52 protein-coding genes and 1 pseudogene (1 of these 53 only partly in view) are annotated in these 55,766 nt (G+C 74.9%); 27 read left to right on the plus strand and 26 right to left on the minus strand.

The window, feature by feature from the left end:
- Nucleotides 1–1,123 (minus strand): AAA family ATPase (locus PATMI_RS28930; RefSeq protein WP_169738347.1); only part of this gene is annotated, 1,123 nt, incomplete at its 3' end.
- A 64-nt stretch (nucleotides 1,124–1,187) separates the two neighbouring features.
- Nucleotides 1,188–3,929, minus strand: coding sequence for a helix-turn-helix transcriptional regulator (locus PATMI_RS0109850; RefSeq protein WP_026910765.1), 2,742 nt, complete (start codon nucleotides 3,927–3,929; stop codon nucleotides 1,188–1,190).
- 74 nt (nucleotides 3,930–4,003) lie between these two features.
- On the opposite strand from PATMI_RS0109850, the gene PATMI_RS28935 reads away from it, so the two are divergent.
- On the plus strand, nucleotides 4,004–5,476 hold the full coding sequence (locus tag PATMI_RS28935) for an MFS transporter (protein ID WP_084269833.1): 1,473 nt from the start codon (nucleotides 4,004–4,006) through the stop codon (nucleotides 5,474–5,476).
- Here the strand turns inward: PATMI_RS28935 and PATMI_RS0109860 are convergent.
- From PATMI_RS0109860 to PATMI_RS0109870, 3 genes are all read right to left on the minus strand, one after another.
- Entirely contained in the window at nucleotides 5,440–6,216 is a 777-nt protein-coding gene (locus tag PATMI_RS0109860; protein ID WP_157260703.1) for a hypothetical protein, read from the minus strand. The two genes, PATMI_RS28935 and PATMI_RS0109860, sit on opposite strands and share 37 nt — an antisense overlap.
- Before the next feature lie 76 nt (nucleotides 6,217–6,292).
- Nucleotides 6,293–6,712 carry a Rieske (2Fe-2S) protein gene (locus PATMI_RS34305; protein WP_051471291.1) on the minus strand — a complete coding sequence of 140 codons (420 nt, stop codon included), beginning with the start codon at nucleotides 6,710–6,712 and terminating at the stop codon, nucleotides 6,293–6,295.
- Nucleotides 6,713–6,866: 154 nt separating this feature from the next.
- Entirely contained in the window at nucleotides 6,867–7,562 is a 696-nt protein-coding gene (locus PATMI_RS0109870; protein WP_026910767.1) for a hypothetical protein, read from the minus strand.
- 253 nt (nucleotides 7,563–7,815) lie between these two features.
- Between PATMI_RS0109870 and PATMI_RS0109875 the strand changes: the two genes are divergently transcribed.
- From PATMI_RS0109875 to PATMI_RS0109900, 6 genes are all read left to right on the plus strand, one after another.
- Complete coding sequence (locus PATMI_RS0109875; RefSeq protein WP_026910768.1) at nucleotides 7,816–8,097, plus strand: GYD domain-containing protein; 282 nt, start codon at nucleotides 7,816–7,818, stop codon at nucleotides 8,095–8,097.
- Between the two features lie 142 nt (nucleotides 8,098–8,239).
- Nucleotides 8,240–9,721, plus strand: coding sequence for a hypothetical protein (locus PATMI_RS0109880; RefSeq protein ID WP_026910769.1), 1,482 nt, complete (start codon nucleotides 8,240–8,242; stop codon nucleotides 9,719–9,721).
- 96 nt (nucleotides 9,722–9,817) lie between these two features.
- Nucleotides 9,818–11,113, plus strand: coding sequence for a phosphoribosylamine--glycine ligase (gene purD / locus PATMI_RS0109885; protein ID WP_026910770.1), 1,296 nt, complete (start codon nucleotides 9,818–9,820; stop codon nucleotides 11,111–11,113).
- Between the two features lie 192 nt (nucleotides 11,114–11,305).
- Entirely contained in the window at nucleotides 11,306–12,748 is a 1,443-nt protein-coding gene (locus PATMI_RS34310; RefSeq protein WP_051471292.1) for a collagen-like triple helix repeat-containing protein, read from the plus strand.
- Nucleotides 12,749–13,039: 291 nt separating this feature from the next.
- The gene (locus tag PATMI_RS0109895; protein WP_026910771.1) at nucleotides 13,040–14,227 is read left to right on the plus strand and encodes a serine hydrolase domain-containing protein; all 1,188 of its coding nucleotides are present in this window, start codon (nucleotides 13,040–13,042) and stop codon (nucleotides 14,225–14,227) included.
- A gap of 114 nt (nucleotides 14,228–14,341) precedes the next feature.
- Nucleotides 14,342–14,920, plus strand: a complete 579-nt coding sequence (locus PATMI_RS0109900) for an NUDIX domain-containing protein (protein WP_026910772.1) — start codon at nucleotides 14,342–14,344, stop codon at nucleotides 14,918–14,920.
- A gap of 82 nt (nucleotides 14,921–15,002) precedes the next feature.
- Here the strand turns inward: PATMI_RS0109900 and PATMI_RS0109905 are convergent, their stop codons facing one another.
- Both PATMI_RS0109905 and PATMI_RS0109910 read right to left on the minus strand, forming a co-directional pair.
- Entirely contained in the window at nucleotides 15,003–16,097 is a 1,095-nt protein-coding gene (locus PATMI_RS0109905) for a DUF6929 family protein (protein ID WP_026910773.1), read from the minus strand.
- A gap of 179 nt (nucleotides 16,098–16,276) precedes the next feature.
- Nucleotides 16,277–17,986, minus strand: coding sequence for an NAD-dependent malic enzyme (locus PATMI_RS0109910; RefSeq protein WP_026910774.1), 1,710 nt, complete (start codon nucleotides 17,984–17,986; stop codon nucleotides 16,277–16,279).
- A 444-nt stretch (nucleotides 17,987–18,430) separates the two neighbouring features.
- Here PATMI_RS0109910 and PATMI_RS0109915 point away from each other — a divergent pair, with 444 nt between their 5' ends.
- The 3 genes from PATMI_RS0109915 (at nucleotide 18,431) to purB (ending at nucleotide 22,342) form a co-directional block, all read left to right on the plus strand.
- On the plus strand, nucleotides 18,431–19,189 hold the full coding sequence (locus tag PATMI_RS0109915) for a glycerophosphodiester phosphodiesterase (RefSeq protein ID WP_026910775.1): 759 nt from the start codon (nucleotides 18,431–18,433) through the stop codon (nucleotides 19,187–19,189).
- A 415-nt stretch (nucleotides 19,190–19,604) separates the two neighbouring features.
- On the plus strand, nucleotides 19,605–20,519 hold the full coding sequence (locus PATMI_RS0109920; RefSeq protein ID WP_026910776.1) for a type IV toxin-antitoxin system AbiEi family antitoxin domain-containing protein: 915 nt from the start codon (nucleotides 19,605–19,607) through the stop codon (nucleotides 20,517–20,519).
- Nucleotides 20,520–21,061: 542 nt separating this feature from the next.
- Nucleotides 21,062–22,342 (plus strand): adenylosuccinate lyase, encoded by a 1,281-nt coding sequence (gene purB, locus PATMI_RS0109925; protein WP_026910777.1) that lies wholly within the window; start codon nucleotides 21,062–21,064, stop codon nucleotides 22,340–22,342.
- 14 nt (nucleotides 22,343–22,356) lie between these two features.
- On the opposite strand, the gene PATMI_RS28950 is transcribed toward purB, so the two are convergent.
- The 3 genes from PATMI_RS28950 to PATMI_RS0109940 form a co-directional block, all read right to left on the minus strand.
- Nucleotides 22,357–23,013: a haloacid dehalogenase type II gene (locus PATMI_RS28950; protein WP_051471293.1), complete on the minus strand. Its 657-nt coding sequence runs from the start codon at nucleotides 23,011–23,013 to the stop codon at nucleotides 22,357–22,359.
- Nucleotides 23,014–23,090: 77 nt separating this feature from the next.
- Nucleotides 23,091–23,537, minus strand: a complete 447-nt coding sequence (locus tag PATMI_RS0109935) for a PPC domain-containing DNA-binding protein (protein ID WP_026910778.1) — start codon at nucleotides 23,535–23,537, stop codon at nucleotides 23,091–23,093.
- Between the two features lie 368 nt (nucleotides 23,538–23,905).
- On the minus strand, nucleotides 23,906–24,304 hold the full coding sequence (locus PATMI_RS0109940; protein ID WP_026910779.1) for a hypothetical protein: 399 nt from the start codon (nucleotides 24,302–24,304) through the stop codon (nucleotides 23,906–23,908).
- 100 nt (nucleotides 24,305–24,404) lie between these two features.
- Here PATMI_RS0109940 and PATMI_RS0109945 point away from each other — a divergent pair, with 100 nt between their 5' ends.
- The 3 genes from PATMI_RS0109945 (at nucleotide 24,405) to PATMI_RS0109955 (ending at nucleotide 26,287) form a co-directional block, all read left to right on the plus strand.
- Complete coding sequence (locus tag PATMI_RS0109945) at nucleotides 24,405–24,734, plus strand: ArsR/SmtB family transcription factor (RefSeq protein ID WP_026910780.1); 330 nt, start codon at nucleotides 24,405–24,407, stop codon at nucleotides 24,732–24,734.
- 129 nt (nucleotides 24,735–24,863) lie between these two features.
- Nucleotides 24,864–25,571, plus strand: coding sequence for a TVP38/TMEM64 family protein (locus PATMI_RS0109950; protein ID WP_026910781.1), 708 nt, complete (start codon nucleotides 24,864–24,866; stop codon nucleotides 25,569–25,571).
- A gap of 11 nt (nucleotides 25,572–25,582) precedes the next feature.
- Nucleotides 25,583–26,287 (plus strand): hypothetical protein, encoded by a 705-nt coding sequence (locus tag PATMI_RS0109955; RefSeq protein WP_026910782.1) that lies wholly within the window; start codon nucleotides 25,583–25,585, stop codon nucleotides 26,285–26,287.
- 49 nt (nucleotides 26,288–26,336) lie between these two features.
- On the opposite strand, the gene PATMI_RS0109960 is transcribed toward PATMI_RS0109955, so the two are convergent.
- Nucleotides 26,337–28,295, minus strand: a complete 1,959-nt coding sequence (locus tag PATMI_RS0109960) for a glycoside hydrolase family 2 protein (RefSeq protein ID WP_026910783.1) — start codon at nucleotides 28,293–28,295, stop codon at nucleotides 26,337–26,339.
- 146 nt (nucleotides 28,296–28,441) lie between these two features.
- Nucleotides 28,442–29,473: an iron-siderophore ABC transporter substrate-binding protein gene (locus PATMI_RS0109965; RefSeq protein WP_026910784.1), complete on the minus strand. Its 1,032-nt coding sequence runs from the start codon at nucleotides 29,471–29,473 to the stop codon at nucleotides 28,442–28,444.
- Nucleotides 29,474–29,725: 252 nt separating this feature from the next.
- On the opposite strand from PATMI_RS0109965, the gene PATMI_RS0109970 reads away from it, so the two are divergent.
- Nucleotides 29,726–30,484 (plus strand): isocitrate lyase/PEP mutase family protein, encoded by a 759-nt coding sequence (locus PATMI_RS0109970; protein WP_026910785.1) that lies wholly within the window; start codon nucleotides 29,726–29,728, stop codon nucleotides 30,482–30,484.
- Between the two features lie 78 nt (nucleotides 30,485–30,562).
- Here PATMI_RS0109970 and PATMI_RS28955 read toward each other — a convergent pair whose 3' ends face one another.
- Nucleotides 30,563–31,054 (minus strand): YunG family protein, encoded by a 492-nt coding sequence (locus PATMI_RS28955; protein WP_051471295.1) that lies wholly within the window; start codon nucleotides 31,052–31,054, stop codon nucleotides 30,563–30,565.
- A 179-nt stretch (nucleotides 31,055–31,233) separates the two neighbouring features.
- On the opposite strand from PATMI_RS28955, the gene PATMI_RS0109980 reads away from it, so the two are divergent.
- Nucleotides 31,234–32,418: an acyl-CoA dehydrogenase family protein gene (locus tag PATMI_RS0109980; protein ID WP_026910786.1), complete on the plus strand. Its 1,185-nt coding sequence runs from the start codon at nucleotides 31,234–31,236 to the stop codon at nucleotides 32,416–32,418.
- A gap of 9 nt (nucleotides 32,419–32,427) precedes the next feature.
- Complete coding sequence (locus PATMI_RS34315; protein WP_051471296.1) at nucleotides 32,428–33,582, plus strand: acyl-CoA dehydrogenase family protein; 1,155 nt, start codon at nucleotides 32,428–32,430, stop codon at nucleotides 33,580–33,582.
- Between the two features lie 80 nt (nucleotides 33,583–33,662).
- Here the strand turns inward: PATMI_RS34315 and PATMI_RS0109990 are convergent, their stop codons facing one another.
- From PATMI_RS0109990 to PATMI_RS0110005, 3 genes are all read right to left on the minus strand, one after another.
- Nucleotides 33,663–34,547 (minus strand): GGDEF domain-containing protein, encoded by an 885-nt coding sequence (locus PATMI_RS0109990; RefSeq protein ID WP_026910787.1) that lies wholly within the window; start codon nucleotides 34,545–34,547, stop codon nucleotides 33,663–33,665.
- A gap of 298 nt (nucleotides 34,548–34,845) precedes the next feature.
- A complete protein-coding gene (locus tag PATMI_RS28965; RefSeq protein WP_051471297.1) occupies nucleotides 34,846–35,778 on the minus strand; it encodes a LysR family transcriptional regulator in 933 nt (310 codons plus the stop codon).
- Between the two features lie 66 nt (nucleotides 35,779–35,844).
- Nucleotides 35,845–36,780 carry a LysR family transcriptional regulator gene (locus PATMI_RS0110005; protein WP_026910788.1) on the minus strand — a complete coding sequence of 312 codons (936 nt, stop codon included), beginning with the start codon at nucleotides 36,778–36,780 and terminating at the stop codon, nucleotides 35,845–35,847.
- A 175-nt stretch (nucleotides 36,781–36,955) separates the two neighbouring features.
- Here PATMI_RS0110005 and PATMI_RS0110010 point away from each other — a divergent pair, with 175 nt between their 5' ends.
- Nucleotides 36,956–37,381 carry a hypothetical protein gene (locus PATMI_RS0110010; protein ID WP_026910789.1) on the plus strand — a complete coding sequence of 142 codons (426 nt, stop codon included), beginning with the start codon at nucleotides 36,956–36,958 and terminating at the stop codon, nucleotides 37,379–37,381.
- Nucleotides 37,382–37,582: 201 nt separating this feature from the next.
- On the opposite strand, the pseudogene PATMI_RS28970 reads toward PATMI_RS0110010, so the two are convergent.
- A pseudogene (locus tag PATMI_RS28970) lies at nucleotides 37,583–38,152 on the minus strand (TIGR00645 family protein); the annotation flags it as partial.
- Nucleotides 38,153–38,337: 185 nt separating this feature from the next.
- Here PATMI_RS28970 and PATMI_RS28975 point away from each other — a divergent pair.
- The gene (locus PATMI_RS28975) at nucleotides 38,338–39,258 is read left to right on the plus strand and encodes a phosphoribosylaminoimidazolesuccinocarboxamide synthase (RefSeq protein ID WP_036725627.1); all 921 of its coding nucleotides are present in this window, start codon (nucleotides 38,338–38,340) and stop codon (nucleotides 39,256–39,258) included.
- Nucleotides 39,259–39,283: 25 nt separating this feature from the next.
- Here PATMI_RS28975 and PATMI_RS0110025 read toward each other — a convergent pair whose 3' ends face one another.
- Complete coding sequence (locus tag PATMI_RS0110025) at nucleotides 39,284–39,649, minus strand: Na-translocating system protein MpsC family protein (protein ID WP_026910790.1); 366 nt, start codon at nucleotides 39,647–39,649, stop codon at nucleotides 39,284–39,286.
- A 459-nt stretch (nucleotides 39,650–40,108) separates the two neighbouring features.
- On the opposite strand from PATMI_RS0110025, the gene PATMI_RS0110030 reads away from it, so the two are divergent.
- Nucleotides 40,109–40,462, plus strand: coding sequence for a hypothetical protein (locus PATMI_RS0110030; protein ID WP_026910791.1), 354 nt, complete (start codon nucleotides 40,109–40,111; stop codon nucleotides 40,460–40,462).
- A 45-nt stretch (nucleotides 40,463–40,507) separates the two neighbouring features.
- Here PATMI_RS0110030 and PATMI_RS28980 read toward each other — a convergent pair whose 3' ends face one another.
- Nucleotides 40,508–40,837 (minus strand): DoxX family protein, encoded by a 330-nt coding sequence (locus tag PATMI_RS28980; protein WP_036725629.1) that lies wholly within the window; start codon nucleotides 40,835–40,837, stop codon nucleotides 40,508–40,510.
- Nucleotides 40,838–40,971: 134 nt separating this feature from the next.
- Between PATMI_RS28980 and PATMI_RS0110040 the strand changes: the two genes are divergently transcribed.
- Entirely contained in the window at nucleotides 40,972–42,027 is a 1,056-nt protein-coding gene (locus PATMI_RS0110040) for an aldo/keto reductase (protein WP_026910792.1), read from the plus strand.
- A 215-nt stretch (nucleotides 42,028–42,242) separates the two neighbouring features.
- Here the strand turns inward: PATMI_RS0110040 and PATMI_RS0110045 are convergent, their stop codons facing one another.
- The 4 genes from PATMI_RS0110045 to PATMI_RS0110065 form a co-directional block, all read right to left on the minus strand.
- Nucleotides 42,243–43,442, minus strand: coding sequence for a TolB-like translocation protein (locus PATMI_RS0110045; protein WP_026910793.1), 1,200 nt, complete (start codon nucleotides 43,440–43,442; stop codon nucleotides 42,243–42,245).
- Between the two features lie 10 nt (nucleotides 43,443–43,452).
- On the minus strand, nucleotides 43,453–43,635 hold the full coding sequence (locus tag PATMI_RS0110050) for a hypothetical protein (RefSeq protein WP_026910794.1): 183 nt from the start codon (nucleotides 43,633–43,635) through the stop codon (nucleotides 43,453–43,455).
- Nucleotides 43,636–44,408: 773 nt separating this feature from the next.
- Entirely contained in the window at nucleotides 44,409–44,975 is a 567-nt protein-coding gene (locus PATMI_RS0110060; protein WP_026910796.1) for a hypothetical protein, read from the minus strand.
- 52 nt (nucleotides 44,976–45,027) lie between these two features.
- Nucleotides 45,028–46,251, minus strand: a complete 1,224-nt coding sequence (locus PATMI_RS0110065; protein WP_211241721.1) for an MFS transporter — start codon at nucleotides 46,249–46,251, stop codon at nucleotides 45,028–45,030.
- A 208-nt stretch (nucleotides 46,252–46,459) separates the two neighbouring features.
- Here PATMI_RS0110065 and purS point away from each other — a divergent pair, with 208 nt between their 5' ends.
- The 4 genes from purS to PATMI_RS0110085 all read left to right on the plus strand — a co-directional run bounded on the left by purS (nucleotide 46,460) and on the right by PATMI_RS0110085 (nucleotide 51,727).
- Nucleotides 46,460–46,699: a phosphoribosylformylglycinamidine synthase subunit PurS gene (gene purS, locus PATMI_RS0110070; protein ID WP_026910798.1), complete on the plus strand. Its 240-nt coding sequence runs from the start codon at nucleotides 46,460–46,462 to the stop codon at nucleotides 46,697–46,699.
- Nucleotides 46,700–46,790: 91 nt separating this feature from the next.
- Nucleotides 46,791–47,459, plus strand: coding sequence for a phosphoribosylformylglycinamidine synthase subunit PurQ (gene purQ, locus PATMI_RS0110075; protein WP_026910799.1), 669 nt, complete (start codon nucleotides 46,791–46,793; stop codon nucleotides 47,457–47,459).
- The gene (locus PATMI_RS28985; protein WP_036725636.1) at nucleotides 47,452–49,983 is read left to right on the plus strand and encodes a phosphoribosylformylglycinamidine synthase subunit PurL; all 2,532 of its coding nucleotides are present in this window, start codon (nucleotides 47,452–47,454) and stop codon (nucleotides 49,981–49,983) included. The genes purQ and PATMI_RS28985 overlap by 8 nt, the downstream gene beginning before the upstream one ends.
- 175 nt (nucleotides 49,984–50,158) lie before the next feature.
- Nucleotides 50,159–51,727: a hypothetical protein gene (locus tag PATMI_RS0110085; protein WP_026910800.1), complete on the plus strand. Its 1,569-nt coding sequence runs from the start codon at nucleotides 50,159–50,161 to the stop codon at nucleotides 51,725–51,727.
- Between the two features lie 89 nt (nucleotides 51,728–51,816).
- Here the strand turns inward: PATMI_RS0110085 and PATMI_RS0110090 are convergent, their stop codons facing one another.
- Complete coding sequence (locus tag PATMI_RS0110090) at nucleotides 51,817–52,539, minus strand: exonuclease domain-containing protein (RefSeq protein ID WP_026910801.1); 723 nt, start codon at nucleotides 52,537–52,539, stop codon at nucleotides 51,817–51,819.
- A 171-nt stretch (nucleotides 52,540–52,710) separates the two neighbouring features.
- Between PATMI_RS0110090 and PATMI_RS0110095 the strand changes: the two genes are divergently transcribed.
- The 3 genes from PATMI_RS0110095 (at nucleotide 52,711) to PATMI_RS0110105 (ending at nucleotide 54,062) form a co-directional block, all read left to right on the plus strand.
- Nucleotides 52,711–53,139 carry a YciI family protein gene (locus PATMI_RS0110095; RefSeq protein WP_026910802.1) on the plus strand — a complete coding sequence of 143 codons (429 nt, stop codon included), beginning with the start codon at nucleotides 52,711–52,713 and terminating at the stop codon, nucleotides 53,137–53,139.
- Nucleotides 53,136–53,573 carry a VOC family protein gene (locus PATMI_RS0110100; protein WP_026910803.1) on the plus strand — a complete coding sequence of 146 codons (438 nt, stop codon included), beginning with the start codon at nucleotides 53,136–53,138 and terminating at the stop codon, nucleotides 53,571–53,573. The genes PATMI_RS0110095 and PATMI_RS0110100 overlap by 4 nt, the downstream gene beginning before the upstream one ends.
- A gap of 114 nt (nucleotides 53,574–53,687) precedes the next feature.
- Nucleotides 53,688–54,062 (plus strand): VOC family protein, encoded by a 375-nt coding sequence (locus tag PATMI_RS0110105; RefSeq protein ID WP_026910804.1) that lies wholly within the window; start codon nucleotides 53,688–53,690, stop codon nucleotides 54,060–54,062.
- Between the two features lie 84 nt (nucleotides 54,063–54,146).
- Here PATMI_RS0110105 and PATMI_RS0110110 read toward each other — a convergent pair whose 3' ends face one another.
- The gene (locus tag PATMI_RS0110110) at nucleotides 54,147–55,322 is read right to left on the minus strand and encodes an acyl-CoA dehydrogenase family protein (protein ID WP_026910805.1); all 1,176 of its coding nucleotides are present in this window, start codon (nucleotides 55,320–55,322) and stop codon (nucleotides 54,147–54,149) included.
- Nucleotides 55,319–55,766 carry the final stretch of an acyl-CoA dehydrogenase family protein gene (locus PATMI_RS0110115; protein WP_026910806.1) on the minus strand. The gene runs 728 nt beyond the window's last position, so only the last 448 of its 1,176 coding nucleotides appear in the window; its start codon lies beyond the right edge, outside the window — the gene reads right to left on this strand; its stop codon occupies nucleotides 55,319–55,321. Before PATMI_RS0110115 ends, PATMI_RS0110110 begins: the two co-directional genes overlap by 4 nt.

The following is a 55,766-nucleotide window of genomic DNA, read 5'->3' on the forward strand; positions in this document are numbered from 1 at the left end:
GTCCGGCCTCGTCGAGCGCCGCCGCCGCGTCCGCGTCCCGGTCGGCGCCCCCGGCCGCGGCCGCCAGGTGCCACGCGCGGAGCCGGTGGTCGTCGGTCGTCGCGGCGAGCACCGCGTGGGTCCGGGCGCGGTCGGCGTCGGGGGACGCGTGGTACGCGGCGGCGCGGACGAGCGCGTGGCGGAAGCGGATGACGTCGCCGTCGAGCCGCAGGATGCCGCTGCGCTCCGCCGGTCCCAGCGCGGACTCCGCGATCCCGAGCGCGGCCAGGGCCCGGAGCAGCCACGCGACCGGGTCGTGGTCCATCGCCGCCGCGACGCCCAGCGCGCGGCGGCTGTCGTCGGGCAGGCCGGCGATCTCCTGCGCGAAGGCGCGCTCGAGGGCGGGCCCGGATCGCGGGGGCCCGTCGAGCGGGGCACGACCACCGCGCTGCTCGACCGTCAGGAGGCGGGGGAGCTCCAGCAGCGCCAGCGGGTTGCCGCCCGCGGTCCGCAGCAGGTCGCCGGCCAGGGCCGGCGGGAGGTCCGCCGCGTCGCGCGCCATCAGGACGCGGGCGGCGGGCTCGTCGAGCGGGGGGAGCACGTGCTGGTCGAGCCGGGCGGTCTCGGCGTCTCCGCGCGGGGTGCGCGTGGTCGCGAGGAGCGCGATCCGGAGTCCGGCCACGCGCCGGGCGACGAAGAGCAGCGCCTCCCGCGATCCGGCGTCGACCCACTGGAGGTCGTCGACCACGACGACGACCGGCGCCCGGACGGCGGCCTCGCGCAGCAGCCCGAGCAGCGCGGCGGGCACCGCGAAGCGGTCGTGCGGGCTCGGCGGCTCGAGGCCCAGCGCCGAGGCGAGCGCACGCTGCTGCGCGTCGGGCAGCAGGTCGAGCAGCGGCACGACGGGCGCGGTCAGCGTCCGCAGCACCGCGAACGGCAGCGGCGCCTGCGACTCCACGCCGGTCGCCCGCAGGACCGAGCAGCCCCGGGCGCGCTCGGCGGCGACGTCGGCGAGCGCGGTCTTGCCGACCCCTGGGTCGCCGCGGAGGATCAGCGCCGACCCGCGGGCCGCGCGGACGGCCGCGAGCCGCTCGTCGATGACGCCGAGCTCGCGGTCCCGGCCGATGAGGGGCTGCGCCGCCACCGGCCCAGTCTGCGGTCCCGGACCGGTGGAGCGCAAGCGGGTCGAGGGAGTCCCCCGGTCCCGATCAGGCGGCGCGGTCCTCGGCGAAGAACGTCGCCAGCTGCGTCCGCGAGCGCAGCCCGAGCTTGCGGTAGATCGCGCTCAGGTGGTGCTCGACGGTCTTCGGGCTGAGGAACAGCGCGGAGCCGACCTCGCGGTTCGTCCGCCCGTCGGCCACGAGCATCGCGATCTGCAGCTCGCGGGCGCTGAGCTCGTCCACCGCCGGGGCGTCGGCGGCCGGGACCGCGGCGGCGCCGCCGGCGCGCAGCTCGTCGCGCGCCCGCTCGGCCCACGGCGTCGCCCCGAGCCGCTCGAACGACGCGAGCGCCCGTTCCACGGGCACGCGGGCGTCGCCGCGCCGGCGGGCCCGCCGGAGCCGCTCGCCGATCACGAGCAGCGTGCGCGCGTGCTCGAACGGCAGGTCGACCCGGGCGTGGTGCCCGAGCGCGACCGACGCCGTGGCGTCGACCTCGTCGTCCGGGGCGAGCAGGACCCGGCCGCGGGCGACGACGGCACGGGCCCACGCGGTGTCCGACCGCTCCGCGGCGTCCGCCAGGACCGCGGTCGCGGCCCGCGCGTCGTCGGTCCGGCCGACGCGCACGAGCGCCTCGACGTGGTCGGCCGCGAACATCGTCAGCGTCGGCTGCGGCAGGTCGCGCGCGAGCACCGCCGCCCGGTCGAGGGCCACCACCGCCTCGGCGGGCAGCCCGGCGGACAGCTCGCAGAACCCGAGCGCCGAGGTCGCCCACAGCGCGATCGCGTCGGCGCCCGCGGCGTCGGCCATCGCCAGGGCCTCCTTCCCGGAGCGGCGGGCCTCGTCGAAGCGCCCGCGTCCGGCCTCGGCCCGCGCGAGCGCCGGGAGGGCCGCGGCGAGCACCCCGTGCTGGCCGGTCTCCCGCGACAGGGAGACCGCCTCGGCGGCGTCGGCGAGCGCCGCCCGCCAGCGACCGCGCCGCCAGCCGACGTGGGACCGCACCGCCAGCGGATAGCCGAGCCGCCCGGCCGCGCCGGCCCGCCGGGCCCGCGTCACGAGGCGATCGATCGTCTGCTCGGCCCGGTCGAACCGCTCGACCCACGCCGAGCAGAGCGCGCCCATGGCGACGACCTCGGCGAGCTCCAGCGGGTGGTCGCCGGAGCGCAGGAGCGGCTCTGCCGCGCCCAGCAGCTCGCGGGCCTCGGCGCCGTGGCCGAGCGCCGCGTGGCCCTCGCCGCAGATCAGGGTCGCGAGCATCGCCAGGTCGTCGGCCACGCCCGTGGCGTGGTCGCGCGCACGCCGGCCGGTGTCGATCAGCGCGTCCATGTCGCCGGTGTACATGTGCGCGAGGGCGGCCTGGACCAGGGCCCCGGCCGCCGCGGCGCGGTCCCCGGTCCCGAGCTCCGCCGCGGCGCACGCCTCCAGCAGCCGGACGCCCTCGGCGGGGCGCCCGCCCCGGACGTCGAGCTCGGCCTCCACGCGGTCCGCCGCACGCCGGACGCCGGGGTCGTCGGCGGTCGCCGCGGCGATCAGGTCGCGCGCCTCCGCGTCGTGGCCGGCGAGGGCGTGCGCGGACGCCGCGAGGAGCCGGCGGCGTGCGCGCTCGGCGGACGCGGGGGAGAGCTCGGCGGCCCGCTCGGCGGCGTGCGCGGCATCGCCGGACGCCCCGCGCCCCGTGGCGTCCCGGGCGACGGCCTCGAGCGCGGCGGCGGCCGCCTCGTCGGTGCCGGTGACGGCGGACGACAGGTGCCACGCCCGCCGGGCCGGGTGCGGCGTCGCCGCGGCGAGGGCGGCGTGCGCGGCGCGACGCTCGACGGTCGGCTCGCCGTGGTACGCGGCCGAGGCCAGCAGCGGGTGCCGGAAGACGGGCTCCGCGTCGGCCCCGTCGACCACGAGGCCCGCGGACCGGGCGGGGTCGAGCGCGCCGGCGGACAGGTCCAGGCCGGCCAGCGCCGCGGGCAGCTCGGCGCCGGAGGCCGGACCCCGGGCGGCGAGGAGGCAGAGCGCGCGCCGCGTCGGCTCGGGCAGCGCGGCGAGCTGGCGGGCGAAGATCGCGCGGACGCCCTCCCGCGCGGCCAGCGGGGTCCGCAGCGGCACGCGCCCGTCGCGCTGCTCCCGGGCCAGGCCGCGCGGCAGCTCCCGCAACGCCAGCGGGTTGCCGGCCGCGGCTTCGAGCACCGAGGTCAGGACGGCGGGCGCGAGCGTCCCGGCGACCGCCCGCGCCGCCGCGTCGTCGAGGCCGCCCAGCATCAGCCGCTCCAGCCCGGGCCGGTCGAAGCGGCGGTCGGCGGGCAGGCCGTCCCGGGTGGCGATCAGCACGCCGACCCCCTCCGCCTCGAGGCGCGGGCAGACGAACAGCAGCGCCTCGCGGGACGCCTCGTCGAGCCACTGCGCGTCGTCGACGACGAGGAGCGTCGGCCCCTCGTCGGCCACGGCGCCGAGCAGCGCCAGGAACGCCGCCGACACCGCGACGGTCTCGCCCGGCGATGTCGCCGATCCGAGCGCGAACGCCGCCCCGAGGGCCGCGGCGTCGGCGGGCGCCAGGCGGTCGCGGAGCTCCAGCACCGGCGCGGCGAGGTCGAGCAGCGCGGCGTGGGGGATGTGGGTCTCGGCCTCGTGCCCGATCGTCCGCAGCACCCGGACCCCGTCGGCCTCTGCGACGGCGGCGTCGAGCAGCGCCGACTTGCCGATCCCGGCGGGGCCCTCGAGCAGCAGGGCGAAGCTCCGCCCGTCCGCGAGGCCGGCGGTCCGCTCGCGCAGCAGCTCGCGTTCGGTGACCCTCCCGTGCAGCACGGCACGGAGGCTAGTGCCCGGGCGCGAGGGACCTCCCCGATGTGGGCCGAACGGCGGTCGCGCACCCTCGGGGCATGTCGACTCCCACCTCCGCCTCGCGCGGTCCGGCCCGTGCCGCGCCGGGGCCCCGAACCCATCCGCGCGCGACGATCGCCGTCGCCTGCGTCGCCGTCACGATGCTGATGCTCGACATCAGCGTCATCAACACGGCGCTCAGCGACATCGCCGCCGGCCTGCGCACCGACCTGACCGGGCTGCAGTGGGTGATCGACGCGTACACGCTCCCCCTCGCCGCGACCGTCCTGACCGCCGGCGCCCTGGCCGACCGGCTCGGGCGGCGCCGGGTCTTCCTCGTCGGGCTCGTCCTCTTCGCCGTCGCGTCCGCCGCGTGCGCGACGGCGGGCAGCATCGGGGCGTTGGTCGCCGCCCGCGCCGTGCAGGGTCTCGGCGCGGCGATCCTCTTCGCGACCGCGCTCGCGCTGATCGCCCAGGCCGCGCCGTCGGCCGAGCAGCGCGCGAAGGCCCTCGCCGTCTTCGGCGCCGCGATCGGCGGGGCGTTCGCGATCGGCCCGTTCGTCGGCGGCGGGCTGACGGAGCTGCTCGGCTGGCGGGCGATCTTCTGGATCAACGTGCCGATCGGCCTCGTCGGCCTGGTCGTCGCACTGCGCCGCGTCGGCGAGAGCCGGGACGAGCACGCCCGCGCCGTCGACTGGCCCGGCCAGGTCGCGCTCGTCGGCGGTCTGTTCCTCCTCGTCCTCGGGCTGCTGCGCGGCAACGAGGACGGCTGGACCAGCGGCGGGATCCTCGCGACGATGGCCGGCGCCGTCCTGCTGCTCGTCCTGTTCGCCGCGATCCAGGCGCGGTCGTCCCGGCCGATGCTCCCGCTCGGTCTGTTCCGCGACCGCGCGTTCGTGGGCGCCCAGGTCGCCGTCGCGGGGATCTCCTGCTCGTTCTTCGCGCTGTTCCTCTACCTGACGCTCTACCTCCAGAGCGTCCTCGGCCTCTCGCCGCTGCAGACCGGTCTCGTCTATCTGCCGGGCACGCTGGCGATGTTCGTCGTCTCGGGCCTCACCGCGAACGCGGGGCCCCGGTTCCCGCCGGCGCGCCTCGCCACGATCGGCCTGGCGCTGGTCGCCGTCGGCCTCGCGGCGCTGCTGGTCGCGGACGAGGACTCGTCGTGGACCGCGGTCATGCCCGGGGTCGTGCTCACCTGCGTCGGGACCGGACTCTTCAACCCGGCGTCGGGAGCGCTCGCGCTGAACGCGCTCCCCGAGCACCAGAGCGGCCTGGCGTCGGGAGCCAACGACCTCTTCCGGCAGGCCGGGATCGCGATCGGCATCGCCGCGCTCGGCACGCTGGTGCCGGCGGCCGACGCGCTCGGTGGCGAGCCGGAGCGCTACGTCGACGGCTTCCACGACGCGGTCGTGGTCGCCAGCGCACTCGCCGCGCTCGCGGCGGTCGCGACCTGGGCGCTCCTGCGGCGCCGCCGGAGCGACTCGCCGGAGGGCGCTCAGTCGATGCGGGTGACGACGACGACCGCCTCGTAGGTCGTGCAGGAGCGCCACGTGCCGCGGGTGCTCCGGCACCCGGCGCCCCGGGAGACCTTGCGCGCGAAGCGGGCCTGCGCCCCGGGCGCCAGACGCCCGATCCTGCGGGCCGCGCCCCGGAACCGGGTCCGCTCGAGCGTCGGCTGGGGCGACCCGAGCGGCACCCCGTCGGGCGTGCCCGCCGAGCAGTTGCGGAGGACGACCTCGCTTGGAGCCACGCCGGCGACGACCAGCGCGCCCCGCACGAGCGTCGCCGTGAGGACCCCGCGGCCGGCCGCGGGCGCGCACGCCTTCCGCCCCACGACGTCGGGGATCGCGGGGCCGCACGGCCCGAACTCGCTCAGCGGCCCGCACGGGGTGCAGTCCGGGGTCGCCCCGACGGCGTGGATCCGGTAGTCGATCTTCCGGCTGACGTCCATCCGCGCCCCGCCGTTCCCGGTCGTGCCGCCGATCGCACCGACGCGGGCGATCCGCTGGTACGTGAACCCGGTCCGTGTGGACACGCGGGCACGGACGGTGCCGTCCGCCGCGACCCAGGCGGAGCACGGCTTCGGGTGGCCGGCGCCGCGGGAGGTCAACAGCTCGGTCGCGACCATCGCGCCGGTCGCGCTGTAGGACGCGCCCCTGGCGGTCGCGACGCAGGGTCCCGCGACGGCGAGGGCCGCGGCCGCGGGCACGGGGACGCGGATCGTGGAGGGAGCGCGCGGGAACCGGCGCGGGGCGGTGGTGGCGGAGGTCATGCCCGCCACGATCGAGGGGTGCGCGCCGCGGGACATCGGGGGACTCCCCCGGCCGCCGGCGCGGCCTCGTCGACGCTCAGGCGTCGAGGTCGGCGGCGAGCCGCACGTACAGCAGGCCGTCGCGCACCAGCGCGTCGTGCATGCGGACCGGCGGGCCACCGTCGGCGTCGGCGCCGCTCCAGGAGTCGATGCTCCAGCGGTGGTCCGGGCACGTCAGGTGACCGTCGACGACCTCGCCCTCGAACGGGTCGAGGTGGTCGTGGTAGCAGCCGCGGTCGGCCGCGACGAAGCGGTCGCCGATGTTGAAGATCGCGAGCTCGCGGCCCGACACGAACGCGTGGCGCCCGCCGCGGACGGGCACGTCCGCGGCGACGCCGACGAGGCGGAAGCCGTCGAGCAACAGCGACGCACCGGCACCGGGGGCCATGCCGTGCTCGGCGGGGACGGGCACGCTCCGCGGGGCGTCGGGGAGCGAGGCGAAGGACTTCTCGATCACTGCACACCAGGGTACGCGGCGAGGCGGGTGGAGCGGTTGGACCGGTGGCGCAACGCGCGTCGGCGACCTTGTCCCGCGGGGGTCGACCGCACGGGGCGCCCGCGCGTCGGGACGGGCCGCGGTGCGGAGCCGCGCACGACCATCCTGTCCGCGCTCAGTTCACCGCGCCGGAGAACGCGATCCGCATGCGGTCGCCGCTGGCCTTCCCGGTCACCGAGGTCACCGAGATCGACGGGTCCTGGAAGACGGTCACCGCGACCGGGATCGGCAGGCCCTCGGCCGCGACCTGCACCGCGCCGTCGGTCGCCGCCACCGCCGCGTTGACCGTCTGGCGGCCGAGCAGCGGGAGGTCCACCGTCACCGCGAAGCGCGGGGCGCCGTCCGGCCCGGGGGCGATCGCCTTCAGCGTGCTGCCCTCCACCGGCACCAGCGACGTCAGCGACTTGATGGAGAGCGACGCGGTGGCCCGGACCTGCTCGTCCTTGACGATCACGTGGAGGTCGCGGAGCGTCAGGCCCTGCACCTGGACCTGCCCCACGCGCGCGTCGACCTCGTCGACCTTCTTCGCGTCCTTCAGCAGCTCGCCCAGCGGCGCGTCCTGCGTGCCCGTCGCGATCGTCGGCGTGTCGACGTCGACGCGGTCGGCCTTCCCGGTGAGGAGCTTCGTCCACGACCCCGTCACCGAGACCTTCGCGCTGTCGTCGCCGATCCGGTCGCGGACCCGGTCCTTCGCCGCGCTCCGGGCGATCCCCGGGAGCACGAGCAGCGCGACGATCAGGAGGACCACGAGCCCCGCGACGACGCCGCCCACGATCTTCTGCGTCCTGGGCGTCACGAGACTCCGCTCCACATGCGGGCCATCGTACGCACCGCAGGTAAGAGCGTGCCTAACGCACACACGACCGGCGCGCGGCGATCCGCGACGGCGCGGGGGGCTCGCCGCGGACGCGCGCCGGGGCGGCCGGGACCGGGGGTCCCCGGGCCGTCGCGGGGATCGGTGAACACGTCCGTCCGGGCCGCGCCCACGACGGTGACGCGATCGGGTAGAACGACGGCAGACCGGTCGTCGTCCGACGACCGACATCCGACCCCGGAGCGCAACCGTGCCGACCTACGTCCTGCTCACCCGACTGTCCCCCGACGGCGTGCAGACGATCAAGAACAACCCGCACCGCATCCGCGAGGTCAACAAGGAGGTCGAGGCGCTCGGCGGCACCGTGACCGCGCAGTGGGCCGTGCTCGGGCAGTACGACTTCGTCAACGTCGTCGAGGCGCCGGACGAGCAGACCATCGCCCGGGTCTCCCTCGAGCTGTCCTCGCGCGGCACCGGCAGCTTCGAGACGCTGACGGCGATCCCCGTCGACGACTTCATCGCTGGCATTTGATCCGCCCCTCGCGGCCCCCGTCCCCGGGCGGTCGTGAGGGTTCGGTGAGAGGGAGCTCCCACCGGGGTGGCCGCGCCCGGATCTGCGTTACCGTCGAGCGTCCGCCGGACACCCGTCCGCGGAGCATCGACACCAGATCCACGTGCCTCTCTCGCCCTTCACCCGCCCTCGACGGACCGCCGCCGCCCTCTCGGCCGCGACGGCCCTCGGTCTCGCCCTTCCCGCGGTCGCCGCCGCGGACTGGTCCTCGGGCGTGGAGCTCGACACCGGCGTCGGGGTCACCGGCCTGACCGTCGACCAGGCGGGGGCCCGCATCGTCGGGGCCCGCGGGTCCGACAGCAAGAAGCGCGTCAACACGCACCTGATGGGCGTCGACGCCGACGGCAGCGCCGGCGCGCTGCGGACCGCGGCCGGCATCGTCCAGGATCCCGTCAACTACGACGGCGACGGCGTCCTCTGGGCCCGGCAGACGTCGATCGGCACCGTCAGGCGGACGGTGCCCAACGGCAAGGGCGGGTCCAAGAGCCTGACCCTCACGAACTACCGCCTCGGCGTCTCCGCCGGGAAGACCGCGTCGGTCACGATGGGTACCGCCCGCCCGTTCGGCACGGCCGTCCTCGACGAGCCCGCGAAGATCGCCGGCAACCCGAAGGGCAGCGTCGTGATGGCGTGGAGCGACGTCGGCGACGACGGCGTCGTCCGCGTCTACGCGTCCTGGCGCAAGGGCGAGGGCAAGGCCACCAAGGTCACGCTCAGCAAGCCGCGCAAGATCAGTACGTCGAAGTCCAGCCGCCTCCTCGCCGTCGCCGCGGGCGCCGGCGGGCGCGCCGTCCTCGTCTACCAGACCGGTGCGAGCGACTCGACGCGCCGGCTCTACGCCCGCTCGCTCTCGATGGGCCGGAACGAGCTCGGCAAGCCGCAGACGCTGCGCCGTGGCGGACCCGGGTTCCCCAACGCGACCGCGTCCATCGGCGGCAAGGGCCGCGCCGTCGTGGCGTGGGGCGAGCAGGACTCCGCGACCGAACGGACGAAGCCGTACGTCGTCCGCGCGACGACCCGCGACACCGACAAGAGCCGGTTCTCCGTCCCGAAGCCGATCGACAAGGGCGGGACCACCGTCCGCGCACCGGGCGGCGCGCTCGTCTCCACGATCGACGGCGCCGGCCGGCCGACGGTCGCGTGGAGCCAGCAGGTCGGCAGCGTCGCCGACGGCACCGCCCACGACATCCCGCGCGTGGCCGAGGGCGACGCCACCGGCGCGCTCGGCACCCCGCGCGACATCGCCGCCGCCGGCCGCGTGCACGGCATCGCGTCGTCGGACAAGACGGGCACCACCGGCCTCGTCCTCGTCCGGGAGCAGGAGCGCCCGATCGGCGGCTCCAACGGCGACCGCGGCGTCGCGGTCCAGGCCGCCTTCCGGCCCGCCGGTGGGACCCTCGCGGCCCCCGAGAACATCGACCAGTTCACCGACGAGCAGCTGCTCGACCGCAGCAACGCGTTCGGCTCCGCCGCCATCGGTGCGCTCCCCGACGGCACGTTCACCGTCGCGTGGACCAGGGCCGAGATCGTCAAGGGCAAGCTCCGCGCGTCGGCGCTCTTCAGCGACCGCACCGCGGCCCCGTAGCACCCGGCCGGGCGGCACGGCGGTGGCGCGCCGACGCTCCGTCCGGGCCGCGTCACCGCCCGGCGGTGCGCCCCGCGCGCCGGTAGCGTGCCGGGCATGCCGAAGGTTCTCGTCGTCGGTGCGGGAGGTCGCGAGCACGCGATCGTCCGCGCGCTCCTCCGCACCGCCGCCGAGGCCCCGGAGGTCCACGCGGCACCCGGCAACCCCGGGATCGCCGCCGACGCGCAGGTCCACGACGTCGCCGCCGACGACGTCCCGGGGCTCGTCGCGCTGGCGCAGGGGCTGGCGGTCGACCTCGTCGTCGTCGGTCCTGAGGTGCCGCTCGTCGCCGGCCTCGTCGACGCGCTGCGCGATGCCCGGATCCCGGCCTTCGGGCCGACCGCCGCCGCCGCGCGCCTGGAGGGCTCCAAGGCGTTCGCCAAGGAGATCATGATCGCCGCCGGCGTCCCGACCGCCGGGTACGAGACCGTCACGACCGTCGACGCCGGGATGGCCGCGGTCACGGGGTACCCCGTCGTCCTGAAGTACGACGGCCTCGCCGCCGGGAAGGGCGTCGTCATCGCCGAGGACGAGGAGACGGCCCGCGCGACCCTCGTCGACATGCTCGAGGACCACCAGTTCGGCGACGCGGCAGTCGTCGTCGAGGAGTTCCTCGGCGGCGAGGAGGTCTCGCTGCTCGCGATCTGCGACGGCGTCCGCGCGATCCCGCTCGCCCCCGCCCAGGACTACAAGCGGATCTTCGAGGGCGACCTCGGCCCGAACACCGGCGGGATGGGCAGCTACTCGCCGGTCGTCGGCGTCGACGCGGCCCGCGCCCGGGAGATCTCCGCGGCGGTGCACCAGCCCGTCGTCGACGAGCTCGCGCGCCGCGGCACCCCGTTCACCGGGGTCCTCTACGCCGGCCTGATGGTCGACGACGAGGCGGGCACCGTGAAGGTCCTCGAGTACAACACCCGCTTCGGCGACCCCGAGACCCAGGCCGTCCTGCCGCGGCTGCAGAGCGACCTGCTCGCGCTCTCCGCCGCCGCCGCCGGCGGTCCGGAGGCGACCCCCGGCGGACTGGAGGGCGTCGAGCTGCGGTGGGACCCGCGCTGGGCGGTCACGCTGGTCCTGGCGTCGCGCGGCTACCCGTCGTCGCCCCGCACCGGCGACGTCATCAAGGGGCTCGGCAGCACGCCCGGCTCCGTCGAGGTCACGCACGCCGGCACGGCGATCGACGAGCAGGGCCGCACCGTCACCGCCGGTGGCCGGGTCCTGAACGTCACCGCGCTCGGGGAGTCGCCGTCGAGCGCCCGGCAGGCGGCCTACGCGACCGCGCAGGGCGTGCTCTTCGACGGCCGGCAGCTCCGGCGCGACATCGCGGAGCGGGCCGTGGAGCGCTTCGAGGGCTGAGCCCGCCGGCACGGGCGGCGGGGCCGGCCCGCCCCGGCGAGGCCGCCCCGGCGGGCCGGCACACCGGCGGACGGCGGGGTCGCGATGGACCGGTGCCTGCACCGAACGTGACGCGTTGCCGCTCACGGTATGCGGTGAACGGTGTACAACGTCGGGGTTCCCACCCCCCCCGAACCGAATCGAGGTCGAGCCATGCGGCTCAAGCGCCTGTGCACCTTCCCGAACGTCGTCGCCTGCGTGGTCCTGTTCTTCGTCCTCGGCGGTGACGCCGCCGCGAAGGAGGCGTCGAAGCTGATCACGGGGAAGCAGGTCAAGGACCGATCACTGACGGCCAAGGACGTCAAGAACGCCACGCTGACCGGCAAGCAGATCAAGAGCCGGTCGGTCCAGACCTCCGACATCGCGAAGAACGCGATCACGGGCGCCGAGGTCAAGGACGGGTCGCTCGGCCCGGCGGACTTCTCCGGCTCGGTCGCCGGCCCGGCGGGGGCGAAGGGCGAGCCCGGGGCGAAGGGCGAGAAGGGCGACACCGGGGCGAAGGGCGACAAGGGCGACACCGGGGCGCCCGGACCGACGGGGCAGATCCAGGGCGCGACCGCGGGCGGCGACCTGACCGGCACCTTCCCGAACCCGGCCATCGGCAACGGGGCCGTGACGGGCGCGAAGATCGCCACGTCGACGGTCACCGGGGCGAACCTGAAGCTGCCGTTCGCGGTGGCGAGCGCCGAGCAGCTGTCCCCGCTGTCGGTCACGAGCTCCGCGAACAGCGACGACCCGGTGGTGTCCTCCGTCTCCACCAGCACCCAGGCGATCAAGCCGGCGCTGTACGGCGAGGTCAACAGCATCTTCGCCAACTTCGGGACCGCGGGCGTGTACGGCAAGAGCGCCGGCACCGGTGGCTACGCCGGTCTGTTCTACTCGAGCAACGCCGCCGGCAACGGCCCCGCGCTCCTGGCGCTCACCGAGGGCAACGGCAACGGCATCACCACGAACGCCGGCAGCAGCGGCGACGGCATCGAGTCCTCGGTCGACGGCAACGGCAACGCGGTCTTCGGATTCACGCCGAACTTCGGGACGGGCCGTGCCGCGCGCTTCGCGAACTTCAACACGAGCAACACGAACGCGCCCCTCCGCGTCGACCAGGCGAGCACGGGGAGCATCGCCGAGTTCCGCGCGAGCAACGCGAACGTGGCCCGGATCAACGCGGCCGGCAGGGGCTTCTTCAACGGCGGCACCCAGACCGGTGGCGCCGACCTGGCCGAGGTCGTGCCGACCTGCGGCCCGCGTCCCGTCCCCGGCCAGGTCGTCGAGATCGACCCGCGGACGCCCGACTGCTTCCGCCTCGCCCGCACCGCCGGCAGCACCCTCGTCGCGGGCGTCGTCTCGACGGAGCCGGGCGTGACGCTCGGCGCCGACGAGGACGACGCCCTCGGGCCGCAGCTGGCGCTCGCCGGACGCGTGCCGGTCGGCGTCACGGGCCGGGTGCGCATCGGCGACCTCCTCGTCGCCTCGTCGACGCCGGGGCGGGCGCAGCGCGGCGGTGCCGACCCCGCGGCCGGATCGGTCATCGGCAAGGCCCTGGGCACGAGCGACGGGGCGAGCGGGCGCGTGACGATGCTCGTGCAGCCCCGCTGACGGGCCGGCGGACGCCGCCCGGCCGTGGCGCACGAGGGCCCGGGCCGGACGCGGCGGTCCGGGCGTCGGGGTCCGCCGGCTCGTCGTGGGCCGGCGGTCGTCCGGCTGCGGCGCGGCCGTGGGGCGCCCGGATGGTGCCCGGACCACATCGCGGCGCACCAGGACGGTTCGAGAAGACCGTTCCCGCACGGCACGCGCGGCGTAGCGTGCTCGTGCGGGACACCCCGCCGCCGTCCCCGGCCGGGGCACCGCGGCCACCCGCCGCCCTCCGACCCCAGCCCAGGAGCTCCCGTGCCGCTCGATCCCACCACCCTCGACGGCGTCCTGCAGCGGGCCGTGGCCGAAGGGCGGATCCCCGGCGTCGCCGCCGTCGTCACCGATCGCGACGGGACCCTCTACGAGGGCGTGGCCGGCGTGCTGCAGGAGGGTGGGGCACCGGTCGACGCGCGGACGATCTTCCGGTACGCGTCGTGCACGAAGGCCCTGGCGAGCGTCGCGGCGCTCCAGCTCCTCGAGCAGGGGCGCTTCGGGCTCGAGGACGACGTCGCGACCCACCTCCCCGAGTTCGGTGAGCTCCAGGTCCTCGACCACTTCGACGGCGACACGCCGGTCCTCCGCGCGCCGTCGCGGCCGCCCGTCGTGCGGGAGCTGATGACGCACAGCACCGGGGTCACCTACTTCTTCACGAACGCGAAGATCGCCCGCTTCCACGAGGTCACCGGCATCCCGCACGTCCTCACCGGCGACAAGGCGGCGCTCACGAAGGTTCCGCTCGCCGCGGACCCCGGGACCGTCTGGGACTACGGCACGAACACCGACTGGCTCGGACTGCTGGTGGAGCACCTGAGCGGCCAGACCCTCGACGCGTACCTCGCGGAGCACGTGCTCGGGCCGCTCGGGATGGACGACGTGACGTTCTCCCCGACCGACGAGCAGCGCGCGCGGACGATGCCCGTCCACATGCGGACCCCCGAAGGCGGGCTGGTGGCGACCGAGCTCGACCTGGTGCCGTCGCCGGACTGGTGGCCCGGTGGGCACGGTCTCTTCGGCACCGCGTCCGCGTACGGCCGGCTGATCCGGGCGCTCCTGCGCGGCGGGGAGCTCGACGGCGTCCGCATCCTCCGCGAGGAGACCGTCGAGCTGGCGTTCTCCGACCACCTCGCCGGCGTCCCGATGCCCGCGGACGGCATCACGAGCGCCGCGCCCGAGTTCAGCAACGACGTCCCGGCGCTGCCCTTCGCGCAGACGTGGGGCCTCGGCTTCCACCTGACGCTCGAGGACGTCCCCGGCATGCGCCGCGCGGGCACCGGCGACTGGGCCGGCCTGTTCAACCTCTACTACTGGATCGACCGCGGCACCGGCGTCGGCGGCATGCTCCTGACGCAGGTCCTCCCGTTCTTCGACGCGGGGGTGGTCCAGACGTTCGTGGAGCTCGAGGCGACAGTCTACGCGCGGGTCGGCGCGGTCGAGACGGCCTGATCGGCAGGGCGGCCCGCTCGAACGGCGGGCGCGGGCGGACGCCGGCGACGACCGCGCGCCGCCGGCGGTCCGACGTCACGCGCGGGCGGGCCCGCACCCGCCAGACTTCCCCGGGTGACCACGCCCGATGACCGCCCGCGCGCCCGCACCGTCTCGAGCCGCGAGGCCTACCGGAACCCGTGGATGGTGCTGCGCGAGGACGTCATCGAACGGCCCCACCCCGACGGGGTCCCGCGCCCCGGGCTCTACGCGGTCGTGATGAAGCCCCATTCCGCCGTCGTCGTGCCGTTCGACGGCGACGTCGTCCACCTCGTCGGCCAGCACCGGTACCCGATCGACCGCTGGTCGTGGGAGTTCCCCCAGGGGGCGCACCACGGGGAGGACGACGACCAGGACCACGAGGCGGTGGCCCGGGGCGAGCTGGAGGAGGAGACGGGGTTCGTCGCCGGGACCATGCGCCGGCTCGGCGACCTCGCCTTCGCGCCGGGGATGTCGGACCAGCTCTTCACCGCCTGGCTCGCGACCGACCTGCGGGCCGGCGAGCCGACGCCGGACGCCGAGGAGGAGGGCATGCTCCGCCACCGCACGGTCACCCCCGGCGAGCTCGACGCGATGGTCCGCGGCGGCGAGGTCGTCGACGCCGCGACCGTCGCCACGTGGCACCTGGCGCGCCCGTGGATCGGCGACGACTGAGGCGCGTCGCCGGCGCGTCGCCCGACGGTGCGGGCCGGACGCGCCGAACCCCGCCGCGGGTGCGCCCGGACGACCGCGACCGTCAATCGGGCAGCCGCGCCGCGAACAGCGGCGCCGGGACGTCCGGGTCGTCGGCGTCGGAGACCAGCAGCACGTCGATGCTGCCGAGCGACGGGTTGTAGGTCGCGTCGACGCCCTCGAGCTTGATCGTCCGGTCCTCGAGGGGGATCAGGGAGAGCAGCTCGCCGGCCGCGGAGATCACCCCGACAGCGGAGCCCGCGATCACGTTCTGCACGGGCGAGCCGTCCGGGCCCTCGCCGGCCGCGGTGAACACGAGCCGGCCCTCCGGATCGCCGCTGACCGCGTCGAGGTCGGTGAAGTCGATCTTCACGTCGTGGGTCCCGCCGTCGTGCTCGACGGGGAGGTGCCCGAGGTCGTACTCGTGGAAGCCTTGGAGCTCGAGCTCGCCGACCGAGAGGTCCGTGTAGAGCGACTCCAGGACCTCGCCGAGGTCGAGGAAGATCAGGAGGTTCTTCGCCGGCTCCCCGTCGTCGTCGATCGAGTTGCCGCGCTGGGCGAGCACGAGCGACTGCCCATAGACCGCCATCCCCTCGATGTTCAGCTCGCCGGTGATGGCGTCGCCCTGCTCGAGCGAGTCGTGCAGCGCCTCGAGCGAGACCTTCGCCGGCAGCCCCGCGATGTGGCCGTCCTCGTCGAGCGAGTAGACGACGCAGGTGGAGCGCCGGAAGCCCTCCCAGCTCATGCCGCCGGACCCCGACATCATCAGGAGGCCGTGCGGGAACCGCCGGAGGATCTCGGCGCGCTCGGGGTGCTCGAGCGCCTCGACGTGCTCGCGCAGCACGAGGGTCAGGGCCTCGAAGTCGGCCTTCTTCGACGCACGCTCCTTCGGGTCGACCGGCAGGACTCCGGGAATGATCCGCTCCGCGAACCCGGGCTGCAGCAGGTCGGCGTCCTCGTGCCGGCGCAGCGCCTCCATGACCGGTGCGGGGTCGAGGTCGAACTCGGCGACGCTCGCCTGGTCGTCACCGACGGAGTAGAGCCGGCCGCCCGACCACGCCGTTCCCGACGCGGCCGAGAGGAACGGCGGGTCGTTCGGCTGCGGGTTCACGACGCGGTGCTCGCCCAGGCGGATGACGCGGAGGGCGGGCTCAGGCATGCGACGGCGACGGGGCGGCGGGACAGGGGAACATGGGTCGCCCGTACCCCGTCCACCTCCCGGCGACGAGCGGTTCGGCGCGCGGTGATGCGACCGCGCCGCCCGCCGCGGACGACGGCGGGTCGTCATGGGGGCGACGGCGGGTCGGTCCGCGCTGGCTGTCCCGGGGCGGCGGCGGGTCAGTCCGCGTAGACCGGCTCCCAGCGCGCCCGGGCGATGCGGTCGCGGAGGTCGTCGTCGTCGCGGTGCGGGGCGACGCCGTCCTCCACCGCGGCCTTCGCGACCGCGAGCGCCACGGTGTCCGCGACGTCGCGCAGCGCCGCGATCGGCGGCAGCAGCGTGCCGTGCGGGTCGGTCAGCGCGGGGGACAGCGACCCGAGGGACCGGGCCGCCGCGCGCAGCATCGGGTCGGTCACCCTGGCGGCCTGCGCCGCGACGACGCCCATGCCCACCGCGGGGAAGACGTAGACGTTGTTGGACTGCGCGACCTTCACCGCGCGCCCCTCGTACTCGACGTCCGGGAACGGCGAGCCCGTCGCCATCAGCACGCGGCCCTTCGTCCAGCGCATGAGGTCCCGCGGGTCCGCCTCGGCACGCGCGGTCGGGTTCGACAGCGGCAGGATGATCGGCCGCTCCACGTGGGAGGCCATCTCGCGGACGACCTCCTCGGTGAACGCCCCGCGCGCGGTGGACAGACCGATCAACGCGGTCGGGCGGACCCCGCGGACGACCTCGGCGAGCCCGGCGCCGGGACCGAACGGGCCGATCGCGTGCGGCAGCGCGCCCTGACCGTCGTGGGCGGTGCTCCCGCGCGGCGCGGGGCCCGAGGGCACGGCACCGCCCGCGTCGTCGCGCGCGTAGACCCGCTGGGCGTCGGTCAGGTCGGTGCGGTCCGCCGTCAACAGGCCGTCGATGTCGACGATCCAGAACCGGCGGCGGGCGTCCTCCGGCGTCAGGCCCTCCTCGACCATCGCCGCGCGGATCTCGTCGGCGACGCCGATCGCGGCCGAGCCGGCGCCGAGGATCACCACGCGCTGCTCCTCGAGCGGCTGCCCGGCGACGTTCACGGCCCCGATCAGCGCGCCGAGCGCGACGGCGGCGGTGCCCTGGATGTCGTCGTTGAACGTGCAGATCCGGTCGCGGTACCGGTCGAGCAGCGGTCGGGCGTTCGTCGACGCGAAGTCCTCCCACTGGACGAGCACGCCGGGCAGCTCGTTCTCGACCGCCGTGACGAACTGCTCCACGAAGTCGTCGTACTCCTGGCCCTCGACGCGCTCGTGGCGCCACCCGAGGTACCCGGGGTCGTCGATGCGGTCCTGGTTGTTCGTGCCGACGTCGAGGACGATCGGCAGCGTCCGGCCGGGGTTCAGGCCGCCGATCGCCGTGTAGAGGGCGAGCTTGCCGATCGGGATGCCGAGCCCGCCGGCGCCCTGGTCGCCCAGGCCGAGGATGCGCTCGCCGTCGGTGACGACGATGACGTCGACGTCCTTCTGTCGCCGGTTGCGCAGGAGCTCCGGCAGGCGGTCGCGCATCGGGTAGGACAGCGTCAGGCCGCGCGGGCGCCGGAACAGCCGGTGGAACCGCTGGCAGGCCAGGCCGACCGTGGGCGTGTAGACGATCGGCAGCACCTCCTCCAGGTGGTTCACGAGCAGCCGGTAGAAGAGGACGATGTTCGTGTCCTGCAGCTCGCGCAGGTTCACGTACTTGTCGATGTCGCTCCGGCGGCGGCAGAAGACCTCGTACGACCGCCGGACCTGCTCGTCGAGCGTCTCGATCGCCGGGGGCAGCAGCCCGTCGAGCCCGAGCACGCGCCGCTGCTCGGCGGTGAACGCGGTGCCCCGGTTGCGGAGGGGGTCCTCGAGGATCTGCGGGTACTGCACCGACGCCATGCCCAGAACCTAGTGCGCCCCGGCCACGATCCCGGTCCCGCCCGGTGACGGCCCACCCGGCCGGGGACCCTGTGGTCGTTGTGGTCGCGGGGCGGGCGCCCGGAGGACCGTCGCCGAGCGCGCGGGCGACGAGAGGTGCGAGCGATGCGGCGTCGGCCCGTCGGACGGTCCATGCGCGCATCGGTCGGCCCGGCGGGCGGCAGCGATGCGGCGTCGGCCCGTCGGACGGTCCATGCGCGCATCGGTCGGCCCGGCGGGCGGCAGCGATGCGGCGTCGGCCCGTCGGACGGTCCATGCGCGCATCGGTCGGCCCTCGGCACGCGCGCGACGGCCCCGTCCCGTCCGTCGGGTCACGAAACCCCTGCGTATGGCGTTCACACGGGGACCACGGGCCGGTCACCGCGCGGTGACATCCGGGCGGGCGCGGGGGCGCACCCTGGGACCATGGCCGGTCTTCCCCCGCTCTACGCGCACCGCTTCGGGCGCGACAAGGGCCCCGACTCCTCGCGCAGGGCCCTGCGCCGCACCCTCGCCGGCGCCGTCGACGGCCTGGAGACCGACGTCTGCCTGACGTCCGACGACGAGCTCGCGCTGATCCACGACCCGTGGTTGACGCTGGGCACGACGGCGAAGGGCTGGGCCCATGAGACCCCGTGGGAGCCCACGCTGCGCGACTGCTTCCTCCGCGACCGCCACGGCGTGAAGACCGCCCAGACCCCGATGCTCCTGCAGGAGCTGTGGGACGCCGTGCCGAACGGCATGCCCCTGCAGCTCGAGGTCAAGTCCCACGGCGACCCGGAGCTCGCCGCCCGTTCCGCCGAGGCGATCTGCGACGCGCTCCAGGCCCGGCCCGAGCGCCACGGCGTCGAGGTCATCTCCTTCCACGGCATCGCCTGCGAGGTCGCCGCCGCGCGCGGTGAGGACGCCCGCCTCGTCGTCTGGTCCGACATCCCCGCCCGGGCCCTCCTGGACTGGGCGATCCACCACGGCGTCGGCGGCGTCTGCGTCGAGCCCCAGATCCTCCACCCGCGCCTGGTCGACGACCTGCGCTCCGGGGGCCTGAGCGTCACGAGCGGCACCATCAACGAGCTGGAGCTCGCCCGCCGCGTCGCGTCCCTCGGCGTCGACGCGATCACGAGCGACCGTCCGGGCGTCCTCCGCGCCGCCGACGTGGCGGAGCACGCCGAGGTGCTGGCGGGCTGAGGCCCGGCGGGGCGGTCGCCGCCGGGGCGGGCGGGCCGGCGGGCGCGGGGCCGCGGATTCCTGCCGTCCGCCGGCAACGATCCGCAGCACCACCCGCGCAGGCGCCGGCCGCCGCGGATTCCTGCCGTCCGCCGGCAACGATCCGCAGCACCACCCGCGCAGGCGCCGGCCGCCGCGGATTCCTGCCGTCCGCCGGCAACGATCCGCAGCACCACCCGCGCAGGCGCCGGCCGCCGCGGATTCCTGCCGTCCGCCGGCAACGATCCGCAGCACCAGCCCCGCCGGAGTCGTCGGCGCGGTCGTTCGCCCGCGGACCTGCCGTCGGCGTGCCTCGGTGCGAGATCGGAGCGGGTTCAGTGCGGTATCGGCACTGCTGGACACCCACGTTCCGCGACGGGACGAGCAAGATCGAGGCATGGACGACGCACGTCTCGCTCGACTCGCCGCCCGGCAGGGAGGGGTCTTCACGAGCGCGCAGATGAACGCCTGCGGCCTGAGTCCCTCCGGGGCGCGCCATCGCGTTCGGACGAGCCGCGTGTTCCGGGTTCGGAGGGCGGCCTACACGCTGAGCCCGCACCACGACGCGTTGACCGACCTGTGGGCCGTGATCCTCACGATCGACCCCGGGCGAGGGTGCCTGAGCCACTGGACCGCCGCCTGGATGCACCGGATGTGGCGGGCGACGGGCAGCCCGATCCACATGTCGGTGGTCGGTTCCGGCGGCCGCCGACTGCCCGGTGTCGTCGTCCACGCCCCGCGCATCCTCCTGCCGGACGACGTCGTGGAGGTCCGAGGGCTCCCGGTGACCAGCGCCGGCCGGACCGTCCTCGACGTCGCCGCGAGAGCCGGCGACGACACCGTCCGGCGCCTGATCCGGGAGGGTGAGGTCCAGGGACTCCTCCCCGCCGGCGAGATGCTCCGGGTGGTCGCGGCGCACCCGAACCACCCGGGCGCGGGCCGCGTGCGGCGGGTGGATCCCGGCACACCCGCGGATGCGCTCGGGCAGACGACCCTGGAGGACGAGCTCGACGCCTTGATCCGCGAGCTGCCGATGCCCGCGCCCGAGCGTCAACTCACGGTGCGGGGTGCCTCGGGTGCCTGGTACCACCTCGACTTCGGGTGGGGAACGGCGCGGCTCGCTGCGGAGGCCGACGGTCGATCGGTTCACGAGCGTGCGTCGGCGCTCGAGAGCGACCGGTTCCGGGACAACGATCTCGCGGCAGTCGGCTGGTTGACGATGAGGTTCACGGACCGCCAGCTCCGCCGTGGTCGCGCGGACGCGGGACGCCAGCTCGTCGCGGCCATGGCGGATCGAGGAACGTCCGCATGATTCGACACCCCGGGGTCGGGGTCGGGGTCGGCCCCGGTTGCTGCGGATTCCTGCGGCCCGGCGGCGGCGAGCCGCAGCACGAGGCGCAACGCAGCTGGCTGTTGCGGATTCCTGCGGCCCGGCGGCGGCGATCCGCAGCACGAGGCGCAACGCAGCTGGCTGTTGCGGATTCCTGCCGCCTGACGGCAGCGATCCGCAGCGTCACTCGCGTCGGCGCCGGCTGCTGCAGGTTCCTGCCGCTTGACGGCAGCGATCCGCAGCGTCACTCGCGTCGGCGCCGGCTGCTGCAGGTTCCTGCCGCCTGACGACAACGATCCGCAGCACTCGGCGCCCGCCCGCGCCCGCCCGCGCCGTTCGCTCTCGTTCACCCGCCGACGCCGTCCACGGCACGGTCCACCCGCGCGCGACCTACCAGGCGGTCTCCGGAACCGGCAAGGCCGCGGTCGACGAGCTGTCGCCGACCTCGGGTCCGCGCACGGCCGCCACCCCGCTCACCACCCCGGAACGCCCGCCCCCACGGCGATCCGCGAGAATCGCCCGCGATGATCCCGCGCTACACCCGCCCCGAGATCGGTGCCGTCTGGACCGACGACGCGAAGTTCGAGTCGTGGCGGGAGGTCGAGGTCGCCGCGTGCGAGGAGATGGCCGGCCCGACGGAGGACGATCTCGTCGCGATCCGCAAGGCGACCTTCACCGCGCAGGCGGTCCACGACCGCGAGAAGATCACCGACCACGACGTCGCCGCGTTCGTGGACGTGCTGTCCGCCGACGCCGGTCCCGGCGGCCGCTGGATCCACTACGGCCTGACGTCCTCCGACGTCCTCGACACCGCGCTGGCGCTGCAGATCCGCAAGGCCGGCGAGATCCTCGTCCGCGGGGCCCACGAGGTCGCCGAGACGCTGGCGACGAAGGCCCGCGAGCACGTCCACACCGTCTGCGTCGGCCGCACGCACGGCGTGCACGCCGAGCCGACGACGTTCGGCATCAAGCTCGCCGGCTTCGCCTTCGAGGCCGACCGCAATGCGAAGCGCCTCGAGGCCGCGTTCGCGCAGGTCGCCGTCGGCGCGCTGTCCGGCGCGGTCGGCACGTACGCCGCGACGTCGCCGGAGTTCGAGGAGCGGGTCCTCACGCGCCTGGGTCTCGAGCGGGAGCTCATGTCCACGCAGGTCATCCCGCGCGACCGCCACGCCGAGCTGCTGCAGGCGATCTCGCTCGCCGGCGCCGGCCTCGAGCGCCTGGCCACCGAGATCCGCCACCTGCAGCGGACGGAGGTGCGCGAGGCCGAGGAGCCGTTCAAGAAGGGCCAGAAGGGCTCCTCCGCGATGCCCCACAAGCGCAACCCGATCACGACGGAGCGCATCACCGGCCTCGCCCGCGTCCTCCGCGGCTACGCCCAGGCGGGCGTCGAGAACGTCGCCCTCTGGCACGAGCGCGACATCTCCCACTCCGGTGCCGAGCGCGTGATCCTGCCCGACGCCACCATCGCGCTCGACTACATGCAGTCGCTCGCCACCCGCGTCGTCTCGGGCCTCGTCGTCCACGAGGACCGGATGCTCGAGAACCTGCAGCTGACCTCCGGCGCCCTGTTCTCCCAGCGCCTGCTGCTCGCCCTGATCGAGACGCAGGGCCTCGTCCGCGACGAGGCGTACCGCACCGCGCAGGAGCTCGCCCAGCGCGCCTGGGACACCCGGACCCCGCTGAAGGACCTCGCCGCCGCCGACGAGCGGTGCGCGGGCCTCGACCTCGACCTCGTCTTCGACCCGAGCTTCCACACGCGCTACGCCGACGAGATCGTCGGCCGTTTGGCGACCGCAGGGCTGTAGGTCCCGCCGCCGGCTCAGCCCGCCGCCCGCAGGCGCCCGGCCAGGACCTCCGCGATCCCCGCGAGGTCGTCCGCCCGGTGGTCCGGCGCGGCGCCCATCGGGCCGAGGACGGTCTCGCCGCGGGCGACCCACGCGGTGCCGAGGCCGGCGTCCGCGGCGCCGTCGACGTCGAACGCGTGCGCGGCGACCAGGACCGCCTCGTCCGGGGCGATCCCGAGCCGGTCGACGGCGTAGCGGTAGACCCGGGGATCGGGCTTGAACGCCCGGACCTCCTCGACGCCGAGGATCGCGTCGAAGCGGTCGGCGAGCCCGGCGGCCTCCAGCGTCGCCCGGCCGGCCACGGAGCCGCTGTTGGTCAGCGCGGCGATCCTCCACCCCGCGTCGCGCAGCACGTCGAGGGCGTCCGAGGCGTCGGGCCACGGCGGCAGGTGCGACGCGCGCTCGACCGCCGCCTCGACGCCCGCCGGGTCCAGCCCGTGGCGCCCGGCCGTGGTCTCCAGCGCGCCGCGCACGTGCTCGGACAGCGGGCGGAACCGGCCGAGGATCGTGTCGATCATCGCCGTCCCGATCGCGTCCCGGAGGATCCCCGGGCCGAGGTCGGGCCGGCCCCACGGCTCGCCGAGCGCCGACGGATCGGTCAGCGTGCCGTTGACGTCGAAGACGATGAACACGGTCCGACGCTACCCCGCTCCGGGTGACGGCACCCGGCCCGCCCCGGACCGCGGGCCCGGAGCGGTCGCGGGGGCGCTCACGCCCCGTCCGACAGCCCCGGATCGATCAGCGCCTGCCGCGACTCCGGGTCGATCCGCTTGCGCAGGTGCGCGGGGGAGACGTCGAGGACGAGCTCCACCGTGGGGCGGACCCGGCCCTCGATCAGGTGCCCGCCGTGCGCCGTGCCGTCGCCCTTGCCGAGGACGACGTGGGCGTGGACGACGGGCTCGTCGTCCTGCAGCGCGACGTCGCCCTGCAGCGACAGCACCTCGACCTGCTCGTCGATCGGGATCCGGCGGTAGTCCTTCGCCTCCCAGTCCAGCCAGCCGACGACCGCGGACGAGAACGCGCCGACGGCCGTGAACCGGGCGGCCGTGATGCCCGCACCACGCACGTGCTCGGTCATCGCGGCGACGAGCTCGTCGCCGGTCTCGAACACGAGGAGGACGCTCGAGCCGTCGGGGGTCAGGGGCGTCGCGCGCATGGCGGGACGGTGCCCGTCGGTCCCGATGGCGAAACCGGGCCCGCCCGACGGTGCGGCGTCGGTCGCGTGGGCCGGCGGTCGGGCCGTCACGACGACGCGCGCAGCCCGATCGCGTCGGCCTGCCGGCGACCACCCCACGACGACGGGGGCCACGGCCCTCCCGGCCGCGACCCCCGCGTGTCCCGTGGCGCGCGCGTGCCGCCGCGACGCGCCGGCCGGCGGGGCCGCGGTCCTCCGGCCACGGCCCGCCCCGCGCGGACCGTGGCCGGGCGGCGACCGCACACCGGCCCGGGGCGCTCCGACCGGAGAGGTCGGACCGCTCCGGACCGGGCACGGCGTCGACCGCCGGGCCCGGATCCGCGCCCCGGTCAGCGGACCAGGTGCTCCTCCCGGTGCGCGGCGGGCGACGACACCTCGAGGGCGTGGACGACCCGCTCGGTGCGGAGCTCGTGGATCACGAGGCCGAGGGCGCCGAGGGCGGCGTAGGCGATGCCGACCACGAGGGTGACGTCGAGGAGCGTCCCGGCGCTCCAGGCGAAGCTCGCGACGACGGCGAAGACGCCCAGCACGGCGGTGAGGGCGTCGACGCCGCGGTGGGCCTCGCCCCGCGCGGTGTCGTACGCCCCGTAGGCGCCGGCGAGGGCGGTGAGCACGCCCACGGCGAACAGCCACCACTGGGCGGCCCCGGAGCCGACGCCCTGGCTGACGACGGCCAGGAAGGACCCGAGGGTGAAGACGCTGAGATCGGACGCGAAGCGACGGATCATGGGACGACCTTTCGTATTGACGTTGATCGATGTCCTTGGTCCAAGGTAGCGCTGGTATCGAATGTTGTCAATATCGAGCGGGCTCGATACCGTGGCGCCCGTGGCGTTGCCGTTCCTCCATCGCGCGGGCCCCCTGACCGACGCGCCGCTCGCCGACGAGGACGCCGTCGAGCTCGCGCGGCTGCTGCACGCGCTCGCCAACGAGCAGCGGCTGAAGATCGTCAGCCTGCTCCTGCATCACCCGCAGCGGGCGATGAACGGGGGCGAGATCCAGGCGGCGCTCGGGCTCAGCCAGCCGACGACGAGCCACCACCTGGCGCGCCTGGCGAAGGCCGGGCTGCTCGAGCGCGAGCGCGACGGCAGCTTCGTCCGCTTCCGCGTCGCGTCGGTCGCGTTCGAGCGGCTGCGCGGCGTGTTCGCCGAGGGCTGACGGCGAGGCCCCGCTGCCGGACGCCGCGCGAGCGCATCGAGGACGACGGAGGCGGGTCACCCCGCGCGGCCCGTCGAGGTTCACCACCGGGCCACCTCCGCGGGGAGCCGCCCCCGTAGCGTCTCCGGGATGGAGGGGGAGCCGGCGTCGCGACGCCCCACGTTGGTGGTCGGGCTCCTCGCCGTGGCGCTGACCGCGATCCTCGTCGTCCTCGCCCTGCAGGTCCCGGAGCTCCACGACGCGCTCCGTCACGTCCTCGACGGCGACACCGGCGCGCTCCGGACCCAGCTGCGCGACCTCGGTGTCTGGGGCGCGCTGGTGCTCGTCGTCCTCGTCCTGCTGCACACCGTGATCCCGTACCCGGCCGAGCTCGCCCTCGCGGTCGCGGGGTACGTCTACGGGTTCTGGATCGGCGTGCCGCTGATGCTCGTCTCGTGGCTCCTGACCGGCCTCCTGGGCTACGCGCTCGGCCGGTCGATCGGCGCGCCGGCGGCCCGCCGGCTGCTGGGAGCCACGCGGGTCGACCGGATGGCCGCGATGCTCGAGAACGCCGGGGCCTACCCGCTGCTGGCGTCGCGGCTGGTGCCGATCGTGCCGTTCACGCTGGCGAGCGTCGTGCCCGGCGCCCTGCGGGTCCCCCTGCGGCGCTTCGCGTGGACCACGGTCGTCGGCTACGTGCCGATGACGTGCGTCGTCGTCCTTCTCGGCGGCAGGCTGGAGCACCTCTCGCTCGGCGACCCGCTCCTGTGGCTGGCGGTGGCCGCGGTGATCGGGCTGCTGGTCGTCGCGCGGCCGGTCCTGCGACGCGTCGAGCGCCGCGCGGTCCGATCCTCGTAGGCTCCGGCCCGATGGCCGACGATCCGCTCCTTCCGCTCGCTCCCCGTCAGCTCCGGGTACTCGGGGCGGCGATCGGCTCGTCCGTCGCCGCGTACCGCCCGAAGGCCGGCTCCGACCGCCTGCCGCGCGTCCCCGAGCAGGTGCTCGTGGCGCTCGTCGGCGAGCTGCGGGCCGAGCTCGACCCCCAGCGCTCGTCGCCGGGGCGCGTCCACGCCCACGCCCGCGTGGCGACCCGGGCGGCGGTGCCCGGGGCGTTCGGTGCCCCGGGCCTGATCCCGACCGAGGTCGTGGGGCTCGTCGAGCAGGCCCGCGCCGGGGTGGCGGCGGCGGTCGACCGCGCACCGCACCGCTCCGACGCCGCGATCGCCGGCGATCTGCTGATCGCCTGGGGGCTCCTGGACGACGCCGCCCAGGCGGACGCGATCGCCGACGGCAGCAGCGAGCGGTCGCTGCTGGACGCCCTCGTCGTGCGGGGCGGCCAGCTGCTCCGCGACGCCGTGCCGGAGCGGTGGACGCCGTGGTCGACCCTCCGGCTGCTCTGGCGGATGCGGCAGCTGCCGGGGCTCCGTCAGCGGTTCTCGGCCAAGGGCCTCCGGTCGCGCGGGCTGCGGGCGATCCCGGTCCTCGGCGCCGTGCCGTCGGCGGTCGGCTCGTGGCGCGAGATGACCGCGTTCCAGCACCGGCTCTCGACGCACCACCGAGCGATCGGCCTCTGAGGGCGACCGGGGGCTGCGGCGCCCGCCCCGCCCCGGTCGGCGGCGGGGCTCAGCGCCCGTACTTGGAGCGGACGGGCGCCCCGACGGCCCAGGTGCTGCCGTCGAGCCGGTTGCGCGCCGAGTACCAGACCGGCTTGGGCTTGCCGTAGTAGGTCAGGAGGCCCTTGCGGTGGATGCCGTCCTTCTTGGCGAACTTCGACGGCGTGCCGCCCGTCCAGCCCGGCTTGATCCCGAACTCGCGGACGGTCCAGTAGAGCGCCCCCGACAGGTCCTTGCGCGAGTCGATGACGTTCATGATCCGGTTGAAGTACACGTTCTGGAACTGCAGCGTGCCCTTCTTCGTCCTCGCGCCGTTGCGGACGCCCTCGGCCCCCATCTCGGTGATGGCCATCGCGGCGGCGGGGTACTGCTTGCGGATCCGCGTCAGGAACGGCGCGAAGTCCTTGAAGCGTCCGGTGGAGTGCCCGGGGCGCCCGTCGTACCAGCCGAAGTACGTGTTCAGGCCGAGCACCGGGAACGCCCCGTACGCCTGCTGCGCCGGGTAGCCCGGGTAGTTGACGAGGTCGATCGCCGCGGGCACGGTCGGGTCGAGGGCCTGCGTGTCCGACCGGGCCTTCGCGAGGTAGTCGACGGCGCCCTGGTGCTTGTCGATGACCGGGGAGAGCTCGTTGGCGACGGAGTGCACGATCACCGACGGGTGGTTCCGGCTGGCGATCACCGCGCGCTGGTTCGACCGCAGGGCGCGCTCGCGCAGGCCCGGGTCGTCGAGGCGGGTGGTGCTCTGGTAGATCGGCGCCTGCGACCAGACCATGATGCCGGCGCGGTCCAGCGCCGAGAGGAGGCGCTCGTCCAGCGTGTAGTGGGCGCGCGTGACGTTGGCCTTGACGTCCTCGAGGTCCTGCACGATGCGCTGGACGTCGGCGTCGCTGAGGCCCGCGCCGCGGCCGGGGAGGTCCTCCTGGATCGACCCGCCGCGGAGTCGCAGCTCGCGCCCGTTGAGCTGGAGTCGCGACCCGACCGCCGTGACGGAGCGGAAGCCGATGCGGCGCACGATCCGCTGCTCGATCGACGTGCCGGAGACGAGCTCGATCGTCGCGGTGTAGAGCACCGGCGAGGACGGCGACCAGAGCCGCGCGCGGGGCGCGGGCACGTCGACGGAGACGCTGCGCTGCGCCCCGCCGCCGACCGTGCCGAGGTCGCGGTCGTCGGCCGCCAGCTGCTGGCCCTTGTCGTCGGTGAGCGTGACGCGGGCGCGCAGCGGCAGGGCCGCACCGGTGCGGTTCTGCACGTCGGCGCGGACCCGCACCGAGCGGTCGCAGACGTCCGGGCCCGTGCACGTGGCGGCGCCCTGGACGGCCGGGTCGACCGTGTTCAGGTGCGCGCGCGGGACGAGGGTGACGGGTCGGACGATGCCCGTCCAGTTCCACCAGCCCTCCGACAGCGGGCTGGGCCGGCGGCCGTCGACGCGGACCACCACCGTGACCGTCCTGCCCGCGCTGTCCTGCGGCAGCTCGACCTCGAACGGCGAGTACGGGTCGTCGTTCTGCACGAGCTCGCGGCCGTCGAGGTAGACCGACGCGATGCGGCGGACGCCCTCGAAGCGCAGCGCCCAGGTCGATCCCGCGTCGGCGGCGGGGACCTGGAGCTGCCGCTTGTACCACCAGACCGAGCCCGCGTAGCTGGCGGGGGTCGGCTGCGGCTGCGTGACGTCGGGGATCGCGACGGCCGTCCACCCGGCGCCGGCACCGCTGGGTCGCGCGGCGGCGACCCCGTCGTCGGCGGGGTCCTGCACGCGGCTCCACCCCGACGCCAGCGACTGCGCGTCGGGCGGGACGCGGCCACCCGCCGGCCCGGTGACCGGGGCCAGCAGGTCGCCGAGCGGGTTGCCCGTCGACCCGGCGGCGCCGTTCGCCGATCCGGCCCGCAGCGCGAGCAGCGCCAGCAGCACCAGGACCCCGAACGTGGCGGTCGCGATGAGGAGTCGGCGCGCGGCGGGAACGCGCCGCATCGGTGGGCCTGATGAAGGGACGATGCCCACGATCATGCCGGATGCGGCACCCGCGCGACGCCGATCGTCCGTCCCGGGGCCCGGAGGGCCGCGCGGACGGACCCGCGCAGCGGCTCCGGCCCCGCGGGAGGGTGGGGCCGACCGGCCTACTGCGCCGGCGGGACCTTCGTCGCGGGGTCGCCGTCGACCGCGGCGACGAGCTGCGGCACGACCTGCTTCAACAGGTACGGCCGGCTCAGCGGGCTGTTGTAGCCCAGGGCGCCGGCGAACGCGTCGGTGGCCTTCACGTTGATGACGCGGCCCTCCTTCACGGCCTTCAGCCGCTGGTAGAGCGGGTCGTCGAGGATGCCCTTCTCGTCGTCCGAGATCAGCACGAGGACGTCCTGGTCGAGGACGTCGAGCCGCTCGCGACTGATGTTGTCCTCCTGGTAGTCCTTGCCGTTGACCTTCGGCGTGACGAAGCCGAGGTCGGTGAAGAACTGCTGGCGCAGGTCGTCGTCTCCGAGGTTGAAGAGCGTGCCGCCGGACTCGAACGCCACGGTCAGCTTCCTGCCCGCGAACTCCGGGTGGGCCTTCTTCGCGTCGTCGAACTGCCGGTCGACGTCCGCGACGACCTCCTTCGCCCTCGTCTCGCGCCCGAGCGCCTTCCCCGTGTCGAGCAGCTGGCGGTCCCACGGGACGGCACCCTCGCCGAAGTCCTTCGTCTGCGCGATCGTCGGGGCGATCCCGCTGAGCTTGCCGTACATGCCCTTGTCGATGAACGAGTAGATCCCGAGGATCACGTCGGGCCGGGCCGCGGCGAGCTTCTCGATGTCGATGTCCGTCGAGCCGATGTACTGCGGCGTCGGGTCGCTGTCCGCTCCGGGCGCCCACGGACGGGTCTTGAACGGGAAGTCGCCGATGAACTCGCGGACGGCGACCGGCTTGACGCCGAGGGCCAGCGCGAAGTCCTGCTCGTTGAAGCCGGCCGTCGCGACGCGCTCCGGGGCGGCCTTCACGGTCGTCGTGCCGAACGTGTGGGTGATCGTCACCGGGAAGGGGCCCGGCGCGTCGGCGGAGGCCGTCGTCCCGGCGGTGGTCCCGGCGCCGCCGGCGGTCGTCGAGGCGTCGTCGTCGGAGCCGCAGGCCGCGAGGGTGAGCGCGGACAGCACGGCCGCGACTGCGTGGGAAAAGCGCATCAGGTGACCCTAACAGTGACGCGCTCCGGGTGGCGCGTCGCCGCTCGTCGGGCGCTCGGTCGCCGAGCCGGACCCCGGCGCGGACCGGCCGCGCACGGAGGTCGCGACGGCGGGGCGCCGGGCCATCGGCAGCGGGTGTCCAGGCCGCACGACCGGACCCGACCCCGTTCCTGCCGGGGCGGGGCGGGCCGGATGCGACACTCGCCCCACGGGCCGGCGCTCCGCCGGCCACCCACCCAGACGGAGGACCCCATGGCTGACGACCGGACCGTGAAGAACGCGCAGCGCCTGAAGGAGCTGCACGGCGGCGGAGGGACGCTGGTCCTGCCGACCGTGTGGGACGTCTGGTCGGCGAAGGTCGCCGTCGACGCCGGCTTCGACGCGCTCACGATCGGCAGCCACCCGCTGGCCGACTCGCGCGGCGCGAAGGACAACGAGGGTCAGACGCTCGACGAGGTCCTGACGGCCGTCCGGCCGATCATCGCGGCCGTCGACGTGCCGATCTCCGTCGACCTCGAGGCCGGCTACGGCGCCGACCCGAAGGACCTGATCGCCGGGCTGATCGACGTCGGCGGCGCGGGCCTGAACCTCGAGGACACCGTGCACTCCGAGGGCGGGCGCGTCCGCACGACGGAGGAGCACGCCGCGTACATCGGCGGCCTGCGGGCGGCGGCGGACGACGCCGGCGTGCCGATCGTCGTCAACGGCCGCACGGACCTCTTCGCGCACGCCGAGGACCCCAAGTCGGTGCTGGACGAGGCGATCGAGCGGCTGAAGGCCCTCGTGGCCGCGGGGGCCGACACGGTCTACCCCGTGAAGATCCACGACGACGACGAGCTGATCTCCGCCGTCGTGCAGGCCATCGACGTGCCGGTGAACATCACGGCGTTCCCCGGGAAGTCCTCGCTGGAGCACCTGAAGGGGCTCGGCGTCGGCCGCGTCTCGTACGGCCCGCTGCTCCAGCTCGCGCTCACCGAGCACACGCAGGAGCTGCTGGCGCGCTGGAAGTAGGGGTGCGGGGCCCGCCCCGAGCGCCTCGGGTGGGGAGCGCGCCGGACCTCGGCGGGCTCGTGGCACCCGCCGGCGGAGTCAGTGCCAGTGGCCCTCGGCGGACGGCCCGACGTCGGTCTCGTCGTCCGCGCCGACGGCCGCCGCGTCCTGGGCGATCGGGTTCGGCGGCAGGTCGATCTCGACGCCGAGGATCGTGCCGACGCGGCCCGCCAGCAGGTGCGCGCGCTGGGGGTCGCCGTCGATCACGGGCTCGGTGACGATCTCCGGCCCGAGACCCTCGCCGTCGAGGAACTGGTCGAACGAGAAGTCGACCTGCTCGCCGGAGGGGAGGACGTTCCAGGCGTGGCCGTCGGGGGTGCGCTCGCCGTCGCGGTCGAGCACGGTGGCGATCACGATGTCGCCGCCGTAGAGGGCCCGGATGACGAGGGCCGAGACGGCGCACTGGCCGAGCGCGGGGTTCTCGGGCGACCAGCTGTGCGGATCGTCGGAGGTCTCCATCGACCAGGACGCGCGGAGCGCCTGCTCGACGTCGGCGAGGGCCGGGAGCGCGTTCGTGGGGGAGGGAGCCATAACGGCATGGTCACACGGACGACGGGTACGGCGTGTGCGCACGGCACACGGGGGCGACGGCCGGGCCCCGCCCTCCGACCCAGGTCGTAGCCTGGGGGCGACCCGGTCGGCGCCCCTGCGCCGCCCGGCCGGCGCGGGGCGACCCTCCCGGAGCACGCACCACCCACCGAGGAGCAGCCGTGGACCTGACCTTCACCCCCGAGCAGCTGGCCTTCCGGGACGAGCTGCGGGCCTGGCTGGCCGAGCACGGACCGGCCGGGTCGCTGGGCGAGGAGCCGGACGACGAGGACGAGTCCTGGGAGTGGCGCCGCGAGTGGCAGCGCACGCTCTCCGAGGGCGGCTGGGCCGGCGTCCACTGGCCGAAGGAGGTCGGCGGTCGCGGTGCGTCCCTGACCGAGACGGCGATCTTCTTCGAGGAGCTCGGGCGCTCCGGCTCGCCGCTGCCCGCCGACGTCCTCGGGATCCTGCTCGCGGGCCCGACGCTGATGTCGTGGGGCGACGACGCGCAGCAGGAGCGCCTGCTGCCGACGATCCTCTCCGCCGACGAGACCTGGTGCCAGGGGTTCTCCGAGCCCGACGCCGGCTCGGACTTCGCCGCCGTCAAGACGCGCGCGGTGAAGGCGGACCCGGACGACCCGGACTCCGACTGGCTGATCACCGGCCAGAAGGTGTGGACCTCCGGGGCGCAGTACGCGAAGTGGTGCATGCTCGTCGCGCGGACGGGTGACGGTCGCGGAGGTCAGGAGCCCGGTGCCAAGAAGCACCAGGGCCTCACGTACTTCGTGCTCGACATGGAGCAGGAGGAGGTCGACGTCCGGCCGCTCGTGCAGATCACCGGCTCGCCGGAGTTCAACGAGCTGTTCCTCACCGACGCGCGGGTGCCGCAGTCGATGGTCGTCGGCGGGGTCGGCAACGGCTGGAAGGTCGCGCTGACCACCCTCATGAACGAGCGCGCCGGTCTGGCGTTCTTCCTCCAGGTCCGGCTGCGGCAGGCGCTCGACCGCCTCGTCGCGGTCGCGCAGGAGAACGGGAGCTCGGAGGACCCGGTCATCAGCGACCGGCTCGCCGACCTGCACCTGCGCACCGAGGCGCTGCGGCTGATGGCCTGGAAGGGCCTGACGGCGATCGAGCAGTACGGCCAGCCGGGCCCCGAGGGCTCGCTGACGAAGTGGCTGTGGAGCGAGACGAACCAGCTGCTCGTGCAGCTCGCGGTCGACGTCGTCGGCGCGGAGGCGCTGACCGCCGACTCCCGGTGGGGCTACGAGCTGCTGCGTGCGCGCGGCAACTCGATCGAGGGCGGCACCACCGAGATCCAGAAGACCATCATCGCCGAGCGCGTGCTCGGCCTTCCCCGCGCGAGCTAGGAGCCGGACATGCGATTCGACCTCTCCGAGGACCAGCAGGAGATCCAGCGCGCGGCCCGCGACCTGCTCGGCGGCCGGGCGACGTTCGCGCAGCTGCGGACCGTCGTGGCAGAGAAGGACGCCGAGCCCACCGGCATGCCGGACCTCTCCCGCACGCCGGGCGAGGACGCCGCGCTGACCGCCGAGCTCGCGGAGCTCGGCTGGACCGGGATCGCGATCCCGGAGGAGCACGGCGGCCAGGGGCTCGGGCTCGTCGAGCTCTGCGCGATCACCGAGGAGCTCGGGTACGCCGTCGCGGCCGTCCCGTACCTCGGCACGGTCACGGCAGCGCTCGTCGTCCAGCACGAGGGCACCGAGGACCAGCGCGGCGACTGGCTCCCGCACCTCGCGTCCGGGCAGCTGCGCGGCGCGACGACCTACACCGGCGACCGCGTCCCCGTGCCCGGCGCGACCGACGCGGCGCTGCTGCTCGTCGGCGACCCGCACGGTGGCCCGGCGGCGCTCTACGCCCCGGGTGCCGGCATCGCGGAGGACGCCGAGGCCGTCGACCCGACGCGCGGCCACGGCCGCATCCCGATCCCGGAGCTCGACCCGGAGGAGGAGCTCAACCCGCGCGGCGAGTGGCTCGGCGGCACGCCGACGCCGTCGGGTGCGGGCTTCGACCGCGCGGCGGTCGTCGTGGCCGCCGAGCTCGTCGGCGTGGTCCAGCGCGCGCTCGACATGACGGTCGCGTACGTGAAGGAGCGCAGGCAGTTCGGCGTGCCGGTCGGCTCGTTCCAGGCCGTGCAGCACGGCGCGGCGCAGATGCTCCGCGACGTCGCGATGGCCCGCGTCCTGACGTACAACGCCGCGTGGACCGCCGACGCGCTGTCCGCCGCGGAGGACGAGGGCGAACGTGCCCGCCTGGCGGCCGAGCTGCCGGTCGCCGCGGCGATGGCGAAGGCCGCGGCCTCCGACGCCGGGCGCACGGTGACGGCCGCCGCGGTCCAGCTCCACGGCGGCATCGGCTTCACGTGGGAGGCGGACGTCCACTGGCTGCTCAAGCGCGCGCAGGTCGACGCGGCGCTGCTCGGCGGTGCCGGGCACCACCGCCGACGGATCGCGACCCGCACGTCGTCGGTCCCGGTCCCCGAGCCGACGGCGGACGAGCCGGCGACCGACTGACGGTCCGGTCCGCCCGCACCCGGGGCCGGGAGCGCCGGACCGCGGGTGGTGCCGGTCCGTCCCGGGGCCGGATCCGGCGGTCAGCCGCGTGCCGCGAGCACGGCCGTCCCGTCCGCGCCCGCGTGCTCACCGCCGGTCGCGCGGTCGAGGACCTCGTGCGCGTCGTCGCCCGGGTGGGCGACCAGGGTCTCGATCGACGCCGTGAGGTCGTGGCGCCGGCGGAGGCGGGCGTGCCATCCGGCCGACAGCGGCAGCGCGGCGCGGCGGACGGCATCGTCCTCGACGCCGGGGAGGAGCACGACGAACCGGTCGGCGCCGTGGCGGCCCGTGACGGCGTCCTCGGCGACCAGCTGCTCGACGAGGTGCGCGGTCTCCTGCAGCACGTCGCCGTCGCGGTCGCCCGTGAGGTGGATCGGCCGCGACGGGTCGGTGGCGTGGACGTGGAGCGAGATCAGGCCGACCGGGCCGTCGACGAGCAGCTCCTCGAGGCGGTGGGCCAGCAGGCGGCGGTTCGCGAGTCCCGTCAGGCCGTCGCGGTCCGCGCGGTGGTGCTGCGCGCGCTCGGCCTCGCGACGGCGCGTCACGTCGGTGTGGACGACGACCGCGCCGACGCCGTCGACGCCGATCGTCGACGCGCGGAGGTGGAACCAGCGGACCGCGCGGCCCCGTCCGCGTGAGTACTCGACCTCGAAGGTGTCGCGCTCGCCCGACAGGACCGAGCGCACGCCCGCGGCGATGGCGCGGGACTGGGCGTCGCCCGAGGCGGCGCTGGACAGCGGGTCCTGGTCGTGGCGGCCGCGGTCCGCGTCGTCCGCGTCCGCCTGCTCCGACGCCCGGCGCGCACGGTTGACGTGCAGCACGCGTCCGCCGGGCCCGAGCAGGGTGACCTGCTCGCCCATCGCGTCGACGGCGGTGCGGAGGGCCTCGAGGCTCGAGGCGTCGGTGGGGAGCGTGGGTGCGGACATGGGACGTGGGTGCTGCGGTGCGGGACGCCGGGGCGACCTCGTCGTCCGGTGGAGCACCACCGGGCGTCCATACCCCGGAGCCGGAGCTCGCATGCGGGGCGACGGACGCGCATCGGGGTTCCTGGCCGATGCGCGGTGGGTCCAGCCTAGCGTCCGCGCGGATCGGCGTCGACGGGTCCCCACGGACGTCGGGTGATCATCCGGATCGGGTTGCGATCGTGCGGCTTGGCCGGGGCGGCCCGGCGCACCGGCGGCCGTCCGGTCGACCACCGCGCCGGCGGTCCGGCCGGCCGGCGCGTCAGGCCTCGGGGCCCGGCGCGATCTCGCTCGCCAGCCACCGCCACAGCTGCCGCGCGGGCTCGGCGCCGGCGCCCGGGACGTTCGTGCGCGGGCGGCGACGGACCGCGCGCAGCTCGCGCCGCAGGTCGGCGCCGCGGACGCTGCGGATGACGAGCGACCCCGCGTCGACCTCGTGCGCGACCGCGAGGGGGGAGAGGAGGGAGAAGCCGCCCCCGCCGGCGACCGAGCGCTTGACGGTCTCGAGGCTCTGGGCCTCCAGCGCGGGCTCGAGGCGGACGCCGGCCTTGGCGAGCGCGTCCTCGGCGACCGTGCGCGTCCCGGACGCGGGCTCGCGCGTGATCCACGGCTCGCCGACGAGCTCCCGGACCGCGATCGTGCGGCGCGCCGCCCAGCGGTGGTCGGCGGCGACGACCGCGACGAGCTCGTCGCGGCCGAGGACGAGCGTCTCGAGGCCCGTGGCCTCCCCGCCGTGCTCGACGAAGCCCAGGTCGGCGTCGCCCTCGCGGACGGCCTCGAGGACCGCGGGGGAGTTGCTGATCCGCATCGTCGGGTGGAACGACGCGCCGGTGCGTCGGTGGGCGGCCAGCCAGTCCGGGAGCAGGTACTCGCCGACCGTGTGGCTCGCCGTGATCCGCAGCGTCTCGTGCCGCGCCGACCGCTCCGCGCGCAGCAGCTCGGTCGCGCGACGCAGGGTCTCGAGCGCCCGGCGGGCCTCCGGGTAGAGCGACCCGCCCGGCGCGGTCGGCCGCACGCCGTAGCGGCCCCGCTCGAGCAGCACCGTGCCGAGCTGCGCCTCGAGCCGCGCGATCCGCTTCGTGACGGCCGACTGCGTCAGGTCCAGCGCGTCGGCGGCGCCGCCCATGGTGCCCGCCTCGATCGCCGCGACGAACGCTTCGAGGTCGTGCGTCGAGGGCAGGATCGGACGCTGCATCACCCGCAGTGTATGCCTGCTGGGAATGGGTGTCGCGGGTGGGTGGACGGCTGCACGGGGGGGTCGTCAGGCCCCGGCGGCGACGCCCTCGCCGAGTCCGCCGACCGCCCGGTACGCCGACGCGGCGTCGCCGAGCGCGGTGACCATCGCCGCGTCGACGGCCGAGCCCGCCCGGGTCTCCAGCGTCATCGCGACGATCCGGCGCACGATGTGGGCGTCGAGCGGCCGGACGACGATGTCGGCGCGACGGCCCGTCAGCGCGAGCTCCGGGATCATCGCTGCCGCGAGGCCCGCGGCGACGAGGCCGAGCGCCGCGCCGTAGTCGTCGACGTCGTAGGAGCGCTCGGGCGTGAACCCCTCCTGCTCGCACGCGTAGAGGACGACCTCGCAGTCCGGGCACGTCGTCGGGGTCCCGATGATCAGCTGCTCGCCGGCCAGCGCGGAGACGGGGACCTCGTCGAGGTCCGCGAGCGGGTGGTCCGGCGGCAGCGCGATGAGGAACGGGTCGTCGATCAGCGGCTCCGCGCGGACGCCGGGCGGTGGGGTGCGCGCGAGGCCCATGCTCGAGACGGCGACGTCGAGCAGGCCCTGCGTCAGGAGCTCCTGGGCGGGGCCGGGCTCGACGAGCGAGAAGTCGACCTGGACGTCCGGGTGCCGGTCGCCGAACGTGCGCAGCGCCGACGGGACGAACGACGCGATCGTGCTCGGGAACGCGGACACGCGCACCCGGCCGCCGCGCAGGCTCGCGATCGCCTCCATCTCCGCCTGCGCGGCGTCGACGCGCGAGAGGATGTCCTCGGCGTGGCGCAGGAGGGCCTCGCCGGACGCGGTCAGGCGGGCACCGCGCGGCGTGCGCTCGACGAGGGCCTGGCCGGCCTGGCGCTCGAGCATCGCGAGCTGCCGCGAGACGGCCGGCTGGGTGTAGTCCAGGGCGTCCGCCGCCGCGGAGATCGACCCGCGGCGGGCGACCTCCCGCAGGACCCGGAGGTGCAGGAGCTCCATGCCTCCGAGGGTAGGGCGCCCCGGAGGTGCCGTCCATGCGCATCGGGCATGGGCCCCATGCGGCGCGCGGGGACCCCTCGGGGCGCATGGCCGCCATGCGGAGGTGCGATGGAGAACACGGCCCGGAACGCGCACCGTGGAGGTCACCGGAACCCCGGCCGAAAGGACCACCCCCGTGACCACCCCGACCTCCGCTCCCCTCGACGCCTTCCTCCGCGGCGTCGACCGCCGTGCCGAGCTCCACGCCGGCCTGCTGGCCGGCGGCCGGCGCCGGCCGGACGAGCAGTTCGAGCTCCGGCCCGCCCTCCCCGGCGACACCGCGGTCCTGAACGCGATCGCCCTCCGCGACGGCGTCCCGGTGCCGCCCGGTCCGCTCCTGCTCGCCGAGGCCGCCGGGGTCCCGATCGCGGCGATCGGCCTGGAGAACCGCCGGATGATCGCCGACCCGACGTGGCCCACCGATCGCGCGATCGACGCGCTGCAGGCCGCCGCGGCCGAGCACCCGCGGTGGCCCGGAAGGCTGCGCCGGATGCGGGCCGCGCTGCAGGGCCTGTCCGGGCGCGCCGGCCGGCGCGACGCGCGCGGCGCCGTGGTGCGCTGACGCGACGACCGGCCGCTGGGTGCGAGGCCGGCGCGGGCGGCCGCGGCAGCCCGCGCCTCAGCCGCCGGGCTCCGGTGCGGGTTTCGTCGCGTGCCGGGTGCTCGCGCGCGTCGGCTCGTGCGATGCGGCCTCGCCGCCCGGCACCCGGGACCCCGGCCCCGGGGCGGGGGCGACCGTCGCCGCGACCGCGTCGCCGTGGCCGTGGTCGCCGTGGGCGTGCATGCGCTCCATCAGGAGCGCCTTCTGCGAGAGCCAGTCGATGAACGACAGGGCGACGGCGGAGACGATGAACGCCATGTGGATGATCGTCTGCCACATCATCACGTCGTTGGAGGGCCCACCCGGCTCCCCGGCCTCGATGAACGTCTTCAGCAGGTGGACCGACGAGATGCCGATGATCGACATCGCCAGCTTGACCTTCAGCACGTTCGGGTTGACGTGCGAGAGCCACTCGGGCTGGTCGGGGTGACCCGCCATCCGGATGCGCGACACGAAGGTCTCGTAGCCGCCGATGATCACCATGATCAGGAGGTTGGCGATCATCACGACGTCGACGAGGCCGAGGACGATCAGCATGATCTCCGCCTCGCTCAGGCTGCTGAAGTCGACGACGAGGTGCTTGAGCTCCTTCATGAACTTCGCCACGTAGACGCCCTGCGCGACGATCAGTCCCAGGTACAGCGGGGCCTGGAGCCAGCGGCTGAAGAAGATGGTCCCGCCGATGTACCGGCCGAAGCCGCCGTCGTGCGGGGTGGGGGTCGGGGTGCTCACGGGTCTGGAGGTCGTCCTGTGCGTGGGTCGGGGTACGGCGGGAACCGCGGCCGCGGAGTATCGCCCCGGCGCCTGAAGCGAGCGTCAAGACGCCGAACGGGCGGTATCGTGCCAGATGAGCGGCAAGGTGCCGTGCGTGCCCGCGGGTCGATCCGTCCGGTCCGCGGACGGGTAGCCTGCCCGCCGTGAGCAGCCTCGACGCCCTCCGACTCGTCGCCCGCGGCAAGGTCCGGGACATCTACGACGTCGGGGACGGCCGGCTCCTGCTCGTCGCCTCGGACCGGATCTCCACCTACGACGCGGTCCACCCGAACTCGATCCCCGGGAAAGGCGCGGTCCTGACGGGCGTCTCGGCGTTCTGGTTCGACCAGACCGCCCACATCGTCCCCAACCACGTCGTCAGCTACACCGACGGCGTCCCGGTGGAGGCCCGCGGTCGCGGCGTCGTCGTCCGGAGGCTCACGATGCTGCCGATCGAGGCGGTCGTCCGCGGGCACATCACCGGCTCGGCGTGGACGGACTACCTCGCGACCGGCGTCGTCTCCGGCATCGAGCTGCCCGCCGGGCTGAAGGAGAGCCAGGAGCTCCCCGTGCCGCTCTTCACCCCGTCGACGAAGGCGGACGTCGGGGACGGGCACGACGAGGCGATCGACTTCGCCCGGGCCGCCGAGCTGCTCGCACCGCTGGCGGAGGACGGCGACGGCGACGCCCTGGCCACCCGCGTCCGCGAGGCCGCGGTCGCCCTGTTCCGCCACGCCCACGAGCACGCGCGCTCCCGCGGCGTGATCCTCGCCGACACGAAGTTCGAGTTCGGCCTGGACCCCGAGACCGGGCAGCTCGTCCTCGGCGACGAGGCGCTGACGCCCGACTCCTCCCGCTACTGGCCCGCTGACGGCTTCGAGGTCGGCACGACCCCGCCGTCGTTCGACAAGCAGTACGTCCGCGACTGGGCGACCGCGTCGGGCTGGGACAAGACCCCGCCCGCGCCGGCGATCCCCGACGACGTCGTCGCCGGCACCCGCGAGCGCTACGCCGAGGCGTACGAGCGGATCACCGGCGAGCCGCTGTCCGCCTGGTACGAGCGGACGGGCGCCGGGACGGGCTGAGGCCCGCGGCGCGATCCCGGCGGCGTCACGCGACGGGATCGCCCAGGAGGAAGATCTCCACGGCGACGTCGGGCTCGATGTTGTTCGTGCTCATGAACGCCGAGATCTCCCGGCCGGTGATCTCGGAGACCCGCGCGTTGACCCGCTCGCGCATCGTCGCCTGGTAGGCCGAGCGCACCGCCAGGACCTCGTCCGTGAAGCCCGCCTTGACGAGCTCCTGTTCGCCGACCGACAGGGTGTTCGAAAGGAACACGACGATGGATTCCGGGCTCATCATCACCCGCGTCCCGACGGGGCCGCGGCCGGTGACCTCCCGGAGGCTCGCGACGACGGCGTCGGCGATCTCCTTCCTGATCCGGGTGGTGCCGGCGGCGGGCCGTTTCGGGCTCATCGGGTGCTCTCCCTGGCCCTCCTCGGATGATGCCGGTACGCGCGCGGAGAGCACGAGGAGCGACCGGCCACCCGATGACCGCCGCTGAGGCGGGGACCGGGTCGGAGGATCGTCCCACCTCCGTCCCCCGGCGTCGAGGGGCGGGCACCGGTCCGCCGGACGCCCGGCGTGTCAGCCGCGGGGTAGCATGCCGGACTTCAGCAGAGCGACGATCGTCTCGTCCCGCACAGAGGGCACCCGGTTCTCCCCCGACGGCCGGCGGTCATCGCGCGCGACGTCCGACCTCGGGTCACGGTCATCCCTCGGGCGCCCACGACGAGGCGCGACACCACGGCAGTGCGAGCGAGGACCCGTCGCGACCACTTCCGCGGGGTCGCCCGACGCGACCGGAGGTCCGTCCCGCATGTTCCGCAGTCCTCAGTGCTCCGCCGTCCGACCCGGATTCCCGGGAGGTTCGCCATGACCGGGCCGGGACCGTCGCCGGAGGACGTCCTGGTGCAGGCCCGCTCGGTGCTCGACCGCGTCGTCCTCGTCGCCGAGCGCTGGCGGGCGGGCATGGTCGGGCCCGAGGAGCTCGACGAGATCGCCCGGGCGGCCGGGGACCTCCCGGCCGCGTTCGAGCGCGCCGCCGATGGGTTCGAGGGCGCCGACGAGCTGGAGGTCGTTCTCGCGATCCGCGACGTGGTCGGGGCGGCGCTGTCGGCGGTCGACGGCCTGTTGCGCCAGGTCGACACGTGGCGTCCGCCGACGGGTGGCGGGGCGGACGTCCCGGCGTCGCGGGACCCGGCCCGAGGGCGTCCGCCGGAGCCGTGACCGACGGCGCGCGGCGGCGGTGGTCGGGCCGGACCGCGCGGGGCGTCAGACGTTGACGAGCACCAGCACCGCGAGCAGCGCCGTGATCGGCGCGGCCGCGGTCATCGCCGGCGCGTCCTGCGCCTTGACGTGGACCCAGGTGGCGATCGCCATCGCGACGATCATCCCGAGCGCCGCCACGATCGCCGCGCCGTCGTTCGCGAGGCCGACGAGGGCCAGGACCGCGAGGACGACCTCGATCGCGCCGATCGGCTCGCGCAGGGTCGCGTCGATCGGCCAGCGATCGAAGTTGTCGCGGGTGAACTGGACGCCCGCGATCTTCGCCGCGCCGGCGGCGCCGAAGATCACGGCCAGGAGCACCAGGAGCACGGTCATACGACGACTCTACCCCCGGGATCCGGCGTCTTCACGGCGCGGGGAGCCGCGGAACGGTGGTGCTGCCCGACGTCGCCGGCCCGCGGAACCTGCCTCGTCACCGCCGCCCGGCCGCACCGTCGTATGGTCGATCCATGGAATTCCGCAGCCTCGGTCGCACCGGCATGCAGGTCAGCCCCCTCTGTCTGGGGGCCATGATGTTCGGGGCGTGGGGGGAGCCCGACCACGACACGTCGATCGGGATCATCCACCGCGCCCTCGACGCCGGCATCAACTTCATCGACACGGCCGACGTCTACTCGCAGGGCGAGTCGGAGATCATCGTCGGCAAGGCCCTCGCCCAGGGGCGCCGGGACGACGTGATCCTGGCGACGAAGTTCCACGGTCCGATGGACGTGCCGATGGGCGCGCCGGGCGGCGACCCGAACAAGAAGGGCAACTCGCGCCGCTGGGTCGTCCAGGAGGTCGAGAACTCCCTCCGCCGCCTCGGCACGGACTGGATCGACCTCTACCAGGTGCACCGCCACGACCACTGGACGGACCACGAGGAGACGCTGTCGGCGCTGACCGACCTGCGGACCCAGGGCAAGATCCGGGCGTTCGGCTGCTCGACGTACCCCGCGCACGAGGTCGTCGAGGCCCACTGGGTCTCCGAACGCCGCGGCCTCGCCCGGTACGCCACCGAGCAGCCGCCGTACTCGATCCTCGTCCGCGGCATCGAGGCGGACCTCCTGCCCGTCGCCGAGCGGCACGGCATGGGCGTGATCCCGTGGAGTCCGCTCGCGGGCGGCTGGCTGACGGGTCGCTACCGCAAGGGCCAGGAGGCGCCGAAGAGCGCCCGCGCCGAGCGGATGCCCGGGCGCTACGACCTCTCGAAGCCCGGCAACCAGGCGAAGCTCGACGCCGCCGACGCCCTGGCCGTCCTCGCCGAGGAGGCCGGCATCACCCTCGTCCACCTCGCCCTCGCGTTCGTCCTCCAGCACCCGGCGGTGACCTCGCCGATCGTCGGTCCGCGCACGATGGACCAGCTCGAGACCCAGCTCGGTGCCGTCGACGTCACCCTCACGAAGGACGTCCTCGACCGCATCGACGAGATCGTCCCGCCCGGCGTGACCCTCTCCGCCGAGGACCGGGGCTACGTGGCGCCGGCCCTGGCGGACCCGTTCCTGCGGCGGGCGCGCACGGCCTGAGGGCGCGGCGCGGCGCGGCGGCAGTCGGGGTGGGGGATCGGAGGTCGATCCTGGTCGGAGAGCGACCATCCGCGACCACCCGCCGCGACGTGTCGGGACACAGGGTCGATCCTGGTCGGACACCGACCGTTCCTGACCGCCCGCCGCGCGCTGCACCACGGACGCCGCCGGCGCGATGGGGATCGTCCGGCGAGCCGAGTCGGACGACCCGTCCGTCAGAACGACCGCGCGTCGTTCGGGAACGCCGCGGCGACGTCGACGGCGCTTCCGCGGGCGACGGCGCGGCCGAGGCTCCGCGCGCCCGGTGGGACGAGGTACAGGCGCTCCTCGTCGCCGTCGCCACCCTCGCGGACGGCGACCCGGCCGTCGGCGAGGACACCCAGGACGGCGAGGCTCCGCCCGTCGAGGCCGGTCAGCGAGACCCCGAGCTGTCTCGTCGACCCGTCGGCGGCGAGCGTGGCGAGGTCGAGACGCGTCACGTCGCCGGCGGCCAGCCGGTAGCGGGCGCCGAACGCGACGGCGTCCGGGGCGCCGCCGAAGGGCAGGAAGGGAACCGTCCGCCCGCCCGCGATCGGGCCCGCGGAGAGGGTGTGGACGGTCCCGTCCGGACGGAGGATGCGCGTGCGGACGCGGGAGAACCCGGGTGCGTCGTCGTCGATGTCGCGGACGTCGAGGACACCCCACACCAGTCCGGAGGAGGTCCACGTCGGCGGGGTCGGGAGCGACGTCCTCCGACCGCTGACGCGCGTGCGCTCCAGGATCCGTCCGCGCCCGTCCGGGCCGCGCACGACGAGGTCGCCGGCCGAGACCCCGTCGGTCCTCCGCGCCGTGCGGACGTACGCGACCGACGCGCCGTCCGGTGAGATCGTCGCCCCGTACTCGGAGATGAGGTCGCGGCCGACGGTGGTGCAGCGGACGACGGGCTCGACGGTGCAGCGGGCGAGAGCACCCTCGACGATCAGCACGGTCCTGCCGTCCGCCGACCACCGGGCCTCCGCGTCCCCGTAGGCGTCGTCGGCGGGGATCCGCACCGGTCGCCCGCCGGTCGTGATGGGCACGAGCGAGGCGTCCTGGTCGCCGATCACCACGAGGTGACTGCCGTCGCGGCTGAGCGCGGGGCGACCGCCGGACCGCGTGCCCGAGCTCGGAGCCGACCGCAACCAGGCGACCGTGCGGGCGGGGACGCCGGGCGCGGCCACGCGGACGCGGGAGCCCTCGGTCCACGCGAACGACGCCGGCGGACCGGCGGCGATGGTGCGCGGCAGGAGATCGGACGTTCGAGCGACGTCGGTCGGCGCGGTCGTCTCCGGTGCAGTGCTCGCGGCGGTCGCGGTGCTCACGCAGGGAGCCGCGGCGGCGAGCCCCACCATCGAGGCGACGACCGGGAGGCCGCGGGAGAAGGAACGGAGGGTCACACGCACGACCTCAGTATCCCCGGGCGTCGTTCGGGAAGGCCACCGCGACGTCGGCCGCGGCGCCGCTCGCCAGCGCCGGTCCGAGCCGCTGGCCGGACCGGACGAGGTGGACGGCCTGGTGGGGGTGGTCGAGGTCCCCGCCGTCGAGGCGGACCGCGAGGCGCCCGTCGGAGGTGACGCCCAGGATCGACACGTACGGTCCTTGCGATCGGTCAGCGTGACGCCGCGCGACGCGACATGGCGGCAGGCGACCGCCGGCTCGACGGTGCCGCGGGAGATGTCGTCGGTGATCGCGAGGAGGCTCCGTCCTTCGGGGACCCAGCGGATCCGCACGAACCCTTCCGCGTCGACCGGCAGCCGCACGGGAGCGCGCCCGCCGCGACGGGGACGATCGACGCGCCGAGCGGCTTGCTGACCGCGAGGTACCGGCCGTCCCCGCCGAACGTCAGGTTCAGGGCGAGCGGCCGCGGGCCCTTCAGCCGCGCGACGGTCCGCGCCGCCGCCCCGGGCGACGAGACCCGGATGCGGCGACCGTCGACCCAGGCGACCAGCGCCGGCGGTCCCGCCGGGGCGGGCGCCGCCTCGAGCTCGGTCGGGACGGTCGTGTCCGGTCCGGCGGGCGTGGCCGCCGGGGTGGCTGCGGGCGGTGTCGCAGCGGCGGGTGCGGTCCGACCGGTGGCGGGGAGCGCGAGGAGCAGCACGGCGCTGGTGGTGGTGGTCGCGAGGAGCGCCGCAACGGCCGGCGCTGCGGTCGATCCACGTATGCGTACACCACATCCGCGGAGGGCGGTCGCCTCGGGGCGGCGGCCGGCGCGTGCTCGGGCGGCGGCGCCGCAGGAACGAACGCCGGCCGGCTCCGCGTGGCGAGGTGGCGTGCCTTGCTGCGGCCCGGGCGCAGGAACGAACGCCGGCCGGGGTCATCCACCGACCGGCGCGCGTCCCCGCACTCCGGCCACCGCCCCGGCGTCACCCCTCGCCGACGAACGCCTTCGCGAACGCGATCCGGTGCCGGACCGTCGACGCCCGGAGCTCCGACAGCCGCGTCGTGTCGCCGGCCGCCGCGGCGGTGACGGCCGCCTCGGCGTCCGCCAGGAGCGCGTCTGCGGCGGACGAGCTCTCGCCCCGGCCCTCGGCCCGGGCGATCGCCTTCCGGAGGCCGGCCTGCGTCTCCGTGAGGGCGGACTTCAGGCGCACCGCGTTGTCGGTCCCCGTGTCGAGGATCGCGACCAGCCGGTTCGACTGCAGGTCGACCGCGTCGTAGAACCGCCTCGACGGCTCGGGCTCCTCCGGGGCCGCGTCCGAGGTGGCCGTCGTCGTCCCCGGGCCGGGGATCGTGGTGCTCGAGACGGTCGTGGTGCCGTCGGAGCTCGTCGTCGACACGACGGTGCGGTCGGGGCGGATGACGGTGCGGGTCGGGGCGCTGCTCGTCGTCGCGACCGCAGCCCCGGTGGAGGTGCCGTTGTCGTCGCCCCCGCATCCGGCGAGCGTCACGAGCAGCAGACAGGGGAGGACGGCGACGGGACGAGCACGCATGGCGGGCACCTACCCCATCCGAGCGCCCGGGACCGGGACCGAGCGCGTCCCCTCACTCCGCGCGGGCCGCCACCGACCCGCCCACGCCCGCCTCGGTCCGCCCCAGCCGCGCGAACACCACCGCCAGGCCGAGCCCGACGACCACGATGATCGCCCCGACCCAGCCGACCGACGCGTACCCCAGGCCCGCGCCGATCGTGATGCCTCCGGCGGCCGGGCCGAGGGCGTTGCCGAGGTTGAAGGCGCCCTGGGCGGCGGCGGAGACGAGGGTCGGGGCCTCGTGCGCCTCGTCCATCGTGAGGGCCTGCATCGGCGTGGCGACCGTGAACGCCACGACGCCGAGGAGGAACACGAGGACGATCGCGACGACGGCGATCGACGCGAACGCCGCGAAGAGGAGCAGCACGACGATCATCAGGCTCAGCCAGGTGACGATCACGCCGAGCAGGGTCCGGCCGCGGGTGACGACGTCGACGAGGCGGGTCCCGACGACCATGCCCAGGCCGAGCACCGAGAGGACCGGCAGGACCGCGGCCTTCGAGAGCCCGGCCTCGTCGGTCATGAGCGGGGTGATGTAGCCGACGATCGCGAACGTCCCGCCGAAGCCGAAGACGATCAGGGACAGCGCGAGCCAGACCCGCGGCCGGCGGAACGCGGCGAGTTCGTTGCGCAGCGACGGGCCGGCGGTCATCGGCGGGATCAGGCGCCAGATCGCGACCATGCTGATCACGCCGAGCACGGCGATCGCCCAGAACGACGAGCGCCAGCCGAGGTGCTGCCCGAGCAGCGTTCCGAGCGGCACGCCGACGACGTTCGACACCGCGAGGCCGGTGAACATCGTCGCGACGGCCTTGTTGCGCTGCTCGGGCGCGGCGAGGTTGCCGGCGACGACCGCGCCGACGCCGAAGAACGCGCCGTGCGGCAGGGCGGAGAGCACCCGGCTGGCGAGCAGCAGCTCGTAGTTCGGGGCGATCGCCGAGAGCAGGTTCCCGACGGTGAACACGGCCATCAGGCCGAGCAGCAGCCGGTGGCGCGCGAACCGGGTCCCGGCGGCGGTCATCAGCGGGGCGCCGATCAGCACGCCGAGCGCGTAGCCCGAGACGAGCAGGCCGGCGCGCGGGATCGAGACGTCGACCCCGTCCGCGACCTGGGGGAGGAGGCCGATGATCGTGAACTCGGTCGCCCCGATCGCGAAGGCCCCGATCGCGAGCGCGAGGATCGCGATCGGCAGGCGCGGGGTCGCGGCGTCGGCCGTCGGGGCGGAGGCGGTGGACATCGGAGAGGACGCGGCCGCAGGACGGGCGACCACAGAGCTTGCATCGTCCCACCTCCGAAAGGGTCCCGGGGTGCCGCCGGTCACCCATTCGGCCGACACCGGGCGCCGTGGACCCAGCAGCTACCATCCGCCGCGCACGAGCGCTCGCCTCCGGCCCCGTGCTGGACGGGCGGCGCTCACTCCTCGATCCCGCAAGGACCCCGCCGCGATGCCTCACGTCCGCATCCTCATCCGGCCCAAGGCCGGCATCCTCGATCCCCAGGGGACGGCCGTCGAGCAGGCGCTGCCCCAGCTCGGCTTCGAGGGCGTGTCCGACGTCCGCATCGGCCGGCTCGTCGAGCTCGACGCCGCCGACGCGTCCGAGGTCGCGGCGATCTGCGACAAGCTCCTCGCGAACCCGCTGATCGAGGACTACGAGATCCAGGTCGACGGCGCCCCGGCGTCGTAGCTCGCATGGCCCTCCGTATCGGAGTACCGCAGTGGGGTGGGCGGGGTTCCCATCATCAGGAGCAGGGGAATGCGCGGACGGAGGTCTCGCGATGAGGATCGGTGTGCCGCAGTTCCCCGGATCCTGCGACGAGGTGGACGCGCTGCTCGCCGCCGGCCACGTCGGTGACGCCGAGCTGCTCTGGCACCGCGACCGCGACCTCAAGGGCGTCGACGCGATCGTCGTCCCCGGCGGCTTCTCCTACGGCGACTACCTGCGCGCCGGTGCCATCGCCGGGCTCAGCCCCGTGATGGACGCGATCGCCGACTTCGCCCGCGACGGCGGCCCGGTGCTCGGGATCTGCAACGGCTTCCAGGTGCTCTGCGCCGCCGGCTTGCTGCCGGGCGCGCTGCTCCAGAACCAGGACCGCCGCTTCGTGCTGCGCCAGGTCGAGCTCTCGGTCGAGACGACCGACACCGACTGGACCTCGGCCGCCGAGCCCGGTCAACTCCTCTCGATCCCCGCCAAGCACCAGTCGGGGCGCTGGTGGGCGCCGTCGGAGCTCCACGCCGAGATCGCCGACCAGGACCAGATCGTCTTCAAGTACGCCGCGGGCGGCAACTTCAACGGTTCGCTCGACGACGTCGCCGGCGTCTGCAACGAGGGCCGCAACGTCGTCGGCCTGATGCCCCACCCCGAGCACGCGGTCGATGCGCTGACCGGTTCCACGGACGGCCTCGTCCTCTTCCGCTCGCTGCTCGAAGGAGCCACGAATGTCTGAGTCCTCCGCGCTGCCCGCGCCCCGCGACCTCCCCGCCGGAGCGACCCCCGAAGGCGACGCCCCGGGCCTCGAGAACGCGAAGGCCCTCGGCCTCACCGCGTCGGAGTACGACCTCGTCGTGGAGAAGCTCGGCCGCGAGCCCGTGCAGGTCGAGCTCGCGATGTTCTCGCTGATGTGGAGCGAGCACTGCAGCTACAAGCACTCGAAGAAGCTCCTCGGCACGCTGCCGACGGAGGGCCCGGCGATCGTCCTCGGCCCCGGCGAGAACGCCGGCGCGGTCGACGTCGGCGACGGCTGGACCGTGGCCTTCAAGGTCGAGTCGCACAACCACCCCTCCGCGGTCGAGCCGTTCCAGGGTGCGGCGACCGGCGTCGGCGGCATCCTGCGCGACATCTTCGCGCTCGGCGCCCGGCCGATCGCGGTCCTCGACGCGCTGCGCTTCGGCGAGGTCGACGGCGACGTGCCGCACCCCTCGCTGGCGGCCGCGACCGACGCCACCTCCGACGGCGCGGTGCCCGGCGCGGCCTCGGCCATCGAGCCGACCAGCGGCGTCGGCGGTGCCGGCGACACGGCCACGACGCCTGCCCCGTCGATCGGCGACGACGACGGCGAGTCCGGCCGTCGCCGGTCGCGCTTCCTGCTCGACGGCGCGGTCCGCGGCATCGGGCACTACGGCAACTCGATCGGCGTGCCGAACATCGGCGGCGACCTCTACTTCGAGGGCCCGTACGAGACGAACTGCCTCGTCAACGCGATGGCGCTCGGCCTGGTCCGCGAGGAGCGCCTGATCCGTTCCGCCGCGACCGGCGTCGGCAACGTCGTCGTGCTGTTCGGCGCCGCGACCGGTGCCGACGGCATCGGCGGCGCGTCGGTCCTGGCCTCCGCCGAGCTCGGCGAGGACGACGCGTCCAAGCGCCCGACCGTGCAGGTCGGCGACCCCTTCGAGGAGTCCAAGCTCGTCGAGTGCTCGCTGGAGCTGCTCGAGCGCGACCTCCTGGTGTCCCTGCAGGACCTCGGCGCCGCCGGCCTGACGTCGGCCGCGTCGGAGATGGCGAGCAAGGGCGAGGTCGGACTCGACCTCGACGTCGCGCTCGTCCCGCGCCGCATGGAGGGCCTCGAGCCCTTCGAGGTCATGGTCTCCGAGTCGCAGGAGCGCATGCTCTGCGTCGTCACGCCGGACAAGGTCGACGAGGTCATCGCGGTCACGGACAAGTGGGACGTCCATGGCACCGCGATCGCCGTCGTCACCGACACCGGCAGCTTCCGGATCTTCGACGGGGACGCGTTCGTCGGCGACATGCCGATCCCGGCCCTCGTCGACGACTGCCCGCTCTACGACATCTTCCCCGAGAAGCCGACCGCGTCGATCTACCCGGCGCCGCCGCGTCGGATCGCGGACGGCCTCGACGCCGGCGCCGCGCTCCTGGCGCTGCTCGGCTCCTCGAACATCGCCGACCGTCGTCCGCTCTTCGAGCAGTACGACTCGATCGTCCAGTCGCGCACGGTCCGCCGGCCCGGCCAGACCGACGCCGCCGTGCTGATGGTCCCCGGTCCCGCGTCGCGGTTCTCGGTCGGGGGCGGGGCCGATGCGGGTGCCGGGCATCCGTCCGTGGCGCCCGAGGCGGGGGCTTCCGGCGACGGCACGTCCGCCGCGTCCGGACCGATCAGCGGCGTCGGCGTGTCGATCGACGGCTCCGGCCGCCGCGTCGCCGCCGACCCGTACGTCGGGACGATCTGGAACGTCCTGGAGTGCGCCGCGAACCTCGCGTGCGTCGGCGCCGAGCCGCTCGGCCTGACGAACAACCTGAACTTCGGCAACCCCGAGAAGCCGCACATCGCGTGGCAGCTGACCGAGGCCGTCCGCGGCCTGGGCGACGCCTGTCGCGCCGTCGGCTCGCCGGTCGTCGGCGGCAACGTGTCGCTCTACAACGAGGGCACCACCGGCCCGATCTACCCGACGCCCGTCGTCGGCATGGTCGGCAAGGTCCCCGACGTCGCGGTCACCTCGCCCGTCGGGTTCGCGTCGGAGGGCGACCTCGTCGCGCTCGCCGGCTCGTTCGCCCCGCAGCTCGCGCTGTCGGAGCTCGCGAAGCTCGAGGGCGGTGCGATCCCCGACGGCCTCCCCGACTGGGACCTCGAGCGCACCGCCGCCGCGATCGCGGCAGTCCGCGACACCGTCCGCGAGGGCAGGCTGAACAGCTGCCACGACGTCGCAGAGGGTGGCCTCGTCACCGCGCTGGCGGAGTCGGCGCTCGCCGGCGGCGTCGGCGCCACGGTCGAGCTCTCGGCCTTCGCGCCCGACGACGCCGACGGCCGCGCGTCGCTCTTCGGCGAGGCCCCCGGCGGCTTCGTCGTCACCGGCTCCGCCGAGGCGCTGGCGGTCCTCGCCGAGCGCACCGCGGTCACGGTGATCGGCACCGTCGGTGGCAGCGCGCTGTGCGTCCGCTGCGCCGACCAGGCGGTGAACGTCTCGCTGGCGGCGCTGTCGGAGGCGCACGGGGCGCTCGCGCGGCTCTTCGCGTAGTCGCGGGGCTCCTGCGTGGCGGAGCACCGTCGCGTCACAGGAGGGCTCGTCCTCCTCGAGGTACGTGGCCGTCGGAGCGTCGCCACGGACGCATCGTGGCGGGTCTCCACTAGGTCCGTGAGGAAGTCGTGAGGGTGGCCCTGCGAGGGGCGAAGGCGAGAGCTACGGTCGAGGCATGTCCCGTCCCGAGAATCCCCTGCCCCGACGTCCGCTCCGGCGAGCGCTGGTCGTCGTGATCGGCCTGTTGGCCGGCGCGGCCGGTGCTGCCCCGGCGTCCGCCGCCCCGAAGCCCGTCCCCTGTACGACGTCCGGCGCCCACCACGACTGCCAGTGGCGGGTCCCCGGCAACGGCACCACCGGCGGCGCGCCGGTCCTCGCGTCGAACGGGACGCGGGTCGGATACCTGCACCAGGGCAAGAACTGGGTGCTGTGCCAGCGCACCGGCCGCCGCGACAAGGACGGCTCGTACTTCAACAACGTCTGGGGCTACACGACGGCGGACAACGGCAAGAAGGGCTGGGTCAACGCGCTCTGGGCCCACGGCGGCGACAACGACGGGGCGTTCTCCGGCACCCCGCAGTGCAGCGCGTCGTACGGCTCGCCCCCCGGAGCGACCTCGACCCCGGCACCCCCCAACAAGCCCGCGCCGGCCCCGACGAACCCTGCCCCGCCGGCGACCCCCGCCCCGACGGGCGGAGGGCCCGCGCAGGTCCCGTGCTCGTCGATCGGCAAGGGCCGGCACTCCTGCAACTGGCGCGTCGCCGGGAACGGGAAGTCGGGCGGCACGCCGGTCCTGAACGGTGCGGGCAAGCGGATCGGCTACCTGCACCAGGGCTCGAACTGGATCCTCTGCCAGCGAACCGGGCGCGAGGAGTCGCTCGGTGGGTCGAAGAACAACGTCTGGGGGTACACCACCGCCGACAACGGCAAGAAGGGCTGGGCGAACGCGCTCTGGGCCCGCGGCGGAGCGAACGACGGTGGGTTCTCCGGTACGCCGCAGTGCGGTGCGAAGTACGGGGCGCCGCCGAGCACCGGCGCGACGACCGCACCGGCTCCGCCGAAGGCCCAGGCCCCGTCCGCCGACTCGTGCGCCCACACGCGTGAGGGACAGACGGCGACGCTCTCGTACTCGTACTACGAGACCCGCCAGCACGTGATCCTGCCCGGCAACGTGGCGCAGGCGCCGGCGACGAAGAACGACGCGAAGCCGTCCCACCACGCGTTCGGGACGATCACCGTCGGTGCCGACGCGTGCAAGTCGCCGAAGGGCTGGCGCTTGGGGAAGACGGTCAACGTCCGCGAGCACGCGAAGGGTCTCTACCCCGACTCGAGCGGCAAGGCGACCATCATCGGCTCCGGGGCCGCCCGCGGCTGGGGCCTGGGCATCATCGGCTTCAACAACGGATCCTTCGACGTGCAGTACACCGCCTGCCACGAGACCGGCGGGGGTTGGCCGATCGTCGAGGCGATCGTGACGTTCCCGCTCAAGGGCCTGCCCTACAAGGCGGCGCTCGCGAAGTTCGGTCTCGGCAAGCTGATCCCGGAGCCCGGGATCGAGTGCGAGAACGTCGGTACCGCGAGGGTCACGCTGTCGGCGGACCGCAACGGCAAGCTCGTCGCCCGATCCCAGGACCTCACCTTCGGCGAGACCCTGAAGCGGACGCTCGATGACCCGCACAAGCCGGGCGACTACCACGAGCAGACGAAGTCGCCCGAGAACCCGAAGGTCCGCGTCACGGGCTGATACGCGGGGCCCGCCGTGCTCCGTCCGATCCGGCGGAGTGCGGTCCGGGCCCGCTCGGACAGGCGGAGCGGGAGGAGGCCACCGACGGGTCAGGCGTGCAGCAGCACCGGGGCCGCGACGCAGGGCCACTGGCCCTCGACGCGCTCCGGGCGGCCCTGCGCCGCGAAGTACTCCTCGAGCGACGCGGCCTGCTCGGCGGCCCAGCCGACCTGCAGGCGGTGGAGCTCCGCGAGCTCGGTGCCGCCGATGTCGATCATCGACGTCGCCATCCGCCACGCCACGCGGGCGGCGGCCAGGGCGTCGGCGTTCGCGTCGTGTGCGTCGACCAGCGGCACCCGGTGGTGCTCGCAGACGGCGGTCAGGGTCCGGCGACCGCGGCGGTAGCGGTCGACCTGCTTGTCGATCACGAACGGGTCGACGACCAGGAGGCGCTCCGCCCCGCCGATGCGATCGACGAGCGGCACCAGGCCGTACCGGCGGGCCTCGCGGTCGAGGATCGTCAGATCGAACCGGGCGTTGAACGCGATGATCGGGACGCCGGCGAGCTGCTGGGCGGCGAGGAGCGCCGTGAGCTGCTCGATCGCCTCGGCCGGATCCTGCCCGTCGCGACGCGCCTGCGCGGTCGTGATGCCGTGGACCGCGCTGGCGCCCTCGGGGATCTCGACGCCGGGGTCGACGAGCCACGAGCGCGACGCCGTCGGCTCGCCACCGCCGACGATGCTGACGGCGGCGGTGACCACGCGGTCGTGCTCGACGTCGATGCCCGTCGTCTCGATGTCGAACGCCGCGAGGCGCCGGGTGTGCCAACTCATCCAGGCGAAGGTAGCGCCGGGGTCGGACGGCGCTCGGGGCGGCGGGCTTCTCACGTGAACCTCCCGATCCGACGACTTTCGTGATCGGATGTCGAGGACGTCGGGTCGGCTCCGCTCCTCGGGTGAAGGGCCCCGACGAGCGAGGCCCGAACCCCCCCGAAGGAGACCCCCATGCCGAAGTTCCTGATCCTCAAGCACTACCGCGGTGGCCCGGAGCCCCACCACCCGTTCCCGCCGATGGACCAGTGGGACCCGAAGGACGTCGAGGCGCACATCGAGTTCCAGCGCCAGGTCGTGAAGATGCTGGAGGACGCCGGCGAGTTCGTCGACGCCCAGGCGCTCACCCCGACCCGCACCTGGGTCCGGTACGGCGGCCCCGACGCCGCTCCGGTGACGACCGACGGCCCGCACCCGGAGACCAGCGACCTCGTCGCCGGGTACTTCATGATCGACGTCGAGTCGCACGAGCGGGCGCTCGAGATCGCGGCGTTCGCGTCCTCGGAGCCCGGCCCCGGCGGCGAGCCGCTGTACGAGTGGCTCGACGTCCGCGAGGTCATGGCGCCGCTCCCCGACCCGTGCCACGGGGGCGGCACCGCATGAAGATCGAGCGGATGGAGCACGTCGGCGTCGTGGTCGAGGACCTCGACGCCGCGAAGGCGTTCTTCGTCGCGCTCGGGCTGGAGGTCCAGGGCGAGGCGACGGTCGAGGGCGCCTGGGTCGGCCGGGTCATCGGCCTGACGGACGTCCGATCGGACATCGTGATGCTCGAGACCCCGGGCGGCGACGGCCGGCTCGAGCTCACGCGGTTCCACGCCCCGGCGGCGGTCGACGGGGACCCCGCCGGGCCGTCCAACGCCACCGGGCTCCGGCACGTCACCTTCCGGGTCGACGACGTGGACCTCGCCCTCGACCGGGTGCGGCCCCACGGGGCGGAGCTCGTGGGCACCGTGGAGCGCTACGGCGAGACCATCCGGCTCTGTTACGTGCGGGGCCCGGAAGGGATCATCGTCGAGCTGGCGGAGTCCAAGGGCTGAGTCGTCGAGCGTCCGCATTGCGGACGCTCGATGTCCTCGTTCGTGCATACAGTGGAAACCACACCGATCGACCGTCGCGGCGGGCGATCCCACCCCCGCACGAGAGGCTGCACCATGGACTTCAAGCTCGAGCTCATCCTCGTCCCCGTCGGCGACGTCGACCGGGCCAAGGCGTTCTACGTCGACCGCGCCGGGTTCGTCCTCGATCACGACCACGCGATCTCCGACGAGCTGCGGTTCGTGCAGCTGACGCCCCCCGGGTCGGCGTGCTCGATCGCGATCGGGACGGGGGTCTCCCCGATGGAGCCCGGCACGATGCAGGGCCTGCAGCTCGTCGTCGACGACATCGAGGCCGCACGTACCGAGCTGCTCGGGCGCGGTGTCGAGGTCTCCGAGGTCGACGACCAGCCGTGGAGCCGGTTCGTGTACTTCAAGGATCCCGACGGCAACGGCTGGTCGGTCCAGGAGATCGCGACCCCGGAGGGCTGAGGGGACGGGCCGCCGGCTCGCGCGGCGGACCCGGCGCCCTGGCGGGCCCGGGATCCGCGCCGCGGGGCGGGCGCCGCCCGCGTCCTACGTGAACGCCGAGATCCCCGTCAGCGCCTTGCCGAGGACGAGCGCGTGGACCTCGTGGGTGCCCTCGTACGTGAGGACGGTCTCGAGGTTCGCGGCGTGGCGCATCACCGGGTACTCGAGCGTGATGCCGTTGCCGCCGAGGATCGTCCGCGCGGTGCGGGCAACCTCGAGCGCGGACGACACGTTCGAGTACTTGCCGAGGCTGACGTGGTCGGGGGTGAGCGTCCCGGCCTCCTTCATCCGGCCGAGGCGCAGCGCCAGGAGCTGGGCTGCGGCGACGCGGGAGACCATCTCGGCGAGCTTGCCCTGCGTCAGCTGGAACGCCCCGATCGGCTTGCCGAACTGCTCGCGGGTGCGGGCGTAGTCGACGGCGGCCTCCAGGCACGCGCGGGCGGCGCCGGCGACGCCGAAGCAGATCCCCAGGCGCGCCTCGCCGAGCACCGTCAGCGGACCGCCGAGACCCCGGGCGCCGGGCAGCATCGCGGTCTCCGGCAGGCGAACGTCGTCGAGCAGCAGCTCGCTGGTGATCGACGCGCGGAGCGAGAGCTTGCCGTGGATGTCCTGCGTCGAGAAGCCCTTCGTGTCGGTCGGGACGACGAAGCCACGGATGCCGTCGTCCGTCCGCGCCCAGACCACCGCGACGTCGGCGATCGAGCCGTTGGTGATCCACATCTTCTGGCCGTGGAGGATCCAGTCGGTCCCGTCGCGGCGCGCGGTCGTGCGCATCGAGCCGGGGTCGGAGCCCGAGTCGGGCTCGGTCAGGCCGAAGCAGCCGATCGCCTCGCCGGTGGCCATCCGCGGGAGCCACTCGTCCTTCTGCTCGTCGGACCCGAAGCGGTGGATCGGGAACATCGCCAGGGAGCCCTGGACGCTGACGAGGCTCCGCAGGCCGGTGTCGCCGGCCTCGAGCTCCTGGCAGACGAGGCCGTACGCCGTGGGCGAGGCCCCGGCGCAGCCGTAGCCGTCGAGGTGCAACCCGAGCAGGCCGAGCGCACCGAACTCGCGCATCAGCTCGACCGGGACGGTCGCCTGCTCGAACCACTCCGCGACGTTCGGCAGCAGCTTCTCGCGGACGAGCCGCCGCGTCGTGTCCCGGACCTCGCGCTCGTCGTCCCGCAGGTCGGCGTCGAGGCCGAGGACGTCGCCGGGGTTCAGGGTCGGGTCGTGGCTCATGCGAGGTGCCCTCCGACGCGGCGCCGTCCGGACAGCAGGCCCTTGGCGATGGTGCGGCGCTGGATCTCGTCGGTGCCCTCGAAGATCCGCCAGAGCCGCGCCTCGCGGTACCAGCGCTCGATCGGCATCTCCTTCGTGTAGCCCATGCCGCCGTGGATCTGCATCACGCGGTCGACGATGCGGCCCGCGGCGGTGGCGCCGCCGAGCTTGGCGAGGGAGGAGGCGTGGCGGGCGTCGAGGCCCTGGTCGATGCTCCACGCGGCGACGAGGACGGGCCAGCGGATCGCCTCGAGGTCGAGCTCGCAGTCGGCGAGCATCGTCTGGATCATCTGGTGCTCGCCGATCGGCACGCCGAACGTCTCGCGCTGCCCGGCGTACTCGATCGCCATCGTCAGCAGCCGCTCCGCCGCACCGATCGCCCGCGAGGGGATGACATAGCGTCCG

Origin of the sequence: Patulibacter minatonensis DSM 18081, assembly GCF_000519325.1 — a bacterium.
GTDB classification, from domain to species: domain Bacteria; phylum Actinomycetota; class Thermoleophilia; order Solirubrobacterales; family Solirubrobacteraceae; genus Patulibacter; species Patulibacter minatonensis.

Coding starts and splice junctions, on each gene's coding strand:
- PATMI_RS28935 (WP_084269833.1), top strand. CDS start 4,004: ATGTCGACTCCCACCTCCGCCTCGCGCGGTCCGGCCCGTGCCGCGCCG.
- PATMI_RS0109860 (WP_157260703.1), bottom strand. CDS start 6,216: ATGACCTCCGCCACCACCGCCCCGCGCCGGTTCCCGCGCGCTCCCTCC.
- purD (WP_026910770.1), top strand. CDS start 9,818: ATGCCGAAGGTTCTCGTCGTCGGTGCGGGAGGTCGCGAGCACGCGATC.
- PATMI_RS34310 (WP_051471292.1), top strand. CDS start 11,306: ATGCGGCTCAAGCGCCTGTGCACCTTCCCGAACGTCGTCGCCTGCGTG.
- PATMI_RS0109905 (WP_026910773.1), bottom strand. CDS start 16,097: ATGCCTGAGCCCGCCCTCCGCGTCATCCGCCTGGGCGAGCACCGCGTC.
- PATMI_RS0109910 (WP_026910774.1), bottom strand. CDS start 17,986: ATGGCGTCGGTGCAGTACCCGCAGATCCTCGAGGACCCCCTCCGCAAC.
- PATMI_RS0109915 (WP_026910775.1), top strand. CDS start 18,431: ATGGCCGGTCTTCCCCCGCTCTACGCGCACCGCTTCGGGCGCGACAAG.
- PATMI_RS0109920 (WP_026910776.1), top strand. CDS start 19,605: ATGGACGACGCACGTCTCGCTCGACTCGCCGCCCGGCAGGGAGGGGTC.
- purB (WP_026910777.1), top strand. CDS start 21,062: ATGATCCCGCGCTACACCCGCCCCGAGATCGGTGCCGTCTGGACCGAC.
- PATMI_RS0109935 (WP_026910778.1), bottom strand. CDS start 23,537: ATGCGCGCGACGCCCCTGACCCCCGACGGCTCGAGCGTCCTCCTCGTG.
- PATMI_RS0109940 (WP_026910779.1), bottom strand. CDS start 24,304: ATGATCCGTCGCTTCGCGTCCGATCTCAGCGTCTTCACCCTCGGGTCC.
- PATMI_RS0109950 (WP_026910781.1), top strand. CDS start 24,864: ATGGAGGGGGAGCCGGCGTCGCGACGCCCCACGTTGGTGGTCGGGCTC.
- PATMI_RS0109955 (WP_026910782.1), top strand. CDS start 25,583: ATGGCCGACGATCCGCTCCTTCCGCTCGCTCCCCGTCAGCTCCGGGTA.
- PATMI_RS0109960 (WP_026910783.1), bottom strand. CDS start 28,295: ATGCGGCGCGTTCCCGCCGCGCGCCGACTCCTCATCGCGACCGCCACG.
- PATMI_RS0109965 (WP_026910784.1), bottom strand. CDS start 29,473: ATGCGCTTTTCCCACGCAGTCGCGGCCGTGCTGTCCGCGCTCACCCTC.
- PATMI_RS0109970 (WP_026910785.1), top strand. CDS start 29,726: ATGGCTGACGACCGGACCGTGAAGAACGCGCAGCGCCTGAAGGAGCTG.
- PATMI_RS28955 (WP_051471295.1), bottom strand. CDS start 31,054: ATGGCTCCCTCCCCCACGAACGCGCTCCCGGCCCTCGCCGACGTCGAG.
- PATMI_RS34315 (WP_051471296.1), top strand. CDS start 32,428: ATGCGATTCGACCTCTCCGAGGACCAGCAGGAGATCCAGCGCGCGGCC.
- PATMI_RS0109990 (WP_026910787.1), bottom strand. CDS start 34,547: ATGTCCGCACCCACGCTCCCCACCGACGCCTCGAGCCTCGAGGCCCTC.
- PATMI_RS28965 (WP_051471297.1), bottom strand. CDS start 35,778: ATGCAGCGTCCGATCCTGCCCTCGACGCACGACCTCGAAGCGTTCGTC.
- PATMI_RS0110005 (WP_026910788.1), bottom strand. CDS start 36,780: ATGGAGCTCCTGCACCTCCGGGTCCTGCGGGAGGTCGCCCGCCGCGGG.
- PATMI_RS0110025 (WP_026910790.1), bottom strand. CDS start 39,649: ATGAGCCCGAAACGGCCCGCCGCCGGCACCACCCGGATCAGGAAGGAG.
- PATMI_RS0110030 (WP_026910791.1), top strand. CDS start 40,109: ATGACCGGGCCGGGACCGTCGCCGGAGGACGTCCTGGTGCAGGCCCGC.
- PATMI_RS28980 (WP_036725629.1), bottom strand. CDS start 40,837: ATGACCGTGCTCCTGGTGCTCCTGGCCGTGATCTTCGGCGCCGCCGGC.
- PATMI_RS0110040 (WP_026910792.1), top strand. CDS start 40,972: ATGGAATTCCGCAGCCTCGGTCGCACCGGCATGCAGGTCAGCCCCCTC.
- PATMI_RS0110060 (WP_026910796.1), bottom strand. CDS start 44,975: ATGCGTGCTCGTCCCGTCGCCGTCCTCCCCTGTCTGCTGCTCGTGACG.
- PATMI_RS0110065 (WP_211241721.1), bottom strand. CDS start 46,251: ATGTCCACCGCCTCCGCCCCGACGGCCGACGCCGCGACCCCGCGCCTG.
- purS (WP_026910798.1), top strand. CDS start 46,460: ATGCCTCACGTCCGCATCCTCATCCGGCCCAAGGCCGGCATCCTCGAT.
- purQ (WP_026910799.1), top strand. CDS start 46,791: ATGAGGATCGGTGTGCCGCAGTTCCCCGGATCCTGCGACGAGGTGGAC.
- PATMI_RS28985 (WP_036725636.1), top strand. CDS start 47,452: ATGTCTGAGTCCTCCGCGCTGCCCGCGCCCCGCGACCTCCCCGCCGGA.
- PATMI_RS0110085 (WP_026910800.1), top strand. CDS start 50,159: ATGTCCCGTCCCGAGAATCCCCTGCCCCGACGTCCGCTCCGGCGAGCG.
- PATMI_RS0110090 (WP_026910801.1), bottom strand. CDS start 52,539: ATGAGTTGGCACACCCGGCGCCTCGCGGCGTTCGACATCGAGACGACG.
- PATMI_RS0110095 (WP_026910802.1), top strand. CDS start 52,711: ATGCCGAAGTTCCTGATCCTCAAGCACTACCGCGGTGGCCCGGAGCCC.
- PATMI_RS0110100 (WP_026910803.1), top strand. CDS start 53,136: ATGAAGATCGAGCGGATGGAGCACGTCGGCGTCGTGGTCGAGGACCTC.
- PATMI_RS0110105 (WP_026910804.1), top strand. CDS start 53,688: ATGGACTTCAAGCTCGAGCTCATCCTCGTCCCCGTCGGCGACGTCGAC.
- PATMI_RS0110110 (WP_026910805.1), bottom strand. CDS start 55,322: ATGAGCCACGACCCGACCCTGAACCCCGGCGACGTCCTCGGCCTCGAC.